The sequence below is a fragment of the Meishania litoralis genome (genome assembly GCF_042611095.1).
GTDB lineage: Bacteria > Bacteroidota > Bacteroidia > Flavobacteriales > Flavobacteriaceae > Meishania > Meishania litoralis.
Genome location: NZ_JBHFPV010000002.1, coordinates 1 through 57671, shown reverse-complemented (window position 1 = coordinate 57671; position 57671 = coordinate 1). Strand labels below are relative to the sequence as shown.

The window sequence follows — 57671 nt, the reverse complement described above, 5'->3', positions numbered from 1 at the left end:
GGCAAAAAAAGACCGATGGCCTCGAATACCTATACATTTCCAGCCAAGCAAGAAATTTGTTAGGAAAAAGAATCCATAAAAATGAGCGGGTTTTTAAGGGATTAAAATATGGAGCGGTTTATAATACCGAACTTCTTAGATGGTCTATGAAGGCCGGCATAACAAAACACATAACTTTTCATAGTGCCAGACATACCAACGCGGTATTACTGCTTGAAAATGGGGCAGATATTTATACAGTTTCAAAACGCTTGGGACATCGGGAAATTCGCACAACTGAAATCTACACCAAAATCATCGATGAAAAAATGAAGGAAGCTGCCAATATGATACCTGAGTTGGATATGGGATAAATCTGAAATCGATTGAAATTATCCAAAAGAACACATCTTCATTGGCTTGGACTGAAGAACATAATCTATCAAAAAAGTACTCACCTTAGGAAATCTTATATCCAAATAGAAAGAACAGAAAGTGATATGCTTTTTCTTTTAATTTTTTTCTTAGAATTGAAAAAGCCTTGACCATATTTTTCTCGACCGTATTAACCGAAATATTAAGATAGTCCGCTATTTCTTTATAAGTAAGTCCTTCTTTTTTGTTTAACAAAAATGTTTCTTTGCATTTTGGTGGAAGCCTCTCTATTTCCTTTTCTACTGCCGCAATGAGTTGAAAAGTCTGGCTTTCACTTTGTGCTTCAACAAACGAATCCAATCCTTCGATATATTTTTTTTCTAAAGTCGTTATGGCCATCTGTTTTCTGTATTGGTCAACAAATTCGTTGTAGACCGATCTGTACAAATAGTTTTTAATAGAAATGGTGGTATCCAGTTTTTCGCGCTTCCGCCACATTTTAATCATAACATTTTGTACTATGTCTTCTGATTTGAAACTATCCCGAGCAAGATTACTGGCATAATCGCAAAGTTCCTTATAATACCGGTCTATTAAATAGACATAGGCTTTTTCATCTCCTTTGATGAGCTTTTCAATAAGTTTTTTCCTGTTAATTTCTGTTTTCACATTCTCGAATCTTACCAAATGTAATTTTTTTTTTCATTGCAAGGGGTGGTATTCAGTTTTAGAATCGTCTTAAGGAAGGACAAAGTGATGTAACCAAACTTAGGTTTTATAAATAACAGGGTTAAATAGGGTATTAGATTAACACAAAGAGAGGTGTATAGAATGGATGATCAAATCGAAAGTCTAATTATCAAATTTCTAACGAAAGAGGCCAATATACATGAACTCCAACAATTGGAGCTATGGATTGGAAATCCTGAAAATGAGTTATTGTTCCATGAATACATCAAAGCCAACACTATAATGAATATGAGCGTTGGCAAATATGACCGAAAAAAAGCAAAGACTATTGTTCTGAGGCAGATAAGAAAAGAGAAGAACTTTTTAGGAAACAGGGTAATGAAATTCAGCTTCTTAAAATACGCAGCAGCGATCTTAATCGGGGCTTTGACGTTCGGCTATTTTTACTTTACTGAAAATGAAAAGATTAGCAATCCGGTGGTTTCTTCCCCTGTAATTGATAATGAAACCATTAAACCCGGATCTGATAAAGCTACTTTGACATTGGAGGATGGCTCCATTATAGATTTGGACGGCGGAAAGACCTACCAAACCAAAAATATAAGTGGTAATGGCAGAGAACTCATTTACGCCGACCAAGAAAGTTCTAAGGATATCAAATACAATTACCTGACAATTCCTCGGGGGGGGGAGTATTTTCTCAAATTGGCGGACGGAACAGGAGTTTGGCTGAACTCTGAAACGCAATTAAAATACCCCGTAAGTTTCGTCCCTGACAGTCCAAGAGAAGTGGAATTAGTTTATGGAGAAGCATATTTTGATGTATCTCCGAGTACAGAGCATAATGGAACAAAGTTCATTGTGACGAATCGATCTCAAAAGATAGAGGTTCTCGGTACGGAATTCAATATTAAGGCCTATTCGGATGAGAAAAATATTTATTCAACTTTGGTTGAAGGAAGTGTAGCCGTAATCAATGGTCCTTCAAGAAAAGAGTTGATTCCCGGGCAACAATCGATACTTGATGTAGAAAAAAATGTGGTGGCCGTCAATACCGTTGATGTTGCAAGTGAAGTTTCATGGAAAGACGGAGTTTTTATTTTTAGAGAAAAGCCATTGAAAGATATCATGAAAGTGATATCCAGATGGTACGATGCCGATGTTGTTTTTGAGAACAAGGATTTGGAAACCTTAAAGTTCAGAGGTGTTATTGGAAAACATCAAGAGGTCGAACATATTTTATCCATAATGAAATCGACCACAATCAAGGAATATGAGATAAGGGATAAAACCATTGTTCTAAGATGACCATTACCACTATCAAGTCGAATGATATCCCAAAAACTAAATAATTAACATTAACAACTAACTTAAAAGCTAATATTCTGCCTATGAAACTAAACTAAATAAAAGAAGGATAAGGTTTTACCCGTCAAAGTAAGTAACCTTATCCCCTTAATCCATTATTGATTAACTACAAATTGTACAACTAACCAATAATTAACAAAATTATGAAATTTAATTTCGACAAAAGCTCCTTTCTATTCAGAAATGGGCTTCTAAGGAACATTATGAGAACATTTATCTTATTGTTTTGTGCCTCTATTTTCGCCGCGATTCCTAACAACTTATTATCTCAGAATTCCAGGGTTAGGATAGATGAAGATACGATGGCAACCGTAGATGAGGTGTTCGACCTTGTCTCAGAACAGACCGATTACAAATTTTTTTATGAAGAAGGCTTATTCAAAGACTTTCCAATGATTCACCTGCGGAAAGGTGTCGTAAGGGCAAACAAGTTGCTAAGTAGTTTATCCCTAGGCAATCTAGAGATAAGAATAACCAGCGGCAATCTTGTTGCGATAAACGAAAAGCCCATTATATCTAACAAAGAACGGCAAACACATCCCGTTTCCGGTAATGTTGTTGACAACAATGGCCAACCTTTGCCCGGAGCCAATATTGTGGAAAAAGGAACCTCGAATGGTACTCAAACCGATTTTGATGGGAACTTTGAAATCAATGTAGCGGACTCAAACGCAATTATTGTAATTTCCTATTTAGGCTTTGTAACCCAAGAAGTGCCAATAAATGGCCAAAAGCAGATAAATGTTACCTTAAGTGAAGATACCGCAAGTTTGGATGAAGTTGTGGTCGTGGGTTATGGAACCCAGAAAAAAGAGAATGTTACCGGAGCCGTGTCTTCTGTCGATTTTGAAGAAGTTATTTCGGGAAGGGCACAGACAACTTCGTCAAGAGCTCTTCAAGGAGCCATACCGGGATTAAACATAAGCTTTGGGCAAGGTCGTCCGGGGACAGGAGCGGATATAGACATTAGGGGCATAGCCAGTATCAATGGTCGAACCGGGCAACCCTTGATACTTTTGGACAACGTCCCCGTAAACCTTGAGGATGTGAATCCAAATGATATCAAATCCATTTCGGTTTTAAAAGACGCATCTTCCTCTGCTATATACGGCGGTAGGGCTGCATTTGGTGTAGTTTTGATTACTACAAAAAAGGGAGTTAGAAACAGCGGCACCAATTTTAATTATTCCACCACGATGTCCATCAGTAAGCCCACGGAAGTAGCAAAGGCCGCCACGACCGCAGAATTTGTAAGGGCTTTGACCGATTTCGGCACAACGACTTTTTGGACCGGGCAGGACATTCCCACATGGTTGGGATTTGTTGACGAATATGAGCAAAACCCTGGAAGCTATCCACTTGGATACGCTGAAAATGATGGATTGCGATATCCACTCGCCGTCGGTGATGTACTAGGTGATTTTATTGATAATCAAGGACTCACACAAGTACATAATTTTAATTTCAGCGGAGGCGGTGAAAAATCAAATTATAGGGTATCCTTGGGGTATAGCGATGAAGATGGTATTATGGTTACCGATAGGGACAGTTTTACGCGATATAACCTTAATGGATTTATCGAATCTGAAATTGCCACCAATCTTACGGCCAGCCTAAATACATTATATAGGGCCAGTAACAGATTGGATCCAATTGGAAACTATAACCAAGCCGTTTCATTTTATTCTTTCACGCCCGCAGGTAACTTTGTGACCGAGACCGGCGAGGAGATTCCATATGACACCCCTTCAAACATAGTTCGGTTGAGAACACCTGATGAAAGGGATGAAAAAACTACACGCTTAACAGGTAAATTACAGTACAAGCCTATTAACGGATTGACACTTACGGGAGAATATACATTTGAAAATAGTTTGCGTGATACACGTTCTACCGATAATCAGCCACTGACCATTTCCTCGCAACGGTTCACTCCCAATGGCGTTGGTATTACAAATTATTCCCGAACTCATTTAACAACGAGCAGAAATGCTTTGAACCTATACGGTTCATATGAGAAAAGTTTAGGGAACCACAATTTTTCCTTTCTTGCAGGATTTAACCAAGAGGAGTTTTCAAGTGAAAGTTTTACTGCTTCAGGACAGGATTTAATAAATCCGGACATCCCATTTTTAGACGGAACGACTACCAATCCTGCAGTGGAGGATTTCTTTGGTGAATGGGCTGTACAAGGGGTTTTTGGACGATTTACCTATAACTACGCCGAGAAATACCTGCTTGAGGCGAATGCCAGATACGACGGGTCTTCCCGTTTTCCGAAAAATGATCGTTTTGGGGTGTTCCCTTCCTTTTCGGCAGGCTGGGTCGTTTCAAAAGAGGGGTTTTTCGAGCCTTTGACCAGTGTAGTGACCAGTTTGAAGTTTAGGGGTTCTTGGGGTGATATCGGCAATCAGATTACGACGTTGCCGAACGACCCCGATACAGAGGATTTTTATCCGTTTCTCCCCGGGTTACCTGCCAGTAATTCTCAGTGGATAGACCCAACGACAGGGAATCGATATATAACCGTTGGAAGTCCCGCACTTGTAAGTCCTAGTTTTACTTGGGAGCGTGCCAGGACCCTTAATTTGGGTATGGATGCGAGCTTTTTCAATAATCGTTTCACCACGACGCTTGAATGGTTCAACAGAAAGGTTCTTGATCAATTGGATGGCGGCCTACCTGCTCCTGCTGTTCTGGGAGCCGCTCCTCCTCTGGTCAATGTGGCAGATAGTGAAAACTTGGGATGGGAGGTCACATTAGGATGGCAGGATACTATTGGCGACGATTTTTCTTATTATATCAATGCGAACGTATCAGATGTTTATAAATCTGAAATCACAAGCTTGAACAATGATGCCCGATTGCTCAATTCTCCGTATGTGGGTCGGGAATTTGGTGAGATTTGGGGATTACAATCAGATGGCTTCTTTACAGTTGACGATTTCGTGGAAGGAACGCTGGATGAAAACCTACAAAATGGAACCCTTAGGGAAGGGTTGGCATATTTCCAAGGCGTAAACCCAAATCCAGGGGATGCAAAATATGTTGATCTGGATGGTAACGGAGTTATCCAAAACGGGTCCAACGACTTGGATGACACACAAGATAGGACCATAATCGGGAACAGTAGAAGACGTTACCGTTATGGTGCCTCTGGAGGCGCAAGTTATAAAGGTTTTGACTTTTCGTTCAGACTTGTGGGAGTTGGCAAAAGGGCTATGAACATTAACAATCGGGTGTTTTGGCCTTACGACAACCAGTTCCAAAATATATTCCAGCATCAATTGGATTACTGGACACCGGAAAATACCGATGCCTTTTATCCCAGAATTTATATTGAGGGCCAAGGTAATTATCCCAGAAGTAGGGCAACCCAATCCAGATACCTGTCGAACGGGGCGTATCTGACGGTACAGAACATTACGTTCGGTTATTCAATTCCACAATCGGCCTTGGATAAGACCTTTATCGATAATGTAAGAATATTTTTTACAGCGGAAAATCCGATAATGATCGACCATTTACCTGATGGATTGCATCCGGAGTTCGAGAATTTAGGAGGTGGGGGTACATACCCGTTCAGGAAACAATATGGACTTGGATTGAACATGACATTTTAAAAAACAGAACTATGAAAAAAATATTTGTATTAATTGGCTTTATGATTTTCGTTCTTTACTCATGTACCGATGAATTGGAACGATTGCCTCAAGATCAATTTTTGGTGGAAAATACGTTTACTGCCAATGCCAACTTTGAGACCTATGCCTGGCAACTTTATGGAATGTTCCCGGGTTACGACCTTGATGTACTCGACCTTGAGTTCGATACCGACTTGATGTGTGACAACAATAATGGAAATAATGGTAGTGATTGGCTCCAAGGGCGTATTATAGTGGATGCAGAGAGTGAAGATTATTCTAATCCGTATAGCTGGATACGAACGGCCAATATAATGTTGGACAATATTGACCAGGCTCCGATTACCGACGTCGATAAAAACCATTGGCGAAGCATTGGGCTCTTTTTCAGGTCGTTCCAGTATTTTAGGTTATTGAATCGCTATGGAGGTGTACCTTGGATTGAAACTGCCATTTCGGAAGCGGATACCGAGGTATTGTTCTCGGCTAGGGAAAGTCGTGATGTAGTTGCGGCCAATATTCTCAGAGATCTTACATATGCCGAGCAAAACATTATTGCCGAAGGTACCGCGCCCAATTCTATCACCCAAGATGTGGTGCGCGCCCTTATTTCCCGTTTTGGGCTGTTTGAAGGTACTTGGCGAAAGTACCATGGCTTAAGTGATGCCGACACCTATTTACAGGCAAGTGCAAATGCTTCACAAGCATTAATCGATGGCCATACATTACACCCAAACTATGATGAGGTTTTCAACAGTGCCGATTTGGCATCAACAGCTGGTATTTTTCTTCACAAACAATACGAAGTTGGGATATTGACACATATTATTACAAGTCGTATGAGAAATTCGGCAGGCAATTGGGACCTTACCAAAAAAGGTGCTGATACATATTTATTCACAGATGGCACTCCTGTCAAAGCCAATGCTAATTGGACAGATTTGGAGAAGGACCCCTATACTGAATTTAGGGATCGAGACCGAAGGATGCTCATTACCACCGTTCCGCCTTATCAAATCCAGAATCCACCCGGGATATCCGGCAATACTACCGAATGGGAGCATACGGGCGACCCAACCCATCGGGAATATATTGATTTTATGGCCGGGTTATCGCAGCCGGAAATACATCAATTGCCCGACGTGAATTGGAGAGGATTGACCGTAAGGCGCTCCCCCCATTTTCGTAAGAATAACCGAGGGCACGGATATAATGTGACCCAAACAGGGTACAAACTATGGAAATATTTTGATAAACTCGCTTCTATACAAAATCAGGATTTTGCAGATGCCCCGATCTTTAGATTAGGTGAAATCATGGTAAATCATGCCGAGGCCAAATATGAACTGGGGGAATTTGACCAAGAAGTTGCCGATGTTTCCGTTAATAAATTGAGGGGAAGAGGTGGTGTGGCTCCTTTGAATTTAACAGGTATTACGGAAGACCCCGATAGAGATCCAGAAATTCCGTCCGTACTTTGGGAAATAAGAAGAGAGCGAGCCGTAGAGCTTATGGGCGAAGGCTATCGTTTCGATGATTTAAGAAGGTGGAGAAAAATGGCCGATTATGCCACCAGTGAGAGGCAAGTCGGGAGATGGATTGTTGCTAGCGATGAAGATAATAATGTGCCGATTGTAGGTGGGGCGGCAGAGGGATATGTTTTACCAGACGCATGGAACAATGCACCGACACCATGGCCCGATCATTACTATCTGTTTCCGATACCCTCAAATGAAATTGCGATAAACCCAGAAATTGAACAAAACCCCGGATGGTAATATTTGGTAAATTCAAAATATTAAAGTTTAGTTTGTTGAGTTAGTTTTATTGCTTGATCGAGAGGATGTTCGTGAATAAATCGGACATCCTCTTTTCACAAAAAAACAAATAGACCCGATTAGTTGGTTCTAGCATTATTTACCCGCGACTTGGCCATCAAGTCTTGAAAATTAAAACGACTTAAAATACCTCTTAGAGAAAAAATGAACACCTTTTTAAGAAAAATTTGCCGATTATTAGTATTGTCTATACTTATGGTCGCAGCCAGTTGCAACTTATCTGGTAAAAAGACAAACAAAGAAGTTGGCGAGGCTAAAAATAAAATTATTGACCGCCGTCCTAACATCTTACTTATTTATGTGGATGACCTTGGCTATGGGGATGTAAGCGCATATGGTGGAACCGAGCTTGCAACTCCGAATATAGACCGTATTGCGAAGAACGGTATTCGGTTTACCAATGGGTACGCAACTTCGGCCACTTGTACGCCAAGTAGATATGCAATCCTTTCGGGAGAATACCCATGGAGGAACCAAAAAGCCCATATCCTGCCAGGAAATGCCCCCTTGTTGTTCGACACTTCAAGAGAAACATTTCCTTCCATGTTAAAAAAAGCAAATTATACAACGGCTGTAATTGGAAAATGGCATCTTGGCCTTGGAGGAGAAACTTTGGATTGGAACTCAGAGATAAAACCTGGGCCGAATGAGATAGGTTTTGATTATTCGTATATTTTGGCCTCCACAAACGACAGGGTTCCTTCCGTATACGTTGAAAATGACAAAGTTGTTGGGCTAAGCCCTGACGACTCCTTGGAGGTAAGTTATAATGAGAACTTTCCAGGTGAACCGACAGGAAAAGAAAACCCTGAACTATTAAAACTCCATCCGAGCCATGGGCATGATATGAGTATCCATAACGGAATATCCCGTATAGGGTATATGAAAGGCGGGAAATCCGCCCTGTTCATTGATGAAAATATGTCGGATACCATTATGGTAAAGACCAAAGAGTTCATTTCATCGAACAAGAACAACCCCTTCTTTCTTTTCTATTCGCTCCATCAGCCCCACGTTCCAAGAACACCTCACCCAAGGTTTGTGGGCAGCTCCGGCATGGGCCCAAGGGGAGATGCCATTCTAGAGGCCGATTGGACCATTGGTCAGATTCTAGATCAGTTGGAAAATCTGGGCATTGCAGAAAATACGATAGTGGTTTTTTCAAGTGATAATGGTCCCGTTCTCGACGACGGCTATCAGGACAATGCCGTTGAAAAAATTGGAAATCATAAACCCGGAGGGCCATTACGGGGAGGGAAATACAGTATGTTCGATGCGGGAACCAGAGTTCCGTTCTTAGTGAGCTGGCCAGGAACAATTAAAGCATCAACCTCAGATGCCTTAGTTTGCCAGTTGGATTTAATGGGATCTTTTGCAAGCCTTCTCGGATTGGAAAATTCGGCTTTGGATAGCGAAGATACCCTTGATGTGTTTCTTGGCAAATCGCACAAGGGAAGGACGCAATTAGTCTTGGAAGCCATGGGCAAGACCTTTTATAGACAAGGGGACTGGATCATGATCCCCCCGTATGAAGGACCAAAGATTATAAATAAATGGGTTAGGAACGAAACGGGAAACTTGGAAGAATACCAATTGTTCAATATTAAAGAGGATATTGCACAACAAAATAATCTGGCCGATAAATATCCGGAAAAGGTCAAGGAATTGACCAAGGCCATGAATGAGGTCAAAAACAAAGGTTAGTGCCAATTTGATTTTTGAAAATGATCAATAAAGCAATGTACGGTACCCCATGGACATTTTTCGAACAGAAAAAGATGTGGGCTGCAATCATAATGCAAAATTTCACGGCCATAATATGCCTTTTTGTTGGAACGGTTGGGTTTTCACAGGAAGAGAAACCAAATTTCATTATTTTTTTCGTAGATGATCTTGGCTGGAACGATGTTGGTTTCATGGGTAGCAAATTTTATGAAACACCACATATAGACAGAATGGCCCGGGAAGGAATGAAGTTTACCAGTGCCTATGCCAACGCACCCAATTGTGCACCGTCAAGAGCTTGTTTAATGAGTGGTCTATATACCCCGAGACACGGAATATATACCGTGGGAACCACGGAACGGGGAAGATCTGAAGACCGGAAATTGATACCGACTCCAAATAAAACCGAATTGCCGGGAACAATAGTGACACTGGCCGAGGCCTTGAAAGCAATTGGCTATTATAACGCACATATGGGCAAATGGCATTTGGGCAATGATTCGGAAACAGGGCCTGAGGCGCAAGGATTTGACATAAACATAGCCGGTAATAAATCAGGAGCGCCCAAATCCTATTTTAGCCCTTACAGGAATCCAGACCTTACAGATGGTCCTGAAGGGGAATATATTACCGATCGATTGACAGAAGAAGCGTTGGATTTTATCGAGGAACACCAAAAAAAACCTTTTTTTCTTTACTTATCCCACTACGCGGTACATACGCCCATACAGGCAAAAAAAGAAATGGTGGCAAAATATAGGAATAAAGCGCCATTTGGAAAACAGGACGACCCGGAATATGCCGCCATGGTTGAAAGTGTGGATCGGAGTTTGGGAAAGATCCTGCTCAAACTAAAAGAATTGGACCTGGATGAAAATACGCTGGTCCTGTTTTTTTCAGATAATGGAGGCTTTGGAAGTGCTACCGATCATTTTCCGTTAAAAGGTTCCAAGGGAATGCTGTACGAGGGAGGTATTAGGGAACCCATGATAGCCTGGTGGCCCGGTCGAATCGAACCTGACTCTAAAACGGATGAGGTGGTCATGGGAATCGATTTTTACCCTACCCTGGTAGAATTGGCAGGAGGTAAAAAGTATGATTATTTGCTGGATGGTCACTCCCTCGTTCCATTGCTATTTCAAAAAGACGGATGGCACAGGGATGCCATTTACTGGCATTTTCCGGCATATCTGCAAACATATAGGGGAATAAAGCAAAAAGACGCATTGACAAAGGGTTGGCGAGCCGTACCTTCAGGGGCCATTAGAAAGGGAGAGTGGAAACTTATCGAGGACTTTGAGGACGGAAACCTTCAATTGTATAACCTAAAGGAAGATATTTCGGAAAGCAACGACCTGTCAGGTACTAATCCGACTAAAAGAGAAGAACTATTGCAAGATTTACGACAATGGAGGTTAGAGGTAGGTGCCCCGGTTCCCACCGAGCTGAATCCCCGATATAAGAATTAAACTCGCAAAAAATGAAAAATCGACTAATACGAATTTTGCCGATATCGATCCTTTTAATCTCGGTCGCGATAGCGGGTTGTAAAAAAAAGATGTCCGAAAGTGCAATTACTGTAAAAGATAACAGGCCCAATATTATTTATATCCTTGCCGATGACTTGGGATACGGGGATATCGGCTTTACCGGACAGGAAAAGTTTAATACGCCGAATATTGATAGATTGGCCAAAGACGGAATGTTCTTTTCCCAACATTATTCTGGATCCACCGTTTGTGCCCCGTCCAGATCGTCCCTAATGACCGGGCAACATACTGGCCATACCTTTATTCGGGGAAACAGGGAGGTCAGGCCCGAAGGGCAGTATCCTTTGGCCGCTGGTACGATTACTATGGCAGAGATCTTTAAAAACGAAGGTTATGTAACTGGTGCTTTTGGTAAATGGGGCCTTGGATATCCCGGTTCCGAAGGAGATCCGAACCATCAAGGTTTCGACGAATTTTATGGGTATAACTGTCAAAGGATAGGACACAACTATTACCCTTACCACCTATGGCACAATCAGACCAAGGAATTGCTCGATGGTAATAAATTGAAACAGATTAATACTTATGCACCTGAAAGCATTCATGAAAAGGCCATCGCATTTCTCGAAAAAAATAAGGATACAACATTTTTCATGTACTACCCATCCATTATTCCCCATGCAGAATTGATGGCCCCGGAACGATATATGAAAAAACATCGCGCAAATTTTCAACCTGAAAAAGGTTATAAAGGTGTTGATGATGGGGAGCGTTATAAAAATGGAGGTTATGGCTCACAAAAAGACCCACATACGGCTTTTGCGGCAATGGTGGATTTGTTGGATGAACAGGTCGGGGATATCCGCAAAAAAGTCGAAGAATTGGGCATTGCCGATAACACCATAATCATTTTCACATCCGACAACGGGCCCCACAAAGAAGGAGGCGCAGACCCGGATTTTTTCAATAGCAACTCAAATTTACGGGGGTATAAGCGTGATCTGTATGAAGGTGGCATACGGGTGCCTATGATTGCGCACTGGCCCGGGAAAATAAAGTCAGGAACCACTTCGGATCATGTTTCAGCCTTCTGGGACGTTCTTCCTACGATCTGCGATATTTTAAATGTCCCGGTCCCGAAATACACTGATGGGGTTTCGTTTTTGCCGGAAATGTTGGGTCAAGAACAAAAAGAGCACGAATACCTGTATTGGGAATTCCATGAAGGAGGAGGCAAACAGGCCGTGCGGCTTGGAAATTGGAAAGGGGTACGCCTTGATGTAGCAAATAACCCCGATGCACCCATTGAACTATACAATCTTGATCTGGATATGGCGGAAGAAACCGACATAGCGGATACTTCCCCCGAAATAGTTAAACAAATCGACCAGATTATGAAACAGGAGCATGTTTTTTCCAAAGAATTCTCCTTTCAATTCGAAAAAATGGTCATAGAACAATGATAAGGTAAAGGGATGGGGCACGGTTTCCATGAATCGAAAAGATATATGAACAAAATACTAGCAATATTTATATTATTCGGAAATACGATGTTTGTGAACTCACAAACAGACCATGATTCCGCACTTAAGGATTCGAGTAAATTCAAATCGGATATTGAAAGGCCTAATTTTGTTTTGATTCTTGCGGACGATCTTGGCTTTGCCGATCTAGGCTTAAATGGCAGCAAACAGATTAGGACACCCAATATTGGCCAATTGGCCAAAAACGGCGTAAACTTTACCAACGCTTATGTGTCATCGGCGGTTTGTAGCCCATCCAGGGCCGGGCTGTTAACAGGTGTAAACCAAGTTGAGTTTGGATACGACAATAACCTCCCCAGTAAAACGGTAGAAGGATTGGATCCCAATTACCAAGGATTACCCCTAACCGAGAAAACGATAGCCACAAGATTGAGGGCTTTGGGATATACTACCGGTCTCGTGGGAAAATGGCACTTGGGATACCAAAAGAAATACCATCCTACAAATCATGGGTTTGACGAGTATTGGGGCTATGTGGCGGGAGGACACGATTATTTTGCCTCCAAAGTTGGCAGCAGTGGTTATTTGGCTCCGTTGGAAAGTAATTATAAAACACCCGAAAAAATCACCTATCTAACGGACGATAAAGGAAATGAATGTGTCGATTTTATAACGCGAAACAAAAACAAACCGTTTTTTTTATTTGCTTCTTTTAATGCTCCCCACACACCACTTCAAGCACTCGAAGAGGATTTGGAATTGTACAAAAACATTGAAGACCCATCTAGAAGAACCTATGCCGCTATGGTCCACCGATTGGATGTAAACATCGGCAAAATTGTCAAAACACTAAAGGAAAACAATTTATTTGAAAACACTTTGGTCGTTTTTCTAAGCGATAATGGCGGCCCAGTCGACAGCAATTTCTCATGTAACGCACCTCTCAATGGCCAAAAAGGAATTTTACTCGAAGGGGGTATTCACGTACCCTTTATAATGTCTTGGCCAAAAAAACTACCTAAGACAAAAAATTATGGGCCTATGGTTTCTTCATTGGATATTGCACCGACTTTTTTTGAATTGGCCGGAGGTAGTATTGATGGAAAAAAGTTTTCGGGTGTTAACCTAATCCCATTTGTCATAAGGCATAAAACCGGTGCACCGCACAATAATTTAAAATGGAAATTCACTATCAGTCGAGCCATTAGGGAAGGAAATTGGAAGCTGGTCAGCATACCTGACCGTTTACCAATGCTCTATGACCTTGCATCCGATATATCCGAACAAAACGACGTCTCCTTAAAGTATATAAATAAAACAAGCTATTTATTGGACAAGCTTGGAAAATGGGATATATCACTCCCCCATCCTTTAATACTGGAAGGAGCGCAATGGAAGTCCAGACAGCTTAAACTGTACGATAAGAAATATCCGTTGACTCAACCTATAAATGCCACTGAAAAAAAATTAGAATTAATTCATTTAAATCAGAGGAAGGCACTTTAAGCAACGGCCACAATCATTCATAATATTTGGTTATCGATTATTTGTAATAGTAATGATAGGCACAGCTATTTAACCTGTTTTATGGTTTGGTTTACATTTTTTAAAAGATTTTTGGTTTATCGGATTCAAATTATTGCAAACTTGAGGAAGAAAAATGAGTCCAAATCCAGATTTAATCATTATAGAATCGTTGCCATAGTGCTGTTCAAAATTAAAAGAGTGTATATACGGTGGGTGGGTAACCACAAGGATTATAGTAGATTAAAGAACATCGATAAATTGTAAAAGCAATGAGCACAATTTCTCACAAACAATATGTAGAAGCCAATCTTCGCTTGGAAGAGCTTCTAAAAGAGGTTGATAACAATACTCCTGAGGATTCTCTTTCGTCTAAAGAACTCATTGAGGTCAGTGATATTATTGAGCAATACGAAGAAGTTCATTTCCCCATGGGATTACCTACTTTACAAGAAATGATTGAACTTCGTATGTTTGAAACGGGTTTGAAGAGAAAGGATTTAGCAGCACTTTTAAATACCAGTGCATCCAGAATCAGTGATTACCTTAATGGAAAGCGTGAAATCACCTTAAAAGTAGCCAAAGCTTTGCACCAAAAACTGAATATAGACAGCGATATCATATTACAATAATGGCTTTATGGAAAACAAAATAGTATTAAAAGAAAACAAAGGTTTTCACCTATTTTCCACCTCAAATGCCCCTACCCCTTTGTTTATGGGCAATTTAACATACTGCATCGGGAAGTAACCGCTTATTAATACTTCTATTAAACTCTAGTTGCTTTTCAAAATAAATTGAATGAATTATCCACACTTTCCGATTCTTCCTATTTATCGATTACTTCGGCTATTCGAAGAAGTTTCAAATATCAACTTGATGATTTAAGTATCTTTCGGCCGTTAATTCGAGACATTACGGTTATTTCGATAATCGAAATGTGTCCGGTACACTTTTCAAAAGGTATTCAACCACTGGAGTTTTTACGAGAATTGGACAACATTTCACTAGACACAATAAAACTGCTCATCTGTTATGATCAAAAAAAACCTAATAGTATTCGGTACTCGACCTGAAGCCATTAAAATGGCACCACTGGTGAAAGCATTTTCGTCAAATGAAAATTTCATCACCAAGGTATGTGTTACCGGGCAGCATCGCGAGATGTTAGATCAAGTTCTGGAGTTTTTCGACATCAAACCCGATTATGATATGAACTTGATGAAAAAAGAACAAAACCTGTACAATCTTACGGCCGATATTATCACAGGCCTAAAACCGATTTTGGAAGAGTTTCAACCGGATTATGTCTACGTTCATGGTGACACTACCACTACTATGAGCGCCAGTATCGCGGCGTTCTATTCAGGGGCCAAGATCTGCCATGTAGAAGCGGGACTTCGAACCTTCAACAAGCATGCGCCTTTTCCTGAAGAAATTAACAGGACCATTACGGGCCATATAGCGGATTATCATTTTGCGCCAACAAAAAATTCATTTGACAATCTGATCAAAGAAGGTATTTCTGAATCCAGCATTCTAATATCGGGAAATACAGTAATCGATGCGCTCATACAAAGTGTAGAAAAGGTAGATAAGATAAACGACCATGAAATTGAAACGCTTAAAGATGAGATTGATTTCACCAAGCGTATTATTTTGGTGACCGGGCATAGGCGCGAAAATCATGGGCAGGGTTTCATAAATATATGTGAGGCCCTAAAAAAAATAGCAAATTCTTCTGAGAACCTACAAATCGTCTACCCGGTACATTTAAATCCTAAGGTCCAAAAACCGGTTTATGAAGTTTTGGGCCAGTTGAAAAACGTAAAATTAATATCTCCGCTCGCCTACCCGGCCTTCGTATGGTTGATGAACCAAGCTGAATTAGTGATAACCGATAGCGGAGGGGTTCAAGAAGAAGCACCTAGTTTAGGCAAACCTGTTCTGGTCATGAGGGACACGACCGAAAGACCCGAGGCCGTTGAAGCCGGTACTGTTTTGCTGGTGGGAACAAATACCGATAAAATCGTAAATGAAACTTTACGCTTGTTGAACAATCATGAACTTTATAAGAAAATGAGCAAATTACATAACCCATATGGAGATGGAAAAGCTTGTAGTCGAATCGTAAGGCACATGCAAAATGCCCCGATTTAATAATCTGGGTTATAAAGTTATGGGCATGTTCGAGGTAATTAAAACAGAAAATGCCAAGTTAGTTTCCAACATTAAATTAAACAAGTTGGACTTCCCTCGAAAAGCCTTCTATCGGTATTATGAGTGATATTTAAGTCATTAGTCTATTTTTTGGCAATATCTTCTTGTTAAACTCTAATTTCGAACCAAGAAATAATTTTTACGATTCTACGGTATGAAATTATGCTTTGTCAAAAGCCGCTATTTGAAATTAGGGCGATTATGACGAACAGTCTTTCATGCTCAAAAATATTGGTCATATGTAGGATTTAGGACTAAGTACCAAAAGAAATGAAACAAATTACAGATTTAAAAGAGGTAAAAGACAATCTGCCGATCAAGACAGAAAATATGTCGGGTGCTATCGCCGACCTAAATCAAAATGACAATCCTGGCAAAAATACCAGGGTAGCCATAATCGGTGGAGGACTTATGGGAATGGCACTCGCACATAGGGTTTCAGAGCTGAACACTACCGTAAAGGTATTCGAAAGCGGTTCGCAGTTGGGCGGCCTTTCGACCCATCACGACTACGGTGACTTCTCATGGGACAAGTTTTACCACGTAATCGTACCGACGGACGGTAGCTTGATAAATTTGATAAAAGATATCGGCCTCGAAGAAAAATTAAGATGGAGTCGTTCATATACGGGCTACTACGTCGATAAAAAATTTCATTCTCTAAATAGCCCAAAAGAATTTTTATTATTTCCCCTTTTGAACATTTGGGATAAAGTACGACTCGTTTTCACGATTTTTTATGGCGGTCGAATAAACGATTGGAAAAAGTTGGAAAGAACCACCGTCAAAGATTGGTTGATAAAAATGGGCGGCAAAAAGAATTTTACCAAATTTTGGGAGCCCCTTTTGTTGGCCAAACTTGGAGAAAACTACAAAAGGGTATCCGCAGTTTTTATATGGACCTATATTCGTAGGCTCTTTAAGGCCAGGGAACATCCTGTTGAAAAAGACTATATGGGTTATGTTTCGGGAGGTTACAAAACTGTTTTTGACCGTTTGAAAGACCTTCTTGCCAAGAAAGGTTCAAGTGTAATGTTGAACACTTCGGTAGAAAGCATAGTGCTATTGGCCGATGGCGGCCTAGAGGTAAGGTACAACGACAAAATAGAACATTTTGACAAAGTAATATTTACGGCACCTATAAACATACTTGAAAAAGTCACTTCGCCAACTCTCTTTGAGATCAAAAAAACCGACAAGTCTATCGAATATCTTGGCGTAGTTTGTTTGGCTTTGGTGACCAGAAAGCCTTTGACACCTTTTTATGTTCTTAACATGGGTGATGTAAACACTCCTTTTACAGGGGTAATCGGCATTAGTTCATTGGTGGACCAAGAAGAGACGGCCGGAAATTACATTACATATTTCCCTAAATATATTCCTTCCGACCATGAATACTGGGATATGTCGGACGAAGCAATAAGAGAAATATTCATGTCAGGTGTAAGAAACCTATACCCGGATCTTGTAGATGACGATATTGTATCAACCCATATCAATAGGGCATATAAAGTGCAGCCGTTGCAGGTTTTGAACTACTCTGGCATAATACCAAAAATCAAAACCAAGCATCCCGACTTTTTTATACTTAACACTTCACAATTCGTGAACGATTCGGTCAATAACAATCGGGTGGTGCAGCATGTCGACGGCTTTATGGAACAAGTTGCCAAAGAACTTGAAAAAGGGCCAATAACAAACCTTCGCTAAAATTATGGGCAAAAGAGCAGCCAGTCTTTCTTTAGACCTGGACAATAAATGGTCTTACATGAAGAACAACGGTTCGGATAATTGGAATGAATTTCAATCTTATCTCGACATTTTTGTTCCCTATGTCTTGGAATTATTGAAAGAACTGGACCTAAAATTGACATTTTTCGTAGTCGGCCAAGATGCTGAGTTCGAGAAAAATCATAAGTACCTAAAAATGATAGCCGACGAGGGCCATGAGATAGGCAATCATTCGTTCAAGCATGAGACTTTTCTCCATTTGTACACAAAAGAAGAATTACAAGTCGAGATCGAAAAAGCGCATACTGCCATTAAGAAGGTCACTGGCCGTGATTGCAAGGGATTTCGCGGACCCGGTTTTACTTGGAGCCAAGAACTCTTCGAAGTATTGGAAGAAAAAGGGTACTGCTACGATTCATCAACATTTCCGACTATAATCGGGCCACTGGCGCGAATGTATTATTTCAAAACTTCCAAATTGACCGATGAGCAAAAAAAGGAGCGAAAAGAGCTTTTTGGAAAGTTATCCGATGGCTTCATGAAATTAAGGCCCTATTTCTGGACGTTGAAAAACAATCGTAGGTTATATGAAGTTCCTGTGACGACGATGCCTTTGTTCAGACTTCCCATTCATATGACATATTTGGTGTACCTCAGTGCTATATCAGAACAATTGGCCTTCTTTTATCTAAAATGCGCAATTTATCTTTGCAAACTTACCCGAACCTCCCCGCATTTCTTGATTCATCCTACAGATCTGCTTGGCGGTGATATGGTTTCCGGAATGGAATTCTTTCCGGGTATGCAAATCGCCGGTCATAAGAAGGCGGCATTTTTCAAAAAGGTGATCGGAATTTTTTCCAGACATTTTACTTTGGTAAGCATGGATGGATTTGTTAACGGAATTCTGAAAACGAATAAGAAGGAAGTCAATATTAATAGTAAACCAATACTTTAAGCATTAGCTGTTTAATACTAAAAATATGGAAACAATTTATAAATCAACGGAAAAATTGGGCAGGTCGGCCAAGGTAGAAAAAAGACCTTCGGTAACGATTCTTTTACCCGCTTATAACGAGGCAGCCATAATTTCTGACAGTCTTACCATTCTCTGCGACCATATGGACGCGCTGAACGACAAATATGATTGGGACATTTTGATTGTCAACGATGGCAGTAAAGATAATACCGGTGCATTGGCCGAGGAGCTTGCAAACAAGCTTCCCAATATTTCTGTTCATCATAACACGGTCAACCAGAATTTAGGCGGTGCATTGCGCAATGGTTTTAAAATTGCCAAGGGCGAGTACATTGTTGTGCTTGACATTGACCTTAGTTTTGGCCCTGAGAATGTTGAAAACCTAATGGAAGCGGCTATTGCCCAAGACGCTGATATCGTAATTGCATCCCCCTATATGAAAGGCGGCAAGACAACGAACATACCTTTTCACAGATTGCTTTTGAGCAAGGTTCTAAATAAGTTCATGCGCCTTACGTCGGGAATAAACGTCCATAGTTTTACCGGTATGGCACGTGCCTATAAAAAAGAATTTTTAGATACTTTGAACCTAAAGACCAGCACCTACTCCATCAACCCTGAAATTCTTCAAAAGGCCCGGATCATGAGAGGTCGGATCATTGAGGTGCCTTCGAACCTGGACTGGACGTTCCAATTGAAATATGGAGAGAACAGAACTTCGAGCGTCAGTATATTCAAAGGTATTCTTAATGGGTTGATGTCAAGCTTTATTTTTAGGCCCTATGGATTTTTTATGATGGTAGGACTGCTACTTTTGATCGCTTCATTATATATGATCATATGGATATTCTATCATGTGTACGCGATATACCCTGAACTACAGGTTTCAGGTGAATTTTTTGACGATAGGTTTTCAGAAGCTGTCGCAGCCGTTTACAATAAGAGACCCCATGCTTTCTTGATTGGTGGGTTTACTTTTGTCGCCGCCATTCAGTTTTTGGGCCTAGGGTTCATTTCCTTGCAAAAGAAAAGGTACTTTGACGAGCTTTTCCATTTAAACTCCAACATCTTGAAAGAGAGCAAAAAGAACAAATAAGTTCGGTTTCTATGAATTGGCGTTCACATAAAAAAACATTGCCATTTCTGGCATTGGCAGTGCTCTACATTGCTGTTGCACTTGTCTTTTTCTCGAACGGCTTGATCGGCGATGAAACCCGCCATATGGGTTATGCGGTCAATTTGACCCAAGGATTTTTTACCGATTCGAGCAATCCTTATTTGGGTAATGGGCCTGGGTATCCATTGGTTCTTGCGGCTTTTATGGCCCTAGGCGCAGGTATTTTGTCTTTGAAGCTCTTGAATGTCATTTTTGTTCTAATCGGTGTGGCCTTGTTAAAAAAGACCATGGAATTTTTCACTGAAGAAAAAAAAGCCATCCTTTTTGCGGTGTTGATGGGTCTTTATCCCCCTTTATTGAGGTATATTCCCCTGTTGTATTCCGAGCCCTTGGCTTTCATGATTGTTTGTGCGATCGCGTACCATCTATCAAAGCTATTTCGGCAAGAAAAGTTCGATTGGAAACAAATTGTCGTACTTTCTTTCTATACCGGGTTTTTGGTACTGGTAAAGATTATTTTCTTTCAGGTAGTCGTTCTGAGCTTGCTCTGCGTACTGTCTTTGCATTTGTGGAAAAGGAACAACAAGAACATAAAAACAGCTTTGGCCCTAGTGGGAGGCCTATTGGTTATAACACCCTATCTATTATATGCCTATGCCATCACAGGAAAACCATTTTACATGGGTACCGGCGGGGGGGAGATTCTTTATCATCGTTCGACGCCGTTTGATGGCGAATGGGGAAATTGGTTTTCTAGGGAAGACGTACTGAACGGTCATTCGGCTACCGCCGAGCACTCTAGCACCTATAAAGATCTTAGCGAACTTTCAAAAAATCACCGTGACTTCTACTTGCAACTTGAACCATTGACACACATGCAACGGGATAGTGTTTTTAAAACGAAGGCAATAGCGAACATGAAAGAACATCCGGTGAAATACATTAAAAATACAGTGTCGAATGTCGGACGAATATTATTTCATTACCCCTTCTCTTATAGGGAACAAAACCTGAACGCTTTCGGATACCTAATACCCAACATGTTCATCGTCGTATTATGGATATTGAGTTTATACCCGGCTTTTAAGGCAAGAAAGCGAATACCTTATGCTATATACGCCTTTATGGTTTTTTCTTTGATTTATATATGCGGCATAGTACTGACCGAAGGTCGGGGCCGCAATTTCATCATAATGGTGCCGGCATTAGTGATATTCATGGCCTACGTTTATACGAACGTTCTTAGAATCGATCGCGTAAAATCAGAACACTAAGAAAACCTCAGGTATGATCAAGGCTTTACTTGATTATAGGAATCTTTGCCATAATCAGCGTCTCCTGGCCTTCTGGTAATTATTTTCAAGGCTCCCATGGAAGTCCGCAGGTCGGTGACCCCTGCCTGAGCGGAAGCCTCTACCCCATTACTATCTGACCAGGTCCATTTATAGATTCCCCATTTGGCATTTCCGCCATATTCCCAGCCTGGACGAATAGTGGTCACTTGTTTATCATAAACGTTATTGCCATTGATCCAGACCTGGAGCAAGCCATTGGCCGAATCACCCCAGATTACGTGAACAACTACATCTATTGTCTGTGCCGCTCTTGGTATGATACCGGTCAGAACATGATTGGGGCCATTAGCATTGTTTTTGACCACAATTTCGCCTGCACTGGCATTGTACAGCCCTGCTCTGGCCACCATTAACTCGTATAAGGGTGTTTGCCCGGCTATACCGTTGTGTACTTGATGAAAAAGCCACTCGCTTGCCGGATCGATAATATAATCCTCATTGAAAGTATAGCTCCAACCGAACCATTCTTCGGTTCCGGGTTCATGTTTTATGGGCCAAGGGGCCGTACGTATTTCGGCTCTCATATTGAAGTCCCTTGTACACCAACTTTCTGTCGACGGCATTTTCGGATTTAAACGAAACACGAGTTGGTCGCCATCTTTGAATACCGATTCTTCATCACACTCGGTTGCAAAACTTAGTTCATCATTGCTAAAATTCACACCTGTGTTTTTTGAATACGAGGGCAAGCTCACATCTTCCCAACACCAAGTTTTAAGTCCGGTGTCACCGGCCTTGCCCCCATCTGTAAAACATTCGTTCGACACCACGGGTTCAGGGTCAATAACAACGGTAACGTTACCCTCGTCCGTCGTTATTGTACCGTCTTCATCGACGACCTCTGTGGTATAGGTGAAAGTATCGACCATTTCAGCATCATTATCCAAAGTTTCTTCAGCTGTGGATAAGGGCAATTGAATGTCTGGGGTATATATAATCGTATAGTCGGTATTGACCTTTATGGTACCATGATTTGGTTGCGATGTTTTGGTAATCGAAACGCTGTCTTGCTCATCAAAGCCATCGTTTGATAGAACATCAAGCACCATGCTTTTATCCGAAGGAACAACAAAGGTGTCGTCTACTACAAAACCGTCCCCAGCATGATTTTGTCCTTCATTAAGAACATGTCTAGTCAAGAGATCTTGGTCTTGCGAACAAGATAGATGAAACAAATATATAGCGATAACCAACAACACTTTTTTCGGGGATAGGGTGTTAAAATTCATTGGAAAAGTAGGTTAATAAGTAATACGATAAAATTATTTGGGCTTCAAATTGGTCTGTTTTTGATGTTAAATGGTCGAAATGATCTTTTTACTCGATGTACTGCTCTTATTATCTACGCTTGAAAATCGAATATCGCTCGTAACAATCTGTTTTTTAACAGTTTATTCGTTGAAATACCTATTATTTTAAGAAATCTACGGCTTGCCGCTTTACTGGATTGAAAAGAAGGAAGCATAATTTAAGGATGGATTATGCCAATTTTGAGGACCTAGTCGGAAAATCAGTAATTTATCGGGCAAGAAATACAGTTAGAACCTTACTTCGGTCACTTCGGATCACCGGATGATACTTTTACCTTTATTGACCAAGAAAGGAATCAGTCCGCTTGTCTGCAATTTAAGCACATGTTCGTCGGTAACCCTGTTTATGTTTATGCGAGGTAGGCTATAGGGTCTATGGAAATTTTCAGCGAACAAATTGCCAATATTGGTGCTAACGGCGGTTTTAAAACCCAGATCTTCGGTACAATTATATTCTCGTTCAGACGCATGATGCGTTTTGCCATAAGGATAGGCAAAATGCTCTATAGGTTGACCAAGCTGTCTTTCCAATTCAATTTTTGAATCAAGAATCTCCCTCTTTAAGGCTTCCGGGGGAAGTTTGGAGAGGTTGTAGTGATTTACGGTATGCGCCCCAATGGTTACCAGCGGGTCTTGATTTAAAAGGCGTATCTCATCCCAGTTCATTCCAAGTTCGGACGAATGCCGCGTCAGATCCGATTGAAAATCCTTGAATATGGCCTGCAACAATTGAAGGTGATCATCCAATGAAAAGTTCTGATGAACAAAATGTTGAATCGATTCAAATGCCTTTTCTTTCTGGTCCGAAGTCTTTGATTCGTACGAATATTGTTTTTTCTTCCAGGTAAAATGTACATTATCCCGTTCAAGCAGCATGTCCTCGAGAATGTACCACCATAAAACGGCCGTATGGTTCGGCATCCCCGTTGTTACATATACCGTAAAAGGAACCCCGTATTTTTTAAAGATCGGGTAGGCTATTTCCAGGTTGTCGCGAAAACCGTCGTCAAAAGTAAAGACCACAAATCTTTTATTATCGCAGACTTCATTGCCCAATCGTTCATCTAGCTGATCGATCGAGATAAAATTGTAATTTTTTTCGGCAAAAAATTTGATCGTACGCTCAAGATGCTCCGGGGTAACCTCAAGACTCAAATGGTTGTGAACACGTTTTTTTTTCGAATCGGGCACTACTCTATGGAACATCAGTATATGTCCGATACCTCCGTAACGGCCCTCAAATAGATTAGGTACCCCTGTAGCCGTAACGACCGGTGCAATCTTTGAGATTATCTTCTTTTTTTGGTAGGCATTCACTGTGTTAAGGGTTTTTATTTTTGGCCTATGAGGTCGTTATAAAGGTCAATATAGAGGCCAATGGCATACCCGATATCATATTCGTTCTTGATCTTGCTCTTGGTCTTGGTGGCTCTCTCGTTCATGATTTCTCGGTTTTTATAGGCATATTCGATTTTCTGTGCTAGATCGTTTACATTTTTGCTTTCAAAAAACAACACCTCATTTTCGCTTAGTACATCGGTATTTTGTGGGATGTCGCTGCAAATCAATGGGGTTCCGTTAAATGCGACTTCTAAAAGCATCATTGACATGCCTTCTATTTCAGATGGAAAAATAAAAAAATCAGCCCCTTTGATCAAGCCGTTCAGAATCTGTTGGTCGGCAACATATCCGAGGAATTTAACATTCAAGTTAGATGCCTCATTTTTTAATTTTTGAGTATAGGCCGGTAATTGCTTCTCATCGCCAGAGATTACCAGTGTACCATTGAACTTGATTTGATCCAAGGCCCTTATGAGCGTATGGCACCCTTTCAAAGGTATGATCCTCCGCGCCGCGAACAACAAATAGTTCGCGTTTACCCCATGCTTTTCAAGTATTGAATCGGCGTTTTTAACCTGATCGAGTTTCGAAATGTCAAGACCATTGGGTATAAAATTGACCGAGCGCCCATATTTGCCGCTATAGTATTTGACCTGTGATCTTGAAATCGATGTAACGGCACCTTTTGCCTTCATAAAAAACCGTTCGGCGATTCGAAAGTAGAATTTTCCAAACTTTGACCACTTATCATCGTAATACGGTATCGCGTGTGAAGTGGAGACCGTCTTGAACTTTCTTTCAAGAATCGGAAGAAAAAATGCCGCATCGGTTTTGTGAACATGGACCAAATCGTACTTGCCCTTGACCATTAGATGAATGCAACACCTCAGATAATATAAAAAGACCCCTATGCCCTTTATCGGAATTTCGGAAAATTGAATCGTCTTTACCCCTGGAATATTTTCGGCAGCCAGCTCATTCTTATAACAATAAACAGTGATGTCGAAATGATCTTTCAAACCCTTAAGCAAGCTCTCGGCGACACGACTTGTGCCCCCTTTTGATGGAAAATATTTGATTCCGAAAAAGACGATCTTCCTTTTAGACATGGCTTTTTTTGCAGATTTCTATTTGTCTAACGCAAATTTCATTCAAATATGTCATTGGTATCGGGTTCATTTCATGTACTTGGTCAATCGATAAGCGAAATGTAAAGTTTATGGTAGGCATCGATCATCTTGGCCAGACTAAAGAATTCTTCGATCCTTTGTTTTCCTTTTTGTCCCATTGCTTTGGCATCAACTACATTTTCAAGCAGATAGTTCAATTCAGATGCCATATTTTCAGGAGCACTATCCGGAATCAATATTCCAGTTTTGCCAGGTTCCACAATTTCATTGGTGCCGCCACCTATGGTAGCCACTACCGGTTTTTCCATGGCCATATATTCAAGAATGGCGTTTGAAATACCCTCACCGTGCACTTCTGAATTTGTAGATAACACTCCAATATCAAAAATGTTTATAATGGACTCAACGTCAGTTCGCGCGCCGGTAAATACAAAATCATTTGCATGATCCTTGGGTACCAAATCTTTACAAATCTCCAGATTAGGCCCTTCTCCAACCGCAACAAAGGTCACGTCGTCTCTTTGTTTCAAAACCAACAGTGCCGCATTTATAAAGGTTTTGTAATCTTTTCGGTCAAAAAAACCTCCGACCATTCCGATTACCTTCTTGGTTTCGATGCCGAGTTCTTTTTTTACTAGCTTCTTATCCTTTAGATTGGCAACACGCCCAAAGTCAAAACCATTATAAATGCAAATACCCTTCTCCTTCGGAACCCTATAAGCTTTGAGGCCCGCTAGAGAATTACCGACTACCACTGTAGAAAAAGGAAAGGTCAACTTGGCGCGAAATAATTCTTTATGGAGCAAAGTCATGTTCTTTGGTGCATCGGTAATGTTTCCGTTGATCAATTTTATATTGAGCAATTTCGATGTGGGAATTGCAAAAATCGCCGACATCGTTCCCCAACTGTGGATAAGGTCTGGCCTATATGCCTTGCATAGTTTATATAACCTATGGAATACCATCGGGTTTCTTTTCGGAACACGCTTCATGATAATGATATCAATGTCGCGATCATAGATTTCGTTGTAATGTATCTTATCCGAGAAAACTACCAATTTGAGTGATACACCGGGGTATTGGTCAAAACCTTTGATAAGTTCGACCAGTCTCCTCTCCCTACCTCCAGAAACCAGACTATCTATTAGATATAATATCTTCATTTTATGTTTTCTTTCGCATGGATAGCCGGTGCGGACCATAGAAATTACTCTTGCTCCGTCAAGCAAACCTACATCTTTATGCGTTTACCGAAATATTCCATCGACTATCTCAATTTCACCTATGTTTTCGATAAGCTTCAAATATCTTTTCTGAAAAGTCTCATAGCTAAATCCATCGGCTAGATGATCATAGCCCTTTATTCCCATTTGAGTCCGTTCTTTGGGCGATTCGATCATTTCAAATAAAAAGTTGGCGAGCTCTTGAAAATCTCCAATTTTTGCCAAAAACCCCGTTTGACCGTGCAACACCAACCTGGAATTGTCACCGGCATCGGTCGCCACCACCGGCAAGGAACAGTTCATGGCTTCCATAATTGAATTGGATATTCCTTCAAAGGTAGAGGTACAGAGATAAATGTCAGATGACTCAAGAAGCTCATAAATATTGTGGGGGTCCGTAATAAGCTCAACTTCATTGTTTAAGCCAAAACTTTCGACCAATGTCTCTATATGTTGCTGCTCAGGGCCACTTCCTACTATCCGATAGCGTAAAGAATATGCCTTTTCGGTTAGGTTCTTCAATTCCAATATCGCCTTAAGGGCCGTTTCATAATCTTTTTGCCTTACCAATCGCCCTACGCTGATAATCGAAATCGTCTTGCTCGCATTTACCGTTTGCCGCATGGGTCGCATCTCGATCCCATTGGGGACCACCATTACTTTTTTCTTAAACCCGAATTCTATAGCAGACTCATAGGCGGCATAATTATTGGCGATGGTATAATCGAGCAAGTTGTTATTAACAAATCGCAGCGCGGCATATTTCGCATAGGCAATGTGACTGTTTCGAATGCCACCAAAAATATAAGGTACACCGCAAATCTTACCGCAAATCGAGGCCCAAATGGTATCTGTAGGTAAGAATGCGAAAATAATATCGATTTTTCGTGTCTTGAGAAAGCCCTGAAATTGGTAAAATTTGCGCACCGGATTCTTTGAAAGAAAAACATGGTCAAGTCCTTCGTTATTAATTACGGTCACATGGGCCTCATAGCATGGTTTTGGATTGATGATTACCACGGTTGCGTTATGATATGGCCGCAGTGCCTTGGCCAGGAGCAAACTTTGCTTTTCGGCACCTCCCGGAGCAAGTGAATTAATAGTGATACAGATATTTTTCCTTTCGGGCATCGGTTCGTTTTCGAATTGTTTACGCGATCGTTCGATTCATCCATTTTTGTAACAATACGATACGCCATAAAAGTGCGCCATGATCTACTTGGCCATTTTTATTTTCCTCGATCAATTTCATTACTGCACAATCGTTCAAAATGTTCAATGTAGGCGTTGAATCGAGCATATCGTCAAATTCGCCATCTTTGAACCATTCTCTCAAAGGAACCTCGAAACCCTGCTTTTTTCGGTCTAAAATAGATTTGGGCAGTTTTTGGCCCATTACCTCCTTCAACAGGTATTTTACGCCTTGATCTGAATATTTTGGCATTTTCAATGACTTATCGACCTGATACATCAGCTCAACGATCCTATGGTCTAAAAATGGCGCTCGGGTTTCAAGAGAATGGGCCATACTTGTTCTATCGACCTTGGCCAACATTTGGTCGGCAAGCGAAACCTTCAGATGAAAGTAATTTAAACGATAAAAAGGATCTTTTAATCTACAATTGTACAAGGATTCTGATATGAAATCTTCTATTTGATAGGATTTGTCGTTCAATATCGATTTGACCTCTTTTGGTGGAATTTTCACGAATTTGGTAATCAATCGCTGGTCAAAGTCTAAATTGAATGAATCGAGTACCCTACCGACCCTATTGAGCTTATAACGAATATCGCCTGTAACTACGTTCCCGAGACCATCAATTAGCATAGGAAGACTTTTTTTGAGAAATCGAGGAACCCTTTTTTGATAGCCTTCGGCAAAAAGTTCACTTTGGTAGTTCGAATATCCAGCAAAGACCTCATCACCCCCATCTCCCGTCAGTACCATTTTTACATGTTCGGCCGCGCTTTCTGCCAAAAACGAAGTCGGGATCGCCGCGGGATCTGCAAAAGGCTCATCGAAGTGATATAAAATATCCTTTATTGATTTTTCCAAAGACGACTTGTCGACTATTTTTACGGCATGTTCTGTTCTGAACCGCTCAGCAATAACCTCGGCCTTTTTTCTTTCGTCAAAGGCCTTCTCGTTAAAACCAATGGTAAAGGTCTTGACAGGAAACGACGAAATTTCGCTCATAATGGCAACAATGCTCGAAGAGTCAAGACCGCCACTTAGAAAAGCCCCATAGGGTACATCGCTTCGCATACGTATACGAATGGAATCGTAAAGCAATTCGCTCAATTCGGAATTGATCTTTTTCTTGTCTTTGCGAAGATCCGTTTCACCGATATCGGGCAATTGCCAGTAAGTATGCTCACTTACTTTTTTGTCTTTTACCACCAAAAACTTTCCGGCCGGCAGCTTTTTAATCGATTTATAAAAGGTATAAGGCGATGGAACATAACCAAGAAAGAGATATAACTCTTCCATGTCGGTATCGACATCCACTCCACCCGTATAGGCCATTATACTTTTTATCTCGGAGGCGAACAAGAAGGTGTCTTTATACACCATATAGTTCAGGGGCTTCTCGCCAAGGCGATCCCTTGAAATGAACAAGTGCCGCTCGGTGGAATCCCAAAGGGCAAAAGCCCACATTCCGTTAAGCTTTTCTTGACAGGAAAACCCCCATTGTTCGTAGGCTTTGATAATAACCTCGGTATCAGAGTTCGTTGAGAACGAATGACCTAGTTGTTTTAATTCATCCTTGAGCTCAATATAGTTATAGATCTCTCCATTGAAGATAATACCGATTGTCTTTCGTTCATTGAACATGGGTTGATCGCCTTCAGCAAGGTCGATTATGGATAATCTTCGATGCGCCAATCCGATATTATCCTCAACGAAGAATCCTTCTCCGTCAGGACCCCGGTGCACAATAACCTCTGCCATCTTCTTAAGCATTTCGGTAGAAACACTGTTTTGCCCGTCAAAATTCAGAATTCCCGCTATTCCACACATTTACCCATCAAAATTTATTCATTAAGCATAGCCGTTAAACAATCGCTATTTCAGGAAGTCTCTCAAAGCCCCGGAATAGATACGATAATCAAATTTTTCCTTCGATGTTTTTAACGCATTTGCAATTACCTGCGATTCGAAATCCTTAAAGTTTTCAATGATATGTACCAGTTTGCCATACATTTGCTCCTTGTCGTCAGGAGGCACGATAAAACCGTTTACGCCATCCTTAATATACATTCCATAATCGCTTACATCTGTAACCAAAATAACCTTCTTATGGTTTAAATAGTCTGACAGCTTTGTAGAAAAACCATAATGATTCTGTAAATTATATCCTCTAGGAATCACCAATAAATCTTGTTGCGACAAAAAGGTGGATAATTCCAGTTCATTGAGGTTGCCATAATATGTAATTGCATTTTCGGCGGTCCAGTCTTTTTGGATAAATCCTTCTTCCTCCTTTGGCAACCAGCCACAAAGGTTAAGGGCAATCTTATAATTCTCTTTTTGAAGGTCTTCAATGATGCTGACAAATTCATGTAAATTCTCCTTGCTCGGTATTATCGAACCTGAAAACCCAATATTGAAAGCCCCTTGTTTTGAATATTGTCTTTTTGAAGTCTCGATTGCCTTGTACGGGTCGGTAAGTATAGGTATTCGCAGTGTATTTTTATTATACTTTCTACCATATTCTTCAATATTCCTTGAAATGCAAACGACACCTTTGAAAAATGGCATCATATAATCCATTAACCGATAAACCACCTTGTAAACCAATTTCTGCAAAGAATATTTCGGTCTTTTGAAAGAGAATGGCGCGTGAAAATCTGAACCGTACTTCTTTACCTCATTGAGTTCGTAATAAACGTTCTTTTTTTTGAAAAATATTAAGTACAAGACTGACATGAGTTCTAGAAAAAAGAAGGGATATGGATATAAAAAGAATGTGTCACCTCCCGTCTTGCCTATTGAAAATTTGTTCAAATCCCTGAGAAATGAAAAGCTCTGCAACATCTTGCGGGTCAGCTTTTTATTTTCATGAACAAAAATATTAGGTTCTAACTCAACGAAACTTTCGTCCGTCAGTTTATTTGAGCAACAACTTACCAAGTACACATGGTTTGCATCATCGGCAATGGCACTGGCATAATATCGCATTCTAGTGGCTGCGGCACTTTTCGCCGAAAAATCACAATTACTGTAAATGTAAAAATTATGATGCGCCATTTGATACTTTCCTATATTCAATCACTTTCGGGCAATCTGTTCTTTCAATGTGCTGCAAAATTGATCTGAACCTCTTTTTTATATGCGACATTTAAGTTGCTAATTACTATCTCTTTTAACAAACCTGAAATAATAAAAACACATCACGACCATATAAAGACCGCTTGCTATGACCTTGGTCGCAATCGCCCCGTTCAAGGCAAACCACTTCACTAAAACAAAGTATCCTAGAACGTTTGCCACACCTACTACATAAGCCGCGTTTCTCAACATCTTACCTTCACCTTTCGCTCCTAAAAAGCGATTGAAAAGGTCTCCCATGCCATGAAAAATAAAAGCAATTATCAATAATTTGGCAATGTTCGAGACCGCTAAATAATCTTCGGTATAAAAAGTCACGATTACTATTTCGACCAATGCATAGAACACTAAAAGAGCGGCAACCGTACTTAGTAAGCTGAACAGAAAAACTTTCTTTGGAATGGCTCTTATCGTTGCAAATTGTTTAAAAAAAATGGTTCCCATTACCGAAGGAATAATAAGTATCGGACTGCAAATGGTCAAAGCCAACATGAAAAAACCTACTTGAGTATTGTCCAAGAAATATGAAATACTAAGACCTGCGACATGTTCGGTAGCGACGCCGGCCAAACTACCATAATAAATGGGTCTGCCATTCTGTCGATTTTCGGCGAACAATCGCTTGACCAAGTATTTCTTTATACCAAAATCCGGCTTTAGTTTTATTATATAAAAAATCACTATTAATAGGCCTACACCATATGAAACCCATAAGACATGGTCCAGGTCTATGGTTATTCTTTTACTTAAGGGATAAATGATTATCAGATACGCAAGTGCGGGTATAAAACTCAGAATCGAAAGAGCATAAATCTTATGCATTCCTTTCAGTATTTCTTTCAGTGCCGTCACACCGGCAATTACCGTGACAATGAAAAAAAACAACTTGAATTTTCGGCCCAATCCATTTTCAAAAAAAACAGGTTCAATAAATGAAAAGGCGAACATTAACAGCATACCGATAACCGATACAACTAAGAAAACTAGCACAAAGAGACCAACATATTGCTGTTCTTTGGTCTTTGACCTATTTATGGCCAATAACCTTGTCAATGAAATAAAAAGTCCGACAGAAACCAGGCTCGCCACTAACGTACCAACGGTCTGGATGAATTTAAAGTCCCCGAATTTTTCAGGGCCCAAAATTCTTGAGTTGAAAATACTCACCAAAAAACCCAAAGCTATGGCTAGAATACTTCCGCCATACATTGCCGCCATTTTGGTTACTGGATTTCTTGACATGATTTGTTTTATTGCCGGTTCGACCTACCCTGTTCGCTTATAATTAACCCAACATTGCCGATTGGTCACGGTATCGCACCATTCTTTTATCCAGCCTTTTTAAGTTCACCTTTATCAATGCCATTGATTCCCATTCCAATACCAATATGCACGGCAAAAAGAACCGAAAGGTAGGAGAGAAATAAAAAAGTATTGGTCAGGTTTCCGATCAAATATATAACACTCACCAATAACGGTATGGCAAAGTATATATTTTCCCTATAGTAACTGGCATAATACATGACCGATAACAAGGCGAATAAAGAGAAGAAAACGAAGGCCGGTACCCCGTATAAAAAAAGTGTAGAAAAATACCCACTGTGCAACCCTCCCGTTTCTCCTGATGCACGCTGTCTGCTACTCGTTATTTGTAACATACCGGCATAATAGACTTCATTGTCAAAATTGCCGTACCCGAACAGCGGTTTTTTGTCAATATTGTCAAGAACCAACGAATAGTAGGCCTTGCGACCTGTAATCGGCTCATTTAATCGTTCTTTCACCAAAGAACTATTCATTATGTCTTGATAGTAAAATATAGAAAGTGAAAGTAATAGTGCTAAAGCCGATAGACCGATAACTAGTATTTTTTCATAAGCTACTCTATTGATATAGACTAAATATATGATGCTTACCAAAGCCAATATGAGCCAGCTCATACGGTGGAACGTCGTTAGAACGCCTAAAGAAAATATTAAGATCAAGAAGGTCTTCAGCCATTTTTTTTTGATCGTTGTGAATGTCCAGGCAATAGCTATGATCAGATAATAGGAATTAAAATACTCCGTATTAAAAATGCCGTTCGACCTTAACAAGGTTCCAAAAGCCGCACGATCATCGCCTATTCTTAGAAAATACGGGTCGATCACAAGCTGTGCGAAGCTGACCAAGCTAGAAATTACCGCACCTACTATAAGAACTTGTCCAACTAGATTATAAGAAGGCTTGTCCATAAATAATTTCAATCCTATCATAATGGCCAAAAATGCAAGGGTCTCGAGCATTACCTTAATGGCCTCGACCAAACCAATATTGTCGATATTCACTATTTGAGAAGCCACCAGCATAATAACATAGCCAAAGAGCGCTATTTCGAACCAAGCTACCTTTTTATCGAGTGTAAATAGCAGCTTTTTTCGCGATAACACCGTTTTTCGGATAATGAAAAAAGACAATAGGAAGAACAAAAATCGTTCTGGCCATATTTCAAACAGACTGAAACCCGGTATCCTAATCGTCAAAAGTTCATTCAAGTTACCTGTTAACAGGTAAAAAGCGATGAAAAATAATTCGAACTTATACTTTGATCCGCTTTTATAGGTCATATAAAAGGCCAAGATGGCGGTTAGCACGAAATAAATATAAAAGTGTGCGATGTTTACATCGGGCCAATTAAAATATTCATCGAAACTGGTCATAAAATCGTGTTATTCGATTGTGTAAAGGGTAGAATATAGATTTCTCTAAATTGTCAGCGAATCGGCAATCAGCTGTGGGCCACTGTTCACTCCGTACATTTTCTCATAGCCATACTTGTTCTCCTTCTCCAACGTGTCATTGAAAACGATATAGCTCTTACCATTCTTAGCGGTCTCGACCAACTTCGCAAAATCTTGTAAAAACTCTATTTTGGCAAGATTACGCCTTACCACAAACAAATTGACATCAATCAATTCTGACAAAAAAAGATAGTCGGAAACCAAGCCTATTGGTGCCGAATCAAAAATGATGTAGTCGTACATCGTCTTCAATTCTCTAACTAGCTCGTTTAACTTTTCTCCGGACAATAATTTCTGAAAGCTAATGTTCAATACCGATGTAGGTATGAAATGAAGATTGGTCAGTTGGTCATGTTCATGAATGATATCCTTTAGATTATCTATTTCACCCTGTAAATAATTAGAAAGGCCCTTACCTTCTATTTTATTGAGTTCTTTTACCAGACTAGGGTTTCTCAAATCAGCATCTATGACTATTGTCTTTTTTCCCGCTTCGGCAAGTGCTATACCCGAATTAATGGCGCAAAAGGTCTTGCCTTCTTCTGGCATTATGGAAACCACCCCTATTACGGTACTTTGCCTATTGGCATTGTACAGGCTCAGATTTGCGCTGAGGTCCCTAAATGATTCTTTGACCTTCCACCGCGCAACATGTGAATCTGGCTTATTGTTGTTCGGATCATGTGTGGCGATACAGGCAATAACCGGAATGTCGGTATGGTCTACGATTTGGTCAAGCCCATGAATTATGTTGTTGGGCGAAAACCAGACCAAATAAATCAACGGTAGCAGCACGCCCAATATCATTGCCAAGGTCAACAAGAGCATCTTCTGTGGGAAAATCGGTCCGTCACCGACCATTCTGGCTTCGTCCAAAACCCTGGTATCAGATGTGTTCTCGGCCCCTGCAATACCAGTTTTGGCCAACTCTTGACTAAGGTAGTTGAACAAATTCTCATAAAGTGTACTTTTTCTTTCAATAGTAAGCAGTTGGTTCTCCTTTTCGGGCAACGAGCTTATCAAACCATCGTAGCTATCCAACTGGGAGTTTATTCTTGCCAGGGAAAATTCAGAGGTTCTGATCGCATTATGCAGATTGTTGAGCAATAAAGAAGTAGATTCCCTTATCTGTCGCTCGATAACCTTCATTTCTTCATTGTTACTGGTAACAAAAAACTTCTTTTTTGATTTTAATGCATAGAGCTCTTTTAGTTCAATAATATTATCGTTGATAAGAGGATCTGCAATTCCCGCTGCGGTAGGTATTACAAAATCTTCCCCTATTAGGTTGTTATTGACATTCTGTATAAGTTCATTATAGTATTTTATGTCGAGTTCGATCTTGGCCTTTTCAACTTGCAAGTTCGATGTACGACCTAAGGCATTATTCGCCGTTGCTCCCAGATCAAGTGCCCGCTTGTCCCTTTTGAAAAGTTCTAGTTCGGCTTCCATTTTAGAAAGTGAATCAGAGACGATCTTTAATTGGTTTCTAATAAAAGATTCCTTGGTAGAGGCAATGTTATTTCTTGAATCCAACTTGCTCTGCACGTAATTTTGAGTAAGCCGCTTAAGAAAATCCGCCTCTTTCTCAACTAGAGGTCCTTGCGAAGTAACCTTAAGGATGCTAGCCTGCAAGTCGACATTTTCAACTTTCAGTTTGGCTATATAATCATTGGCCAACGCATCTAAATCGCGAATATTGAAACTAAGGTCGCCAAAATCAGCAAGATTGATGCGGTCGTCCGATTTCTGAACGGTAAGGTCAAAATAATCGTTACTGATTCTTTCCCCGAATGAAAATTGACCCGAAAAATCCAAATTTCTGTTTATTGCAATGGACGACCCTTTAACAGGGTCTGAAATTGCATATTCGCTGGCCTCAATCGACAATTGGAATTTTTCATTCGAAAGAATCTCGATAAAGATCGGCGTTCCAATGAGTTGGGGCTCCGATTTGGTCAGTTTTACCTGAATTGGAAAATGGCCGTAATGTTCTTTTTGCTTAATCCAATTCTTAGAGTGATAGGTAACATCAAATCCCAAATCGTCCAAAGTCTGTTTGACAAGATCATATGATTGAATAATGCTTATCTCGTTATAAAGGTTTTTCTCCATTTCAATAAGACTCACCCCGCCATCGACATACTTACTATCGCCCAAAACGCGATTACTACCCGACGAATCTATTAATAGCGATGTCGCAACTTCATATTTAGGAGTAGCAAGCATGATATAAACAAACGCAAGCAACATGAAAAAACCAATGCTCATAACAAAAAGCCATATATTTTTATACATCTTTTGTAAGAACACCTTCATATTGACCTCTTGTCGAGGATTTGAATTCTTATCTTTCATAGTTAAAGATATTATGTTGTTTCGGCGTATTTATGAAAGTTTCGGCATTGATTTATTGCGTAGTAAAACTTAACACCAATACCGTTGTGGTTATTGCGGACAATACAAGCGAGAACAGCCCTAAATTCTTTTGGGTAACACTTGGTTTCGACGATTCTACATATATTACATCGTTAGGGTGCAAGAAATAATAGGGCGAATGGATTATAGATGGAGAAGTTAAATCAAGATTAACTACCTTGGATGCACTTCCGACCTGTCTGATCAATTTTATATTTTCTCTTTTGGCGGAAACATTTAAATCTCCTGCCGCACTTAGCGCCTCGAATATATTGGCTTGAGTATTGTAAATATAATTTGTGCCCGGATTCTTGACATCGCCCAGCACCGATATCTTAAAACTGGTAAGTTTTACCGAGACTACTGAATTCAAAAGGTATTTGTCAATTTCCTTTTGAACCTTTTCGGTAATCTCCTCGACCGTAAGATCGCTTACTTTTATGTCTCCAACATTTGGCACATTGATCATACCATCGCTATTGACAGTATAGCCCTCAATGAACAAAGATGCGGGATTGGGTTCGATATTTCGATTATTGGCGGTTACATTATTAAAAAAGTTGGACTGCTCTGAGTCTCTACTTTTTACCTTGATATTCAAAATGTCGTTGGGCTGCACCTTATATTCTACTTGAATAAGTGGCACGCTATAAGAGTTTTCGGCACTTTGAATATAATTTAGTCCTTTCGTGGTATAGCACGAAGACACAAGTAATAGTAGTGTCAAGTGGATAAGCCAGTTAACCCTTAACTTTTTAAATGTTCCATAGAATTGGTCAATTCGAGATCCGGATTTTTTCATCTGTAGATTAATTTTAAACTGAGCGTTTATTTTTTCAAATAAGATTTGTTCAATATTCTTCTTTCCAATTTACTGTTTAGAAAGCCTTTTTGTGGTGCTGGCCGAACAGTGTCAGGTAAATAATTTTTATGTCCAGCCAAAAACTCCAATTTTCGATATACCACAGGTCATGAGTTATGCGCTCGTTTTTTTGCTCATCGGTCACCGTCGGCCCCCTCCAGCCGTTAACTTGGGCCCAACCCGTGATTCCGGGTTTAATATAACTTCTGACCATATAATCGTTTATACTTTTTCTAAAATCGAGCTGTAGATTAACCCTATGCGGCCTGGGTCCGATTACGCTCATATTGCCTTTAAGCACATTGAAAAATTGAGGTAGCTCATCTAAATCAGTCTTTCTTAAGAATTTTCCTATGCGGGTTATTCTTGGGTCATTTACAACGGTAGATTTGTTTCCGTTCATCGGATTATCACAAACCGACATCGTTCTGAATTTGTAACACTTGAACGTTTCACCGGCTTCGCCTTTACGAAATGGCTTGTATAGAATAGGACCGCCCGAATCCAAGAATATAAGTAGGGCGATAAGCAAATAAATCGGGGTACATAAAATGATTATGAACAATGCAAAGCAAAAATCAAATAACCGCTTTAATATGGTCATACTAAAATTGTCAAGTGGAGATTGACGCAATTTAAATACGGCAAGTTCTCCCATGGTAACGGCCTTGTAATTCTTTGACATCAGCAATGGGTTCTCTGGAATCAGTTTGACCCTTACACCAAAGCTATCGGCGATCTTTACCGATTCTACAATTTTATCGTGCTCCATATCCGACATCGAAATGAATATTTCATCGATGTCGTGTTCACTAAATACCTGTGTCAATCGGTCCAAGCTGTCGACCAGACGCAAATCAAAAAAGCCTTTAGGTGCCTTAATGCCCGCCTCTAGATATCCGATAACATTATATCCATATTGAGCCATGGCATTAACAAAACCTTTAATGTTGCCATCACTGTAACCTTGGCCAACAAGTAAGGTGTTCGAAAACAAATGAGCGCCCTTTTTCTTTAAGTATTTCAATAAATACTTATGGCTAATGAGGTTTAAATATGAAAAAATGAAAATTGGAATGATAAAGGTCGAACGATTAAAATATCTGATTTTCAGAATTATAATTAAAACAGATACGAACCCGACAAAGAAGAACAAAGAAGTGATTATGCTTTTAAAATAGCCATAATCAGGGTTAAAGTAAAACTCGTTGTCCCTAATATAAAGTATTATCAATAGCCAGCTAAAGTTATAGATGACCAATAAAACTAATAATCTTGAAAGAAAACCAAAATCGACAAGCGAGAATTCGGGAACTCGAAAGTATAGATATAATACAAGCACCAAGTTCATAAGTATGAATTCAAATGCCAATAGGTTAATAAGAATAAATCTATTTTTTGAGTTCATTATAGATCAACAGTAATTTTATTCATTTATTATGCGCTATATCTGTTCGCTTATTTTTTCAATTAAACCCTGTCCATGTTTGGCGTTACAAACTATGGGATCCGTATACTGATATCGCTCTATTAAATCAATGGAAAATCAGGGAAATGTAATCGGTTTCAACTATTTGGCCGAACCCGGTCATATTTGCTAAGGTGAATCACATAATTTGAAACCCTATAGTTAATGCAATGATCGAATTCACATTCGAACAACAAATATGTTCTAGTCTTGATAGCTTCATTGGTTAGGTTTAGCAATTAAGATTAATAATTCTCGAAAATAGCCTTAATCGAACCAACCGACCTAAAAATCTAGATTAAGTACGCAAATATCGTTTTAACTACATTCCACAATGAATGATGACTACAATTTACCGATGAAGCCTTGTAGTAATGGCTTTAGGAGAAATCGAAGCATCGCAGAATCGCTATGACCAAAATTTATTTATGGATTGAAAAAACATTCAAATAATGAAGTTTCGCAAAATATTATCGGATTACGTTATAAGGGCCAGGGTAAAATTCTTACCGGGATTCAAAAAGTTTTGGCTCAACCCATAGTAAGGCAATGGCCACTAAGAAAACAAGGAAAAACCAAATATTGTCTATAGGGTCAAGTACCATTTTTTTCTCAAACCTCGAAGCATTATGTGCAAACTTTCGTTCATTCTGCTCGATTTTTTGGGCTATTCTTTTGGTATTCCACTGATTGGAATCAAGAACAAAAAAATTATGGCTCGATGTACTGTCACCAGCGATTGTCAATTGATTCCAGCCGTGATTTCTTGGATAAACCGTTCCCATCCATAGATCTGGGAAATCCGGATGCTGCTTCAAGGGAATTTGAACATTATCCCTTTCAAATAGTGCTGGCGACGATTTAGTCGTTCGTAATTTAAAATTAAAGGGATGGTGCTCTTCAGCGAACATTGTTTCTGATTCAAATTCTGTTGTAATGACCTCTTTGTTGGCAATGGCGCCGATAATCTCTGTCCAGAATTGTTTGTAGACGACACTGTTACCTTCTAACATTAGTCGATAGGTATCCCGTAAAACGGTTGAACCCACCCTACCTTTGCCTATTCTTTTGTAAGCGGATAGAATCGATCTTTTAGAAACCTGAACCGGCTCAACTAAAAAATCATCCCTTATTCTATAGGGGTAGATTCTAAATGTATTCTTCGGCCATCGAGAAAATGAAACTTCAGTTGTTGTTAATCTATCATAATTAAAGTGGGATTTGCCTTCCGACAATTGAAAAAAACTGGCATTGGGTTGAATGAAAATTCCAAGGCCATCATCTTTCACAGCGTTAATAAGTGTTTGAAATGATCTTGCGGAAAAGTTCACATAAGAATCGGTATCGATCAAAACGACGTCGAACTTTCGCAAATTTTCACGGGAAAGTTCATAAATAGGAGTCCGTTCACTATTAAGGTATTCAAACTTATATCTACCCTTGGTCATTTGGCTTCTTACCAATACCTTATGCCCCATTTCGGCAAGAAAATTCTTTAGATATTTTGACTCAAAGGTCGGGAAGCTATTGATTATCATTATTCGCAACGGATCCTTCCTCACAACCGAAATCGGAACAGGTTCAGAATTAATTTCAAGTCCCGTAGAATCTTTTTCGATCAATTGATACACAAAATCTCCCGAGATTTTTAAATCGACCGAAAACCTGAACTGCTGTGAGTGAACATCATCCAAAAAAACAGAATCGAGCACCGCACCCCCCGGTTCTTGTATGATTATTCTATTTCCTTTTTTGGGGTTTTGATACAACCCTTTGATTTCTAAATTATTACCAATTGTATTTTGTACATCATACTTCAATTTTACAATACCTTTTATTGGCTCGCCCCCCAAGTAGGTCACGGGGATTTCTTCAAACTGCCATAAATCGAACGGCTCAAGGCCGTGCCCCAACACAAATAAAGAACTAACGGAGTCCAACTGCCTTTGCAGGGACCGATTCTTCGAATAAATGATCTTTTTGATATTTTTATTTCTTTTTTCCAAGCTATCCAACCTAGAGTTGTCGGCCCCTTCCGTTATCAATACCGCCAGTCCCGTTTCAAGTTCATGTCGAAGGGCTGGCCTCAGAGCGATCAATGCCAATGATACTATTGCCGATAATGCTAAGAAAATCTTGAAAGACAACCTCTTTTTTGAAGAATCGGGCCATTCCTTCCAAACGAAGAACAAAAAGATAAAAACCGCGCTACTTATCACGGGCCAGAACCATGGTTCGTTTAAGAATACGAAACTATTAGTCATAGGTTTCCAATTCTTTTAAAAGCAGATTGTCAAGGTCATTGGTGAAAAGCGCGCCGCTATCAGTGTAAGGGTCAGACCGCGGAATCACGGAAAACAGTCCTTCTTGCACCCTGTTCAATAATCCTTTGGTTATTTCAATATCCTCAGTCAACCATTTCAGGCCTTGCAGGGTACTCAAATATTTGCCGGGTTCTTCAATTGCCTTGCCGGCCAGTTCATTACTGGCCATCTTAAATAAAGATCTGTCGTTCTGCGAAATCGCAATATCACTGTTTTTCAATTTTTCAATAATCTTGATAGCTTCACGAATATTAGGATATACCGGGGTGATTTCTAGTTCAGCCTTTTTTTGAAAAGTATTGACTTCGTCAATATCACCCGTCAATCGTACTTCCTCTTTTATGGGGGGAGGGTCGAAACCGATGCGGTGTACATAAATACGTGCACTGTTCTTGATTTCCTGAATCAATTTTAACGCCTTGTATTGATAGGGCAACGACTTTTCGGGCGTATACAAACGTAAATGAAGTTCGGCATCCCACATTTCGGCCATGGCCTGTTGTAACTTGCTTTTCAACGACTGCGTGAACAAGGTCGATTCTTCAGGGTCATCATGATTGTGCAGGTAATCGTGCAAAGGATCTCCCTTTACATTTTCTTCATCATCCTCTTCATGTTCGTGATCTACAAGATTGTGCTCGTTATCACCATCGTGGTCATGGGTGAATTCAGCCAAGGGGTCTTCGGTATCGCTATGGTCATCATCCAAGGAAGGTTGCCCTCCTTGAATTCCCGAATCGGCCTCATCACCCATAAACTCGCCATATTTTAATCGTAGGGCCTTTTGGTCAAAACCCAGTTCATTGCTTGTGGAATTAAACTCGTGTTCGGTCAATTGCCCCTTATCGGCAATCAGTTTTTCGGTGTCGATGATCAACTGTCGCTGACTACGAAAATAATCGGGCATCAAGTCGGCGCCCATAGTGCCTTCTACCGCGAAATGATTTGAGACCGTATCTTTGATTACGGCAAAAAATGTTTCACTACGACTGGAATTGGCCGTGGGACGCTTGGTGTCAAGCACCTCAACATAGAAATAGAGCTCATCGCCGGGTTCCATTTCAAGCATATCCAAATCTATTTTTTTTGATAATTCAAGACTTTTTTTACTTCCTATGACCTCTGTGTCGAAAGCCAACTTCTCTTCACGGAACTTGACCGATTCCCCAGAACCTTTGCTGACGGTCGCAATTATTTCCGCTGCGGCAATGCCATAATCGTCATTGATCAAGGCTGTCAACTTCAAATGCTTCGATTCGGCGAATTCAAATGCTTCGAATGGCTTAATACCTTGTATTTCAAGGGATGGAGGCTGATCGCGGATAACCTCCAATGCATAAAGGTCGGAAGCATAAGTACCCCCTCGCGCATCCGTAAAACGGAAGTTATAAAACCCCGGTTCCTTCAAAGTCGAGGATTCTATGTAAAACCCATCGGTCAATCGCATGAGACGGTTTTTATCGTTCGTTTCAAGAATTACACTATCTACCTGAGAATCGAATTTGATGTTCCAGGTCAAACGGGATCCTTCCAAAGCCCTGATATTCATATTTGAAGTAGTCACAGGCCTTTTGCCCGTATATGATGGATAGCTTATGATCACCTTTTGGCTTTCTACTTTTGGCCGGAGCGTTTCAACGGCCAAAGAATCGACCGGTCGAAAGTCGATAATCCCATTTTCAAAAGCATCTCTTTTTGTGGACCAAAGGCTCTCTGCAATTCCCGACTTAGAGAACAAAAAACCTATACCTATGCATAAAAAGGCCGCAATACTTGCCCTTTTGAGACCTTTTATGGGTAATATGGAGCTGTCATTGCTTACCAGTGTACGAAGCACTTTTTGACTTTGCAGTCTTGCCAAACTTGAAAGCTGTTCAGGGGGCTGCAATAAAAGGCTCGAGCTGTGTTCGACTGATTTCATTTTTTGATCGATGTAACTGGCCAGCCTATTCAATGTCGATCGCCATGGTTTTTTTATCACGGTCAATATCAACAACAAACAAAAGAAAAGGCCCAAAGTCCAGATCCAATTGAATCCGAGAAAGTAACAGAGTATTGTTGGGCCAATTGCGTACAATACTATTTCTAGGAACAACCGTAATTTCCATCTATTATGCAATGCTATCAATATCTCCTTTCCCGATTCTTTCATTGCCCTCGGTATTTTGATATAATTCGTTCCCCAATGAGTAGTACGGCGAGTAGGCCCCATATCCATGGGGATAGGTCAAGCAAATGAAAATGTTCCTTCTTTTTTGGAGACACAATTTTAGTCGGTCGGAGTTCGTCCAAAGCCAAAGTACGTCTATCAAAGGGCAATATTTTTTCCTCCAGATCAAGATGAAGGTCAAGAGTAGCGATCAATTGTTCCGCTAAATGGTCTTTAATTATGTTTTCGGAATTCAACGGTCTTGTCAAATGAAAAACATTCTTCACCATCGCAGGAACTATAAGCTCATTTGCCAGATCGTCGGGGCGGTACAAAAGAATTCTTCCCGAATTTTTGGGCGTTGGCTTTCCGCTGAGCCAAACAAGATATTCAAAATCGGTGGAATCAATGGTTCCTGTGATTTTTTCGGAATGTATTTCTATTTTCTTGTCCAGATACTTGTCGATGGCCCTAAAAGCGGACTCCAGATATTTCATTTGATCCGAGAGGCTATCCTCGTAAAACAGATGGACACCAATCGATTCTTTTTTGAGCAAAGGCAGTATTATCTGTCCAGCACTTAAAGTTATTTCAACACTATCATTTTTGGAATCAATCTTTAGTTGGTCACTGTTCCTTGACAGTATTTCTTTTTCAAAGGCCAGATGCCTGTGATTGCCGTTGACCCTTAATAGCGATATATCGTCACCATCAATAGCAGCTTCGACCACTCCGTCTGAGGGTTCATCCGTTTCAAAGAGAACCCATCTCACATTAGCCCTTATTTTTGGGCGCATTCCCTTAATACCTTTTTGAAACCCACGAGTGAAAACCACCATACTATCCGATGGTAGGTCTTCCATTTCGTAGGCCAATTGCCAGTAATTTGGAGTATTGTGCGTGCCACTCCCCGAATCGGCATTTTCCAACACAGGAAATCCCGATTGAAACGATCTAACACTGTTTTCCGGAAGCGAATCCAGCAAAGCACCGATTTTAGAATGAGTCAATAAATAAGGTTCGACGAGATACGTAATGGCCGTATGCTGAGAGTTTCCCTTGATTCTGGGCTGCGCCATTAAAAAGGAAAGGAGAACGAGAATCAACATTCGCAAAATCAGCAACCATATTTCGTTCAATTTTATGCTATTGGTCTGTTTAGGATTTAAGGATTCCAAAAAACGGATGCTACCTACTTTGATTACAATGACTTTTTTTCTGCTCCACAAGTGTATGGTTATCGGAACGAGAACCGACAAAAGTGCCCAAAGATATTTAGGGTCAAGAAAAGTCATAGCAATCTACTTCGCTGTTTTAAAAAGACCTGTAGGGTATCGCCAATGGGTTCACCCAAATTGAACAAATGATATCCTATGCCATTTGACCACAAGAGTTCTTTGGTATCGGAAATCATCAAACCCAATGCGCTCAAATACTTTGCTTTGGCCTCCTTGGCATCAACCCTAATACGCAAACCCGTTTCCAGGTCTTCAAAAATCGCCGGGCCAGAATGGTTGAATTCAAGCTCTTTTTGCCCCATTATATGCATTACGACAACTTCATTTCTAATCGTCTTCAAACCCTTGATCATGGTCATTAGCTCCGTATTATGCTCATACAGGTCGGTAAAGAAGAGAATTAGTTCTTTGCGGCTTCGGTCATGTAGTTTATCGATTGTCATGGAATTATCGGGCCATTTTCCTTTGACCTGTAATCGAACCAATTCGTGGAGTATACGATTGAAATGCTGTTTCCGAACGGTCGGGTTCAAACCGAAGATGTTCTCATCATTGACCGTGAAAAGACCTACGGCATCTCCTTGTTTTTGTGACAAATAGGCCAGTGAGGCTACCAAGACCCTTACATGATCTATTTTTGATAACCCGTTCTCTTCGTGGGCCATAGATTTGCTGGTGTCGAGAATATATTTTACCGAAATATGTGTATCGATTTCCGATTGCTTGATATAATACCTTCCCGAACGGGCCAACATTTTCCAATCCAACAAACGCATATCATCACCTTGTTCATAACCCCGATATTGGCTGAATTCAAGTCCCGCTCCTACCCTCCTACTACGATTATGTCCCGAGAGATACCCCTCAACGATTATCCTTGCTATCAATGATAAGCCGGAAACGCTGTTAATAATATCGGGTTTCAATAACTGATGGTAGTCTTGCTTCACTTTACTAAAAGAACATTAGATTCCGTTTGCGGAGAATTGTATCGTCTTCAAAAGTTGACAGGTTACCTGATCAGCATCAATTCCTTCGGCCTCTGCCCTAAAATTGACAATGATACGATGTCTTAATACAGGTAATGCCACATGTTCGAGGTCATCAAGGGTAACGGCCAAGCGGCCTGCTTGAAGCGCCCTCGCCTTGGCCGTCAGAATCATGGCCTGACCCGCCCTCGGGCCCGCCCCCCAGTCGACCCATTGCTTTACATAGTCGTCGGAAGTAGTCTCAGGTCTGGTGGCACGTACAATACGACCGACATAACCAATAAGGTCATCGCTAATCGGAACCTCACGCACCAATTGTTGTAAGCGAAGGATTTCTTCGCCCGTCACAATATTTTTAATCGCTTCTTTTTGGGTTCCCGTAGTACTTTTCAGAATAGTGGATTCTTCCGACTCTGATGGATAACCTATCTTTATATAAAAGAGAAAACGGTCTTGCTGCGCTTCGGGCAAGGGAAAGGTTCCCGATTGTTCTATTGGGTTTTGGGTAGCTAAAATAAAAAAGGGCCTGTCAAGATCATAAGTCTTTCCTGAATAGGTTACCTCGAACTCTTGCATTGCTTCCAAAAGCGCCGCCTGTGTCTTTGGAGGGGTGCGATTGATCTCATCGGCCAAAATGATATTGGCAAAAATTGGCCCTTTATTAAATTCAAAGAATTTTTTGCCCGTAGTATGGTCTTCCTCCAAAATTTCCGTGCCGATAATATCGGAGGGCATCAGGTCAGGGGTAAACTGAATTCTTCTGAACTTCAGGTCGATTGCCTGTGCCAATGTTTTTATCATTAGGGTTTTTGCCAAACCGGGTACACCTTCGAGCAATGCATGACCTCCGGCCAAAAAAGTAATCAATAGGTGCTCAACGGTCTCTTCTTGCCCTATGATCACCTTGCCTATTTCCTTTTTCAGATCGGCAAGTTTCGAAGTCAATGATTCGACCTCTTTTTTAACTTCCATCAATTGTTTGTCCATTCATTTCGTATTTACGATGTAAGTGCGTACATCACGATATTTACCGCAAAGCGGGTATTGTCTATTTTGTACCAACGCTTATTGCGAAAATCATAGTCCCATTCACAACCATAATCTTTGTTGCTATATAGAACTCCTATTCTACCATTTACTTCAATGCCCTTTAAATATTCATGTACCAGGTCGTCGCCCCAGCCGTTCAATTCTTGCGAGGTCGTGGGAGGCCCATCTTCGAACTCAAAAAAAATGGTATAAAGTTCATGGTCGTTCGGAATCTTCTTAAGCGCTTCAGTACCAAAAATTTCCTCCATTTGACGTTCGAACGATTTGGCAAAAAGTCCGTCGATATCATGATTGCAATCATCAACGAAAACAAAACCTCCATTGTTGACGTATTTTTCAAAGTTTTCCCGTTCTTTTTTGGTAAACTGTACCAACTTATGACCGGAAAGATAGCAGAACGGACATTTAAAAATATCGTCACCCCCAAGTGGGATGATATTTTCCTTTTTGTCTACGGCAAGGGTAGTATATTCCACCAAGGAATTCAAGAGATTCGAAGGCATTCGTTGATCCACATCCCAATCACCTGACTCATATTGCAATCTTGTAAAGAAAAACTCGTTGTTCAACTTTCATCGACTTATTTCAATCCATAAAAAGAAAACTGGCTGTCATGAACTTATCTTGACAACCAGCTTTGTTCGCTCCAAATATAATCTAAACGGCATCCGACAAACTGGTAAAGGTAAAGTCCCTTATTTTCATATAAGGAATCAGATTACCATCGACCCTTGCCTGCTCGCCAAGAGTTTCCAAATTGTTCAGCATAATGATCGGACTTTCATTAAAGCGGAAATTTTTGACCGGATGCTTGATGGCCCCATTCTCAATATAAAATGTTCCATCCCTCGTTAAACCGGTATATAATAGCGTTTGCGGGTCTACAGACCTGATATACCAAAGCCGGGTAACCAAAATACCTTTCTTGGTACTTTTGATAAGTTCATCTAAAGAAGCATCGCCGCCCGCCATTATAAAATTGCTCGGCGAAGGCAGGGGATCTACTCCTTTTTGCTCGGCCCAATATCGGCTATAGGCCAGATTCTTTACAACGCCGTTTTCTATCCAGATTGTTTTTTTCAGTGGCTGCCCAGCGCCATTCCATGTTGCCGTTGGCGCATCGGGGTGCAAAGGATCCGACCAAATATTAACTCGTTCATCGACGATCTTATCACCCATTTTATTGCCCCCCTCTTTTGACATAAAACTTCTACCTTCGTCAGCCTGTCTGGCGTCTAGTGCGTACTGTAAACCGTTCAAAAGGCCTTGGGCGGCCGAAGGTTCAAGTATAACGGTGTATTTTCCGGGTTCGATAGCTTTTGCCTCCCTTGACATGACCGCTTTATCGATGGCGATTTTAGAGGCCTCTGCCGCATCGAACTTTGCAATATCGTTGTAGTCTCTTGTCACCCAACCAGATCCGGTACCGTCATTGGTACGCATTGTAACCGTAAAATTCGCATTGGTCTCTTTATTATAGGCAAAAAGCCCATTTGAATTGAGCATCGCGCTAAAACTTGAGGAGTCATTCAAGAAGCCAGCCGCGGTAACATCTTTGGCCATTGCCGGTGCAATACTACTATTTGCCACTTCGGCCCGATATTCGGGAGCTATATCAGCGGTTGCCTGAACGAAACTCACTGATGAATCGTATGATTGTGGCCCCAAAGGTTCCATAAATTCGGGGTTTTCAGGTGATAACTTGGCCAACTCCTCCGCCCTTGCCACTACCCTTTTCAACGATTCGTCATCAAATTCATCAATCGTGGCCGTACCCGAACGTTTTCCAAAATTTGACTGTACCACCAAAGTCTGATTGGATCGGTGCCCCGAAGTGGAAACTGAATTACGCGCATATCGAATATTGCCGCTTTCACTGCCACTTAAATTTATCTCGCAAGCATCGGCGGTGGAAAAGCTAAGGGCTTTTTCCATTATTCTCCGAGCTTCATTTTCTGTATATATTGCCATTATATTATTTTTTTTGAGACTGAAATTAAATGGTTCTACCTGTATTGATTACATTGATATCGTTGAACCGCGAAGTAGAACTACCATGGGAAACCGCACTTATCTGGGAAGGTTGCCCCTTACCGTCAAAAAAGGAACCGAACAATCGGTAATCATTTTGGTCACATATTTTTACACAGCTGTTCCAAAATTCCTGTGTATTGGATTGATAGGCTACATCGTTCAACATACCAACGATCTCGCCATTCTTAATTTCGTAAAATACGGTGCCGCCGAACTGAAAGTTATAACGTTGCTGGTCGATTGAATAAGAGCCGCGTCCGGCGATATAAATACCTTTTTCGACATCTTTTATCATCTGGTCGATGGAGTAGGGATCCTTGCCCGCCTCCAACGAAATATTGGGCATTCTCTGAAATTGTACGTCATTCCAGCTCTGAGCGTAGCAACAGCCGTGCGATTCATTTTGATCGATCATGTTCACCTGATCACGAATGGCCTGGTAGTTGACCAGAATTCCGTTTCTAATGATGTCCCACTTTTTACATTTTACGCCCTCATCATCATATCCTACGGCACCTAAAGACCCTGGTTGGGTCTTATCGGCAACTATATTCACGATGTCGCTACCATATTTGAAGTCTCCAGATTTCCATTTATCCATCGTCGCAAAACTGGTCCCCGCGTAATTGGCTTCGTAGCCCAGTACACGGTCCAATTCGGTTGGATGCCCTACCGATTCATGAATGGTAAGGCCCAAATGGTTGGGTTCGAGCACCAAGTCATATTTTCCTGGATCGACCGATTTAGCGTTCAGCATCTCTTTGGCCTGTTGGGCGGCAATCGTAGCATCTTCGACCATATCATAGCTATTACGGTACAGTTTTAGTCCTGCGGCACCGTCCAACTTTTCAGAATCCAATCCATCCATATATTCATACCCCATGCCCATTGGGGCACTCATGGCTTGTCGTGTCTTGAACTTGCCCGCTCCCTGATCTACTGCCGTTACTCCAAAGGTTGGCCAGATCCGATGAATATCTTGATCGATATAAGAACCATCGGTAGAGGCGAAATATTTCTGCTCGTTAACCATAAAAAGTGCGGAATTCACGAAGTTGGCACCATTTTGCAATGCTGCCGAGTTGGCACGCAACAAAAGATCCACCTTTTCGGATACCGGAACATCTTTAAAATCTTTTTTTACCGCTGTTTTCCAAGAAACCTCGCCTTGGCCTATTACAGGTGCCAATTTTACCGGCTCTTTCTGAAACTTAGAATTTGCCTTGGCAATGGCGACCGCCTGTTCGGTAGCTTTTTTGATACCGTCTTCAGTAACGCTATTGGTAGAGGCAAAACCCCAAGTACCATTGGCGATTACGCGAATTCCTATTCCAAAAGATTCGGTATTGACCACATTTTGTACTTTGTCTTCTCGTGTAAAGACATATTGGTTCAGGTACCTACCAATTCTAGCATCGGCATATGTAGCACCCATGGATTTTGCAGTATTAAGGGCTACATCGGCCATTCTTTTTTTGACAACAATGTCCATTCCCGGGCTTAAAAGCGCTTCGGCGGGAATACTATTGCCCATCATTGTGGACGGCAACAACAACGCACCTGCACCGAGACCGGTCAATTGAACAAAATCTCTTCTTTTCATATTTGTGTGAGTTAGTATTTGATTTAGTATCAGCTTACAGCACAATATAATGAATAAGGAGGCAATTCAATAAAAGTCGGGCAATGAGAATCAAAATTTAAACAAAACTTTAACAAGTATTTTCGATAGGATCATTATGAAACCGAACTACAGACCTATTTATTGGCAAGAGTTACCGTAGAAATGGTATTTTTACCCATAAATTGAAAATAAATGCTAACCATTTTTAACAGGAAAAAATACCTGATAGATGCCCTAAAAGGATTTATAGATATACATAACCATATTTTACCGGGAGTAGACGACGGCGCCAAAACAGTTGAGGAATCCATAGCACTGATAAAGGGGTTTTCTGAATACGGAATTCAAAATTTTATAGCTACCCCCCATATTATGGACAATTATTACCCAAACAATCCGGGAACCATTTCAAAATCATTGGAAATACTGAATCATGGCCTTGCGATCAACGATTTAAACCATATTTCCGTCGAAGCGTCGGCAGAGCATATGATAGACTCAAATTTTGAGAACTTATTGGCAAATGGTGAAGTTATGACGCTTCAGAACAACTATCTTTTGGTAGAAATGTCTTATTTACAGGCTTCGATAAATTTCGACGAAGCAATCAAGAAAATTGCCGAGCATAGATTATTCCCTATTTTGGCCCACCCGGAAAGATATGTATTTCTCCAAAAGAAGTTCAAAAAATATCAAAAGATGAAGGATCAAGGTGTCTTATTTCAGATGAACCTATTGTCTTTAGGTGAATTTTATGGCAAGGAAGTTCAACAAACCGCAATGAAACTGCTGGAGGCAGACCTCATCAATTTTTTGGCCTCTGATGTTCACAACAAAACACAGCTAGAAGGCCTGAAAGAAATAAAAGTTACAAATAAATTATTGGATACCTTGCTTCCTATAATTGAAAGAACGATCTACAATTTTAGCTGATTAGAATTTCCACCACTTTTTGGTAGTTTTTCCATAGCCGTAGCCGTATTTGCCGCCATATCCAAGGTTAGAGTCCTTGACATCATTGACAATGAAGGAAAGTCCTTTCAGTTTGCCTTCTTTTCTCAGTTTCAAAGGATACTCAATAACCTTGGTTTCAGTGGAACCTGCCCTTGTCACATAAATTATATGATCTGCATATTCACTTATCAGTAAAGTATCCGTTACAACCATTAATGGGGCAGTATCAACTACTACATAATCATATTTAAGCGATACTTCCTGAATCAGGTCTTTCATTCTCGAGCTCATTAAAAGCTCAGAAGGGTTCGGCGGAATCTTACCTGAATATATAACGTCAATCGTATTGGTATGAACGAGCATCGGATTTATGATATCTTTAGAAGTCAAAGAATCGTCGTATAAGAACTCGGTAAGGCCTGCATCCTTATTTCTTCCTGGCTTTCCTAACTTGTCCACATCCTTACTATTGAAAAAAGTATACAGTTTTGGATTACGAATATCGGCACCTATTAACAATACCTTCTTATCAGTGCTTGCGAATATCATCGCTAGGTTAGAAGACAAAAAGGTCTTTCCTTCCCCTGGAACACTGGAAGTTACAAATATTACATTGTTACGTCCTCCTTTTGATTTTATTATATAGTCAAGATTTGTTCGCAGAATCCTTAATGATTCTCCCAATACCGAACGATCATCCTTATTTACCAATTGTTGGTCTTTTTTTGCTAATCGCGGTAGCTCGGCCAATACGGGTACATCTTTGACCAGTTTTTCAAGTCCGGTCTTGTTATGAATCTTATTATCCAACAAATCTTTGCTGTATAGGACCGAAAAGGGAACAAGTAGACCAAGTATAAAGGAAGCCAAGTAAATAAGAGGCTTCTTAGGAGTAACAGGAGTGTCTCCTTCAAGGTAGGCACTATCGACTACTTTTGATTTAGCCGGACTTGAAGCCGCCATGATCTGAGATTCTTCACGTTTCTGAAGCAAATAGAGATATAATGATTCCGTTGTCTCCTGCTTTCTAGTAATATTTCGTAAATCACGCTGATTTCTGGGTGCAGAATATATAGTTCCTTGAATACGGCCCATTTGGTTTTGGAGAGTCCCAACCGTCATTCCAACGTTTCGCTCCATAGCGACCAAACTAGATTGCATAGTACTTTTTAGTTGATCTAACTGCTGATCTAAATTTACGATAATTGGATTTTGCGCGTCAGCACTTTTAAGTAGCCTATTCCTTTCAGCTACCAATTCATTGTATTTCGCAGTAGTCTGCGCAATTGCGCCGTTACCTACATCAACGACAGGCATAGTATTATATCCCGACTCCCCTGAGATATAGTTTTTTAAATTGCTTACAATATCCAACTGATTTCTTGCATTGTCAAGTTGTTGACGACTGGCCGCACTCACCTGCACAGCAGCTCCTACCTCTAAGCCGCTTCCTGTTATACCCTTTTCAGTCATTAGCTCTTGGGCATCTTGATCCACTGTTGTCAATGTGGATGCAATCAGTTGAATACGATTATTGATAAATTCCGAAGTTCTATCGGCGACAACCTTCTTATCCTCTATGGCATTTTTATTATATGTTAAAATTAATTCATTGATGATATCGATACCCTTTTGTTTAATTGGATTATTAAGAGTAATATCAATAATATTGGATAACTCTTCCGCAGGGGAAATACTTATACTTTTTTGATAACCTTCCGCCACTATAAAGACAGGGTCAATTGAAACTTTAATTTTTTCGCCTTTGTAATTGTTGAAATAGGGTAGATTCGGTGTAATCACAATATCGCCAACTTCTTTTGTGGTGATGTTTTTTCCATAAGAGTAAATTTTTAATGGACTATCTCTTTCAAGGCTAAAGCCAAACGTTGTTTCAGACGACAATTCAATAAAAAATTCGAAGCTTGCAGAATTAATTATAGAATCGCTCTCTATAAAGTTGATATTGAAAGGCCTATTTTTATAGATTTCAGAATCTTTAACATTGCCCAACGCAATTATACGAACATTCAAATCTAGATTGTCGACAACTTCCAAAAAATTGGATCTGGAATTAAGTATTTCTATCTCATCCTCAACCTTGTTCTTCATGCCTCCTAAAAGATTCAGGTCTTGAAAAGCAGAAAGCTCCGAACCGGATCCCTTGTCCTCGATGATCTGAATCTTTGCCTTGGCGGCATATTCAGGAGTGGCATACCTTATATAGATAAATGCTAACACTAAGGATATTATAGTTGTTAAGACAAACCATTTCCACTGCGCCGCATATCTCGAGATAACATCCTTTAAATCCGCGCCATCACCGGATAAACCCTGGGAATCTGTAACCATTCTAAAATTTAATTTTTAGGAAATAAGACTTTTTCAGTTTCTTGTAATAAACAATACGGTGGAGGTAATTAATACGGATGCAATTGAAACCCATATAGTTGCTCGGTTATCTAAACCATAAGAAGCCACCGCAGAATTGTTAGGTTGAACATACACGACATCGTTCTGTGTCAGATAATAAACAGGTGAATTAAGTGCCTCCTTCTTGGTCAAGTCTATTCGGGTGGATACCTTAGTACCATTAAAATCGCGTATTATCAAAATATTATCGCGCCTTGCTTTAATGGTAAGGTCATTTGCCAGCCCCAATGCTTCAAGAACTGTTATCTGTTCCCCTAATACGGGGTACGTACCCGGCCTGTTTACCTCTCCCAAAACCGTTACGGTGAAATTCTTCAACCTAATATTGATAATGGCATCTTTCAAATAAGGAGTCAATTTTTCTTTTAAAAGACCCTTGGTCTCCTCCGGGGTAAGCCCAGCGATTTTCACCGCGCCAATTACCGGGAAATCAATCTCCCCATTTTTGTCAATAATATAGTTTACCTGTTCAGCTCGTATTCCTCCCTCTTCTGCACCTTTGTACAAATTAAAGGGCATACTAACCAAAGGGTCGAGTGTAGAAACATGGATACTCAACACATCATCTATCTTAAATTTATTGGTGTGCGAGTTGTCACTTATAATTGTTTCATAGTCACTTGTGTCTTGAAAATAAACAACGTCTTTTTTCGAAGCACAGGAGACTGCTAAAAAACAACAAATAGATAATAGGCAAAGTTGTTTTAACTCAGAATAATATTTCTTAGAAACCATGAAAAGTCGATTGTATTTAATTAGAACTGCAAGTTTACTAAAATATTATGATTGAACCACTTTTAAAGTTGGCTTGTCATCATCTGAAGAAGTACGCCTGTCGTCCAATTCGCATAGTTCGGAATTGCTAGACACATATTCCGGCACTATACCTTTCATCAACTTAACCGCATTTCCACTGAAAAACATATTTGTTATGCACAATTCGTCTATCTTGGATCTAACCGCTGCATAGTCCAATTCTCTTACTTTACTTATTTTTATTTTTCTATGATAGGTTGGCAATGTATTTTCTCCATTAGCCAATAGCTCTTCATAAAGTTTCTCTCCTGGTCGAAGACCAGTTATCTTAATATCAATATCCTCAGGATAACTCAACCCCGATAATTTTATCATGTTCTTGGCCAAATCAAATATTTTCACAGACTCCCCCATATCAAAAATAAAGATTTCTCCACCATCGCCCATAACACCTGCCTCCAAAACCAGTTGAGAAGCTTCCGGAATTGTCATAAAATACCGAGTTACGTCTTTGTGAGTCAATGTCAATGGGCCTCCTTTTTCGATTTGCTTTCTAAATAATGGGATTACCGATCCGTTCGAGCCTAAAACGTTACCGAATCTTGTGGTTATGAACTTGGTTTTTTTCTGTTGTTCCATACAACTTATATACATTTCAGCTATCCTTTTGGTAGCACCCATAACATTGGTTGGATTGACGGCCTTATCGGTAGATATAAAAACAAACTTCTCTACCTTATGGCTTATTGATAAATCCGCTACGGTCTTTGTACCACCAATGTTAATTTTAATGGCCTCGTAAGAATTGTATTCCATCAACGGAACGTGCTTGTATGCCGCGGAATGAAAAACCATATTTGGCTTGTGTTCCTGGAAAATAGCATTAAGCCTGTTCTTGTCGCGAATATCCCCAACAATAGGAATGAAATTATGGTAACCGTTCTGCTTTAACTCTTGTTGAAGATCATACAGCGCCGATTCAGCTTGATCAATAATTATCAGGGATTTGTAATCATACTGGCATATTTGTCTTACGATTTCACTTCCAATTGAACCCGCTCCGCCTGTTACCAAAATCGTTTTGTTCAAAAATTCTTTTTCGATTTTCTCATTTTTGATACTTATTGGAGCCCTATCCAATAAATCTTCTATTTGCACCTGCTTAATCTGAGACGCTCTCAATTCACCATTAATCCAATCTTCAACCGGAGGTACAATCTTAACCTGAACAGGTAGTTCAACAAGACCTTCTACCAAACTCCTTAATTTTTTGGGTGCGATATTCTGAATTGAGAAAATAACTTCAGAGATGTTCTTATTGGTCAAAAAATCCTTGGTCAATACATTGTTATGATAGACCTTTACACCATTGATTTGTTTTCCGGCCTTTTGATTGTCATTATCTATATAACCAACGACTCTCGCCCTGCTTTTAGAATGGTTGGTAAGTGCGTTATGTGTAAGGATTCCCGATTCACCAGCTCCATATATGAGTACATTCTTGTTCACCTTTAGGTCGCGAATCGCATAGCTGTTATAAAGCGCTTTGAACATATATCGCGAAGCGGTAAGGCCAATGAAAGCAAGTAAGCTATAAATAATTATTATACTGAGAAAAATGGTGAAGTCTGGAAAGAATCCAAATTCCTTATTTATGAGAACGACCGCAATCATAATGATACTTGAAAGACAAACAGCATTAAAAACGTTGTATACGTCGCGAACCCCGGTATGTCGAACAACGCCTTTGTAAGAGCCTACAATAAGAAAGGCAATTGCCGATATAATGGCAACAACAGGAAGTTGTATGTAAAGTTTCTCGACATCGAAGTCAAATGACAGATTAAAACGAATACAATAGGCCAATACAAATGCAATGCATGATGAGATTATATCAATAATCAAAACCAACCATTTTGAGGCATAGCGATTGGCATTCTGTGTGATATAATTTTGTATCATACGATAACCCTCTTAATTATTTCGATTGTTCTATCAAGGTCAACCCTACTAAGATTTGAACCACTTGGTAGGCAAAGTCCGCGTTCGAACAACCCTGCGGATACGCCGTTGACAAAACTTAGGCTGTTCTTAAACACCGGCTGAAGGTGCATAGGTTTCCATAGAGGTCTAGACTCAATATTTTCTTCCTCCAAGGCCAATCGAACCCACTCCCTTTGTTCTTTTGAGCGGGTTGTTAAGCAGGTCAGCCAACGATTTGAATAACAACCTTTTGGCTCCTCCAAAAACCCTATCCCATCCAAACTTCCCAAATGCTCTTTGTAGTAAAAATAGTTATTTCTTCTGGCGTTTACACGATTGTCAAGAACTTCCATTTGACCTCTCCCTATTCCGGCAAGTACATTGCTCATCCTATAATTATACCCAACTCGGGAGTGTTGATAGTGAGGCGCTTCATCCCTGGCCTGTGTTGCCAAAAAAATTGCTCTTTTCTTCATATTTTTGTCCTTAGTACATAGTGCCCCCCCTCCAGAAGTCGTGATAATCTTATTGCCATTGAAGGAAAATATTGAGACATCCCCAAATGTACCGCACTTGACACCATGATAAGAGCTTCCTAATGCCTCGGCACTATCTTCAAGAACAGGAATACTATATTTTAAGGATATCTCACGTATCTCCCTAACCTTATATGGCATCCCATAAAGGTGAACGGCAATAATCGCCTTCGGTTTTTTTCCTTGCGCTATTCTTTCTATGATTGCCTTTTCCAGCAATTCTGGGGAAATGTTCCATGTTTCTTCCTCACTATCGATAAAAATAGGCTTAGCCCCCAAATATGTTATAGGATTGGCCGAGGCCGAAAACGTAAAGCTCTGACATAAAACTTCATCATCTTGTTTCACACCTAAGAGAATCAGACCTAAATGAAGAGCACCGGTTCCTGAACTCAAAGCAGCTATATGTGAATCCTCCTGAACATATTGCATGAGATCCCTTTCGAATGCTTCGACATTTGGTCCCAACGGAGCAATCCAATTGGTATCAAAAGCCTCTTTGACATATTGTTGCTCATTGCCAGACATATGTGGAGAAGAAAGCCAAATTTTGGACTTGTGCAAGACTTTGGAGTTCAAGGATATGAAAGTTTTGTGGGTTTAGTTATACTGCAAGTAAAATTAGTTATTGTTTATCATTCTACCATGATAAGTCATCACATTTCGTCAAAGACGGAAATTATTCGATTAAATACGCAAATTTGTAATCTTTCAATTTTAGAAAAATAATTTCTTATAACCTGAAGGTGTTAATTTAGAAAAACTAGAAATTCAAAACGGATTTCTCTTTTTGCTCATTACCAAATATTTAACTTTGTATTCTAACAAACACTAAAATTTCGTTTTTAGTATTCAATCCAAAATAAGTATTTGGACGTATTTCAAATATTGGGCAGACAATTTTGTCGTGCTCATTTTCCTTGCCAAGTATACTTTTAAAGAAGCTCAGGTAGGGTTTAACACGATGCAATTGTTACTAAACGAATAATTATCTTGTTTTACCGTATTAATTGGAAATGCAAAAAAGATTCAACTTAATTTTGGTTTTTTAATTCTACTATAATTAGAAACCCCAGTATCGCTATGAGAAAAAATTACACTTTCACTTTTTTGATTACAATTCTTTTAGGTCTCCACAGCCAGAGTTCGACGTCGCAGACCGCGGGCCAGGACGGGGAGTGGAGCCCGGTGCTTCCTTTCGGCATCGTCCCCGTGGC

At 40.2% G+C, this 57671-nt stretch carries 41 protein-coding genes (1 of these 41 running past the window's edge); 16 read left to right on the top strand and 25 right to left on the bottom strand.

From position 1 onward, the window contains the following. A protein-coding gene (locus ACEZ3G_RS09260; RefSeq protein WP_432425208.1) for a tyrosine-type recombinase/integrase crosses the window boundary here: on the top strand, window positions 1-353 show its 3' end. Its footprint begins 778 nt before the window's first position; 353 of the gene's 1131 nt are visible here — the last part of the coding sequence; the start codon falls outside the window, past its left edge; the stop codon is at window positions 351-353. Window positions 354-438: 85 nt separating this feature from the next. Here the strand turns inward: ACEZ3G_RS09260 and ACEZ3G_RS09255 are convergent, their stop codons facing one another. Further along, entirely contained in the window at window positions 439-1023 is a 585-nt protein-coding gene (locus tag ACEZ3G_RS09255) for an RNA polymerase sigma factor (RefSeq protein ID WP_432425207.1), read from the bottom strand. Between the two features lie 162 nt (window positions 1024-1185). Here ACEZ3G_RS09255 and ACEZ3G_RS09250 point away from each other — a divergent pair, with 162 nt between their 5' ends. The 14 genes from ACEZ3G_RS09250 (at window position 1186) to ACEZ3G_RS09185 (ending at window position 21438) form a co-directional block, all read left to right on the top strand. Continuing rightward, window positions 1186-2352 (top strand): FecR family protein, encoded by a 1167-nt coding sequence (locus tag ACEZ3G_RS09250; protein WP_432425206.1) that lies wholly within the window; start codon window positions 1186-1188, stop codon window positions 2350-2352. Window positions 2353-2555: 203 nt separating this feature from the next. After that, window positions 2556-6035, top strand: a complete 3480-nt coding sequence (locus ACEZ3G_RS09245; RefSeq protein WP_432425205.1) for a SusC/RagA family TonB-linked outer membrane protein — start codon at window positions 2556-2558, stop codon at window positions 6033-6035. An 11-nt stretch (window positions 6036-6046) separates the two neighbouring features. Beyond that, window positions 6047-7834 carry a RagB/SusD family nutrient uptake outer membrane protein gene (locus ACEZ3G_RS09240; RefSeq protein WP_432425204.1) on the top strand — a complete coding sequence of 596 codons (1788 nt, stop codon included), beginning with the start codon at window positions 6047-6049 and terminating at the stop codon, window positions 7832-7834. 204 nt (window positions 7835-8038) lie between these two features. Then, a complete protein-coding gene (locus ACEZ3G_RS09235; RefSeq protein WP_432425203.1) occupies window positions 8039-9598 on the top strand; it encodes a sulfatase family protein in 1560 nt (519 codons plus the stop codon). Window positions 9599-9618: 20 nt separating this feature from the next. After that, window positions 9619-11088, top strand: a complete 1470-nt coding sequence (locus tag ACEZ3G_RS09230; protein ID WP_432425202.1) for a sulfatase — start codon at window positions 9619-9621, stop codon at window positions 11086-11088. An 11-nt stretch (window positions 11089-11099) separates the two neighbouring features. Beyond that, window positions 11100-12572, top strand: coding sequence for an arylsulfatase (locus tag ACEZ3G_RS09225; RefSeq protein ID WP_432425201.1), 1473 nt, complete (start codon window positions 11100-11102; stop codon window positions 12570-12572). Between the two features lie 93 nt (window positions 12573-12665). Next, window positions 12666-14099: a sulfatase-like hydrolase/transferase gene (locus ACEZ3G_RS09220; RefSeq protein ID WP_432425200.1), complete on the top strand. Its 1434-nt coding sequence runs from the start codon at window positions 12666-12668 to the stop codon at window positions 14097-14099. 81 nt (window positions 14100-14180) lie between these two features. Further along, a complete protein-coding gene (locus ACEZ3G_RS09215; protein ID WP_432425199.1) occupies window positions 14181-14384 on the top strand; it encodes a type II toxin-antitoxin system HigB family toxin in 204 nt (67 codons plus the stop codon). Window positions 14385-14389: 5 nt separating this feature from the next. After that, window positions 14390-14749, top strand: coding sequence for a helix-turn-helix domain-containing protein (locus tag ACEZ3G_RS09210; RefSeq protein WP_432425198.1), 360 nt, complete (start codon window positions 14390-14392; stop codon window positions 14747-14749). A gap of 403 nt (window positions 14750-15152) precedes the next feature. Beyond that, window positions 15153-16277: a non-hydrolyzing UDP-N-acetylglucosamine 2-epimerase gene (gene wecB / locus ACEZ3G_RS09205; protein WP_432425197.1), complete on the top strand. Its 1125-nt coding sequence runs from the start codon at window positions 15153-15155 to the stop codon at window positions 16275-16277. Between the two features lie 330 nt (window positions 16278-16607). Beyond that, complete coding sequence (locus tag ACEZ3G_RS09200; RefSeq protein ID WP_432425196.1) at window positions 16608-18047, top strand: NAD(P)/FAD-dependent oxidoreductase; 1440 nt, start codon at window positions 16608-16610, stop codon at window positions 18045-18047. A gap of 4 nt (window positions 18048-18051) precedes the next feature. Then, window positions 18052-19026, top strand: coding sequence for a polysaccharide deacetylase family protein (locus tag ACEZ3G_RS09195; protein ID WP_432425195.1), 975 nt, complete (start codon window positions 18052-18054; stop codon window positions 19024-19026). A 25-nt stretch (window positions 19027-19051) separates the two neighbouring features. Further along, a complete protein-coding gene (locus ACEZ3G_RS09190; protein WP_432425194.1) occupies window positions 19052-20143 on the top strand; it encodes a glycosyltransferase family 2 protein in 1092 nt (363 codons plus the stop codon). Window positions 20144-20154: 11 nt separating this feature from the next. Further along, a complete protein-coding gene (locus ACEZ3G_RS09185) occupies window positions 20155-21438 on the top strand; it encodes an ArnT family glycosyltransferase (RefSeq protein WP_432425193.1) in 1284 nt (427 codons plus the stop codon). A gap of 17 nt (window positions 21439-21455) precedes the next feature. Here ACEZ3G_RS09185 and ACEZ3G_RS09180 read toward each other — a convergent pair whose 3' ends face one another. The 20 genes from ACEZ3G_RS09180 to ACEZ3G_RS09085 all read right to left on the bottom strand — a co-directional run bounded on the left by ACEZ3G_RS09180 (window position 21456) and on the right by ACEZ3G_RS09085 (window position 49771). Beyond that, window positions 21456-22658 carry a heparin lyase I family protein gene (locus tag ACEZ3G_RS09180; protein ID WP_432425192.1) on the bottom strand — a complete coding sequence of 401 codons (1203 nt, stop codon included), beginning with the start codon at window positions 22656-22658 and terminating at the stop codon, window positions 21456-21458. 426 nt (window positions 22659-23084) lie between these two features. Beyond that, a complete protein-coding gene (locus ACEZ3G_RS09175; protein WP_432425191.1) occupies window positions 23085-24146 on the bottom strand; it encodes a polysaccharide deacetylase family protein in 1062 nt (353 codons plus the stop codon). A gap of 14 nt (window positions 24147-24160) precedes the next feature. After that, a complete protein-coding gene (locus ACEZ3G_RS09170; protein WP_432425190.1) occupies window positions 24161-25279 on the bottom strand; it encodes a glycosyltransferase family 4 protein in 1119 nt (372 codons plus the stop codon). Between the two features lie 83 nt (window positions 25280-25362). Beyond that, window positions 25363-26463, bottom strand: coding sequence for a glycosyltransferase (locus ACEZ3G_RS09165; RefSeq protein WP_432425189.1), 1101 nt, complete (start codon window positions 26461-26463; stop codon window positions 25363-25365). Window positions 26464-26547: 84 nt separating this feature from the next. Then, window positions 26548-27654, bottom strand: coding sequence for a glycosyltransferase (locus ACEZ3G_RS09160; protein ID WP_432425188.1), 1107 nt, complete (start codon window positions 27652-27654; stop codon window positions 26548-26550). Window positions 27655-27673: 19 nt separating this feature from the next. Then, window positions 27674-29545: an asparagine synthase (glutamine-hydrolyzing) gene (gene asnB / locus ACEZ3G_RS09155; RefSeq protein ID WP_432425187.1), complete on the bottom strand. Its 1872-nt coding sequence runs from the start codon at window positions 29543-29545 to the stop codon at window positions 27674-27676. A 45-nt stretch (window positions 29546-29590) separates the two neighbouring features. After that, window positions 29591-30796: a glycosyltransferase gene (locus tag ACEZ3G_RS09150; RefSeq protein ID WP_432425186.1), complete on the bottom strand. Its 1206-nt coding sequence runs from the start codon at window positions 30794-30796 to the stop codon at window positions 29591-29593. Between the two features lie 78 nt (window positions 30797-30874). Beyond that, entirely contained in the window at window positions 30875-32098 is a 1224-nt protein-coding gene (locus tag ACEZ3G_RS09145; RefSeq protein ID WP_432425185.1) for a lipopolysaccharide biosynthesis protein, read from the bottom strand. A gap of 86 nt (window positions 32099-32184) precedes the next feature. After that, window positions 32185-33555, bottom strand: a complete 1371-nt coding sequence (locus ACEZ3G_RS09140; protein WP_432425184.1) for an O-antigen ligase family protein — start codon at window positions 33553-33555, stop codon at window positions 32185-32187. Between the two features lie 45 nt (window positions 33556-33600). Then, a complete protein-coding gene (locus tag ACEZ3G_RS09135) occupies window positions 33601-35994 on the bottom strand; it encodes a GumC family protein (RefSeq protein ID WP_432425183.1) in 2394 nt (797 codons plus the stop codon). A 52-nt stretch (window positions 35995-36046) separates the two neighbouring features. Continuing rightward, window positions 36047-36856 carry a polysaccharide biosynthesis/export family protein gene (locus tag ACEZ3G_RS09130; protein ID WP_432425182.1) on the bottom strand — a complete coding sequence of 270 codons (810 nt, stop codon included), beginning with the start codon at window positions 36854-36856 and terminating at the stop codon, window positions 36047-36049. A gap of 76 nt (window positions 36857-36932) precedes the next feature. Continuing rightward, on the bottom strand, window positions 36933-38267 hold the full coding sequence (locus tag ACEZ3G_RS09125) for an exopolysaccharide biosynthesis polyprenyl glycosylphosphotransferase (protein ID WP_432425181.1): 1335 nt from the start codon (window positions 38265-38267) through the stop codon (window positions 36933-36935). A 623-nt stretch (window positions 38268-38890) separates the two neighbouring features. Beyond that, window positions 38891-40648 (bottom strand): hypothetical protein, encoded by a 1758-nt coding sequence (locus ACEZ3G_RS09120; protein ID WP_432425180.1) that lies wholly within the window; start codon window positions 40646-40648, stop codon window positions 38891-38893. Further along, window positions 40641-42860: a DUF4175 family protein gene (locus ACEZ3G_RS09115; RefSeq protein WP_432425179.1), complete on the bottom strand. Its 2220-nt coding sequence runs from the start codon at window positions 42858-42860 to the stop codon at window positions 40641-40643. The genes ACEZ3G_RS09120 and ACEZ3G_RS09115 overlap by 8 nt, the downstream gene beginning before the upstream one ends. Beyond that, window positions 42857-44152, bottom strand: a complete 1296-nt coding sequence (locus tag ACEZ3G_RS09110; protein ID WP_432425178.1) for a BatA domain-containing protein — start codon at window positions 44150-44152, stop codon at window positions 42857-42859. The genes ACEZ3G_RS09115 and ACEZ3G_RS09110 overlap by 4 nt, the downstream gene beginning before the upstream one ends. Beyond that, on the bottom strand, window positions 44149-45045 hold the full coding sequence (locus ACEZ3G_RS09105; protein WP_432425177.1) for a DUF58 domain-containing protein: 897 nt from the start codon (window positions 45043-45045) through the stop codon (window positions 44149-44151). Before ACEZ3G_RS09105 ends, ACEZ3G_RS09110 begins: the two co-directional genes overlap by 4 nt. Window positions 45046-45060: 15 nt before the next feature. Further along, window positions 45061-46071: an AAA family ATPase gene (locus ACEZ3G_RS09100; RefSeq protein WP_432425176.1), complete on the bottom strand. Its 1011-nt coding sequence runs from the start codon at window positions 46069-46071 to the stop codon at window positions 45061-45063. 11 nt (window positions 46072-46082) lie between these two features. Further along, window positions 46083-46703 carry a DUF4159 domain-containing protein gene (locus ACEZ3G_RS09095; protein WP_432425175.1) on the bottom strand — a complete coding sequence of 207 codons (621 nt, stop codon included), beginning with the start codon at window positions 46701-46703 and terminating at the stop codon, window positions 46083-46085. A gap of 88 nt (window positions 46704-46791) precedes the next feature. Next, complete coding sequence (locus ACEZ3G_RS09090) at window positions 46792-48105, bottom strand: TldD/PmbA family protein (protein ID WP_432425174.1); 1314 nt, start codon at window positions 48103-48105, stop codon at window positions 46792-46794. A 25-nt stretch (window positions 48106-48130) separates the two neighbouring features. Beyond that, window positions 48131-49771 (bottom strand): TldD/PmbA family protein, encoded by a 1641-nt coding sequence (locus tag ACEZ3G_RS09085; RefSeq protein ID WP_432425173.1) that lies wholly within the window; start codon window positions 49769-49771, stop codon window positions 48131-48133. A gap of 213 nt (window positions 49772-49984) precedes the next feature. On the opposite strand from ACEZ3G_RS09085, the gene ACEZ3G_RS09080 reads away from it, so the two are divergent. Further along, window positions 49985-50725: a tyrosine-protein phosphatase gene (locus ACEZ3G_RS09080; protein ID WP_432425172.1), complete on the top strand. Its 741-nt coding sequence runs from the start codon at window positions 49985-49987 to the stop codon at window positions 50723-50725. Here the strand turns inward: ACEZ3G_RS09080 and ACEZ3G_RS09075 are convergent, their stop codons facing one another. Genes ACEZ3G_RS09075 through ACEZ3G_RS09060 form a run of 4 tightly spaced genes read right to left on the bottom strand, consistent with a single transcriptional unit; the run spans window position 50726 to window position 56982 of the window. Next, a complete protein-coding gene (locus tag ACEZ3G_RS09075) occupies window positions 50726-53098 on the bottom strand; it encodes a GumC family protein (RefSeq protein WP_432425171.1) in 2373 nt (790 codons plus the stop codon). A gap of 33 nt (window positions 53099-53131) precedes the next feature. Continuing rightward, entirely contained in the window at window positions 53132-53914 is a 783-nt protein-coding gene (locus tag ACEZ3G_RS09070) for a polysaccharide biosynthesis/export family protein (protein ID WP_432425170.1), read from the bottom strand. A gap of 45 nt (window positions 53915-53959) precedes the next feature. Continuing rightward, on the bottom strand, window positions 53960-55897 hold the full coding sequence (locus tag ACEZ3G_RS09065) for a polysaccharide biosynthesis protein (protein WP_432425169.1): 1938 nt from the start codon (window positions 55895-55897) through the stop codon (window positions 53960-53962). Continuing rightward, window positions 55894-56982, bottom strand: coding sequence for a DegT/DnrJ/EryC1/StrS family aminotransferase (locus tag ACEZ3G_RS09060; protein ID WP_432426052.1), 1089 nt, complete (start codon window positions 56980-56982; stop codon window positions 55894-55896). The genes ACEZ3G_RS09065 and ACEZ3G_RS09060 overlap by 4 nt, the downstream gene beginning before the upstream one ends. Window positions 56983-57671 lie beyond the last annotated feature (689 nt).

What these genes read in the sequence shown, in the direction of transcription:
- ACEZ3G_RS09250 (WP_432425206.1), top strand. Translation starts at nt 1,186, where the DNA reads ATGGATGATCAAATCGAAAGTCTAATTATCAAATTTCTAACGAAAGAG.
- ACEZ3G_RS09245 (WP_432425205.1), top strand. Translation starts at nt 2,556, where the DNA reads ATGAAATTTAATTTCGACAAAAGCTCCTTTCTATTCAGAAATGGGCTT.
- ACEZ3G_RS09240 (WP_432425204.1), top strand. Translation starts at nt 6,047, where the DNA reads ATGAAAAAAATATTTGTATTAATTGGCTTTATGATTTTCGTTCTTTAC.
- ACEZ3G_RS09235 (WP_432425203.1), top strand. Translation starts at nt 8,039, where the DNA reads ATGAACACCTTTTTAAGAAAAATTTGCCGATTATTAGTATTGTCTATA.
- ACEZ3G_RS09230 (WP_432425202.1), top strand. Translation starts at nt 9,619, where the DNA reads ATGATCAATAAAGCAATGTACGGTACCCCATGGACATTTTTCGAACAG.
- ACEZ3G_RS09225 (WP_432425201.1), top strand. Translation starts at nt 11,100, where the DNA reads ATGAAAAATCGACTAATACGAATTTTGCCGATATCGATCCTTTTAATC.
- ACEZ3G_RS09215 (WP_432425199.1), top strand. Translation starts at nt 14,181, where the DNA reads ATGGTTTGGTTTACATTTTTTAAAAGATTTTTGGTTTATCGGATTCAA.
- ACEZ3G_RS09210 (WP_432425198.1), top strand. Translation starts at nt 14,390, where the DNA reads ATGAGCACAATTTCTCACAAACAATATGTAGAAGCCAATCTTCGCTTG.
- wecB (WP_432425197.1), top strand. Translation starts at nt 15,153, where the DNA reads ATGATCAAAAAAAACCTAATAGTATTCGGTACTCGACCTGAAGCCATT.
- ACEZ3G_RS09200 (WP_432425196.1), top strand. Translation starts at nt 16,608, where the DNA reads ATGAAACAAATTACAGATTTAAAAGAGGTAAAAGACAATCTGCCGATC.
- ACEZ3G_RS09195 (WP_432425195.1), top strand. Translation starts at nt 18,052, where the DNA reads ATGGGCAAAAGAGCAGCCAGTCTTTCTTTAGACCTGGACAATAAATGG.
- ACEZ3G_RS09190 (WP_432425194.1), top strand. Translation starts at nt 19,052, where the DNA reads ATGGAAACAATTTATAAATCAACGGAAAAATTGGGCAGGTCGGCCAAG.
- ACEZ3G_RS09185 (WP_432425193.1), top strand. Translation starts at nt 20,155, where the DNA reads ATGAATTGGCGTTCACATAAAAAAACATTGCCATTTCTGGCATTGGCA.
- ACEZ3G_RS09170 (WP_432425190.1), bottom strand. Translation starts at nt 25,279, where the DNA reads ATGTCTAAAAGGAAGATCGTCTTTTTCGGAATCAAATATTTTCCATCA.
- ACEZ3G_RS09165 (WP_432425189.1), bottom strand. Translation starts at nt 26,463, where the DNA reads ATGAAGATATTATATCTAATAGATAGTCTGGTTTCTGGAGGTAGGGAG.
- ACEZ3G_RS09160 (WP_432425188.1), bottom strand. Translation starts at nt 27,654, where the DNA reads ATGCCCGAAAGGAAAAATATCTGTATCACTATTAATTCACTTGCTCCG.
- asnB (WP_432425187.1), bottom strand. Translation starts at nt 29,545, where the DNA reads ATGTGTGGAATAGCGGGAATTCTGAATTTTGACGGGCAAAACAGTGTT.
- ACEZ3G_RS09145 (WP_432425185.1), bottom strand. Translation starts at nt 32,098, where the DNA reads ATGTCAAGAAATCCAGTAACCAAAATGGCGGCAATGTATGGCGGAAGT.
- ACEZ3G_RS09140 (WP_432425184.1), bottom strand. Translation starts at nt 33,555, where the DNA reads ATGACCAGTTTCGATGAATATTTTAATTGGCCCGATGTAAACATCGCA.
- ACEZ3G_RS09135 (WP_432425183.1), bottom strand. Translation starts at nt 35,994, where the DNA reads ATGAAAGATAAGAATTCAAATCCTCGACAAGAGGTCAATATGAAGGTG.
- ACEZ3G_RS09130 (WP_432425182.1), bottom strand. Translation starts at nt 36,856, where the DNA reads ATGAAAAAATCCGGATCTCGAATTGACCAATTCTATGGAACATTTAAA.
- ACEZ3G_RS09125 (WP_432425181.1), bottom strand. Translation starts at nt 38,267, where the DNA reads ATGAACTTGGTGCTTGTATTATATCTATACTTTCGAGTTCCCGAATTC.
- ACEZ3G_RS09120 (WP_432425180.1), bottom strand. Translation starts at nt 40,648, where the DNA reads ATGACTAATAGTTTCGTATTCTTAAACGAACCATGGTTCTGGCCCGTG.
- ACEZ3G_RS09115 (WP_432425179.1), bottom strand. Translation starts at nt 42,860, where the DNA reads ATGAAAGAATCGGGAAAGGAGATATTGATAGCATTGCATAATAGATGG.
- ACEZ3G_RS09110 (WP_432425178.1), bottom strand. Translation starts at nt 44,152, where the DNA reads ATGACTTTTCTTGACCCTAAATATCTTTGGGCACTTTTGTCGGTTCTC.
- ACEZ3G_RS09100 (WP_432425176.1), bottom strand. Translation starts at nt 46,071, where the DNA reads ATGGACAAACAATTGATGGAAGTTAAAAAAGAGGTCGAATCATTGACT.
- ACEZ3G_RS09090 (WP_432425174.1), bottom strand. Translation starts at nt 48,105, where the DNA reads ATGGCAATATATACAGAAAATGAAGCTCGGAGAATAATGGAAAAAGCC.
- ACEZ3G_RS09085 (WP_432425173.1), bottom strand. Translation starts at nt 49,771, where the DNA reads ATGAAAAGAAGAGATTTTGTTCAATTGACCGGTCTCGGTGCAGGTGCG.
- ACEZ3G_RS09080 (WP_432425172.1), top strand. Translation starts at nt 49,985, where the DNA reads ATGCTAACCATTTTTAACAGGAAAAAATACCTGATAGATGCCCTAAAA.
- ACEZ3G_RS09075 (WP_432425171.1), bottom strand. Translation starts at nt 53,098, where the DNA reads ATGGTTACAGATTCCCAGGGTTTATCCGGTGATGGCGCGGATTTAAAG.
- ACEZ3G_RS09070 (WP_432425170.1), bottom strand. Translation starts at nt 53,914, where the DNA reads ATGGTTTCTAAGAAATATTATTCTGAGTTAAAACAACTTTGCCTATTA.
- ACEZ3G_RS09065 (WP_432425169.1), bottom strand. Translation starts at nt 55,897, where the DNA reads ATGATACAAAATTATATCACACAGAATGCCAATCGCTATGCCTCAAAA.
- ACEZ3G_RS09060 (WP_432426052.1), bottom strand. Translation starts at nt 56,982, where the DNA reads ATGTCTGGCAATGAGCAACAATATGTCAAAGAGGCTTTTGATACCAAT.